This window comes from Streptomyces sp. NPDC006691 (assembly GCF_042869955.1).
Classification (GTDB): Bacteria; Actinomycetota; Actinomycetes; order Streptomycetales; family Streptomycetaceae; genus Streptomyces.
Genome location: NZ_JBIAGW010000003.1, coordinates 282,769 through 339,345 on the forward strand (window position 1 = coordinate 282,769; position 56,577 = coordinate 339,345).

Annotated in this window: 50 protein-coding genes, 3 tRNA genes and 1 pseudogene (2 of these 54 cut by a window edge); 28 read left to right on the forward strand and 26 right to left on the reverse strand. The window is 72.7% G+C overall.

Features of this window, described 5'->3' with window-relative positions:
* Window positions 1–7, forward strand: partial view of a response regulator gene (locus tag ACFYNP_RS08075; protein ID WP_388407880.1) — the 3' portion only. It extends 680 nt beyond the left edge of the window; only the last 7 of its 687 coding nucleotides appear in the window; its start codon lies off the left edge, out of view; the stop codon is at window positions 5–7.
* Window positions 8–148: 141 nt separating this feature from the next.
* Here ACFYNP_RS08075 and ACFYNP_RS08080 read toward each other — a convergent pair whose 3' ends face one another.
* A complete protein-coding gene (locus ACFYNP_RS08080) occupies window positions 149–487 on the reverse strand; it encodes a DUF6234 family protein (RefSeq protein ID WP_388783661.1) in 339 nt (112 codons plus the stop codon).
* A gap of 200 nt (window positions 488–687) precedes the next feature.
* On the opposite strand from ACFYNP_RS08080, the gene ACFYNP_RS08085 reads away from it, so the two are divergent.
* The 3 genes from ACFYNP_RS08085 (at window position 688) to ACFYNP_RS08095 (ending at window position 3,269) form a co-directional block, all read left to right on the forward strand.
* Window positions 688–858: an HGGxSTG domain-containing protein gene (locus tag ACFYNP_RS08085; RefSeq protein WP_388783664.1), complete on the forward strand. Its 171-nt coding sequence runs from the start codon at window positions 688–690 to the stop codon at window positions 856–858.
* A gap of 162 nt (window positions 859–1,020) precedes the next feature.
* The gene (locus ACFYNP_RS08090; protein WP_388407875.1) at window positions 1,021–2,064 is read left to right on the forward strand and encodes an alpha/beta hydrolase; all 1,044 of its coding nucleotides are present in this window, start codon (window positions 1,021–1,023) and stop codon (window positions 2,062–2,064) included.
* On the forward strand, window positions 2,061–3,269 hold the full coding sequence (locus ACFYNP_RS08095) for an acyltransferase (protein ID WP_388783667.1): 1,209 nt from the start codon (window positions 2,061–2,063) through the stop codon (window positions 3,267–3,269). The genes ACFYNP_RS08090 and ACFYNP_RS08095 overlap by 4 nt, the downstream gene beginning before the upstream one ends.
* Before the next feature lie 17 nt (window positions 3,270–3,286).
* Here ACFYNP_RS08095 and ACFYNP_RS08100 read toward each other — a convergent pair whose 3' ends face one another.
* Both ACFYNP_RS08100 and ACFYNP_RS08105 read right to left on the reverse strand, forming a co-directional pair.
* Window positions 3,287–4,315, reverse strand: coding sequence for an aldo/keto reductase (locus ACFYNP_RS08100; protein WP_388783669.1), 1,029 nt, complete (start codon window positions 4,313–4,315; stop codon window positions 3,287–3,289).
* Between the two features lie 6 nt (window positions 4,316–4,321).
* Window positions 4,322–4,795, reverse strand: coding sequence for a MerR family transcriptional regulator (locus tag ACFYNP_RS08105; RefSeq protein WP_388407869.1), 474 nt, complete (start codon window positions 4,793–4,795; stop codon window positions 4,322–4,324).
* Between the two features lie 197 nt (window positions 4,796–4,992).
* On the opposite strand from ACFYNP_RS08105, the gene ACFYNP_RS08110 reads away from it, so the two are divergent.
* Window positions 4,993–5,811 (forward strand): serine hydrolase domain-containing protein, encoded by an 819-nt coding sequence (locus ACFYNP_RS08110; protein WP_388407867.1) that lies wholly within the window; start codon window positions 4,993–4,995, stop codon window positions 5,809–5,811.
* Window positions 5,812–5,956: 145 nt separating this feature from the next.
* Here ACFYNP_RS08110 and ACFYNP_RS08115 read toward each other — a convergent pair whose 3' ends face one another.
* Window positions 5,957–6,616 (reverse strand): pirin family protein, encoded by a 660-nt coding sequence (locus ACFYNP_RS08115; RefSeq protein WP_388783672.1) that lies wholly within the window; start codon window positions 6,614–6,616, stop codon window positions 5,957–5,959.
* A 116-nt stretch (window positions 6,617–6,732) separates the two neighbouring features.
* Between ACFYNP_RS08115 and ACFYNP_RS08120 the strand changes: the two genes are divergently transcribed.
* The 5 genes from ACFYNP_RS08120 to ACFYNP_RS08140 all read left to right on the forward strand — a co-directional run bounded on the left by ACFYNP_RS08120 (window position 6,733) and on the right by ACFYNP_RS08140 (window position 11,597).
* Complete coding sequence (locus ACFYNP_RS08120; protein WP_388783674.1) at window positions 6,733–7,929, forward strand: PucR family transcriptional regulator; 1,197 nt, start codon at window positions 6,733–6,735, stop codon at window positions 7,927–7,929.
* Between the two features lie 89 nt (window positions 7,930–8,018).
* Window positions 8,019–8,939 carry an ACP S-malonyltransferase gene (locus ACFYNP_RS08125; RefSeq protein ID WP_388407843.1) on the forward strand — a complete coding sequence of 307 codons (921 nt, stop codon included), beginning with the start codon at window positions 8,019–8,021 and terminating at the stop codon, window positions 8,937–8,939.
* A gap of 13 nt (window positions 8,940–8,952) precedes the next feature.
* Entirely contained in the window at window positions 8,953–9,948 is a 996-nt protein-coding gene (locus ACFYNP_RS08130) for a ketoacyl-ACP synthase III (protein WP_388407841.1), read from the forward strand.
* A 59-nt stretch (window positions 9,949–10,007) separates the two neighbouring features.
* Complete coding sequence (locus ACFYNP_RS08135) at window positions 10,008–10,256, forward strand: acyl carrier protein (protein WP_053730594.1); 249 nt, start codon at window positions 10,008–10,010, stop codon at window positions 10,254–10,256.
* Between the two features lie 78 nt (window positions 10,257–10,334).
* A complete protein-coding gene (locus tag ACFYNP_RS08140; RefSeq protein WP_388783677.1) occupies window positions 10,335–11,597 on the forward strand; it encodes a beta-ketoacyl-[acyl-carrier-protein] synthase family protein in 1,263 nt (420 codons plus the stop codon).
* Window positions 11,598–11,714: 117 nt separating this feature from the next.
* Here ACFYNP_RS08140 and ACFYNP_RS08145 read toward each other — a convergent pair whose 3' ends face one another.
* Window positions 11,715–12,209 (reverse strand): DUF3145 domain-containing protein, encoded by a 495-nt coding sequence (locus ACFYNP_RS08145; RefSeq protein ID WP_388407835.1) that lies wholly within the window; start codon window positions 12,207–12,209, stop codon window positions 11,715–11,717.
* A gap of 325 nt (window positions 12,210–12,534) precedes the next feature.
* Between ACFYNP_RS08145 and ACFYNP_RS08150 the strand changes: the two genes are divergently transcribed.
* Window positions 12,535–13,428, forward strand: coding sequence for an SGNH/GDSL hydrolase family protein (locus ACFYNP_RS08150; protein ID WP_388783680.1), 894 nt, complete (start codon window positions 12,535–12,537; stop codon window positions 13,426–13,428).
* A gap of 358 nt (window positions 13,429–13,786) precedes the next feature.
* Here the strand turns inward: ACFYNP_RS08150 and ACFYNP_RS08155 are convergent, their stop codons facing one another.
* Window positions 13,787–16,234, reverse strand: a complete 2,448-nt coding sequence (locus ACFYNP_RS08155; RefSeq protein ID WP_388783683.1) for a beta-glucosidase — start codon at window positions 16,232–16,234, stop codon at window positions 13,787–13,789.
* A gap of 159 nt (window positions 16,235–16,393) precedes the next feature.
* On the opposite strand from ACFYNP_RS08155, the gene ACFYNP_RS08160 reads away from it, so the two are divergent.
* Window positions 16,394–17,101, forward strand: a complete 708-nt coding sequence (locus ACFYNP_RS08160; protein WP_388783686.1) for a TetR/AcrR family transcriptional regulator — start codon at window positions 16,394–16,396, stop codon at window positions 17,099–17,101.
* A gap of 121 nt (window positions 17,102–17,222) precedes the next feature.
* Entirely contained in the window at window positions 17,223–18,440 is a 1,218-nt protein-coding gene (locus ACFYNP_RS08165; protein WP_388784285.1) for a pyroglutamyl peptidase, read from the forward strand.
* A 145-nt stretch (window positions 18,441–18,585) separates the two neighbouring features.
* On the opposite strand, the gene ACFYNP_RS08170 is transcribed toward ACFYNP_RS08165, so the two are convergent.
* The 5 genes from ACFYNP_RS08170 to ACFYNP_RS08190 form a co-directional block, all read right to left on the reverse strand.
* On the reverse strand, window positions 18,586–19,989 hold the full coding sequence (locus ACFYNP_RS08170; RefSeq protein WP_388784288.1) for a PepSY-associated TM helix domain-containing protein: 1,404 nt from the start codon (window positions 19,987–19,989) through the stop codon (window positions 18,586–18,588).
* Window positions 19,990–20,051: 62 nt separating this feature from the next.
* Window positions 20,052–20,882 (reverse strand): hypothetical protein, encoded by an 831-nt coding sequence (locus ACFYNP_RS08175; protein ID WP_388783688.1) that lies wholly within the window; start codon window positions 20,880–20,882, stop codon window positions 20,052–20,054.
* Between the two features lie 114 nt (window positions 20,883–20,996).
* Window positions 20,997–21,818, reverse strand: coding sequence for an EI24 domain-containing protein (locus tag ACFYNP_RS08180; RefSeq protein WP_388783691.1), 822 nt, complete (start codon window positions 21,816–21,818; stop codon window positions 20,997–20,999).
* A 190-nt stretch (window positions 21,819–22,008) separates the two neighbouring features.
* Window positions 22,009–22,434, reverse strand: coding sequence for an organic hydroperoxide resistance protein (locus ACFYNP_RS08185; RefSeq protein WP_100576701.1), 426 nt, complete (start codon window positions 22,432–22,434; stop codon window positions 22,009–22,011).
* Window positions 22,435–22,617: 183 nt separating this feature from the next.
* Window positions 22,618–23,646, reverse strand: coding sequence for an NADP-dependent oxidoreductase (locus ACFYNP_RS08190; RefSeq protein ID WP_388783693.1), 1,029 nt, complete (start codon window positions 23,644–23,646; stop codon window positions 22,618–22,620).
* Window positions 23,647–23,817: 171 nt separating this feature from the next.
* Here ACFYNP_RS08190 and ACFYNP_RS08195 point away from each other — a divergent pair, with 171 nt between their 5' ends.
* The gene (locus ACFYNP_RS08195; protein WP_388783696.1) at window positions 23,818–24,240 is read left to right on the forward strand and encodes a MarR family winged helix-turn-helix transcriptional regulator; all 423 of its coding nucleotides are present in this window, start codon (window positions 23,818–23,820) and stop codon (window positions 24,238–24,240) included.
* A 94-nt stretch (window positions 24,241–24,334) separates the two neighbouring features.
* On the opposite strand, the gene ACFYNP_RS08200 is transcribed toward ACFYNP_RS08195, so the two are convergent.
* The gene (locus ACFYNP_RS08200; RefSeq protein WP_388783699.1) at window positions 24,335–24,970 is read right to left on the reverse strand and encodes a hypothetical protein; all 636 of its coding nucleotides are present in this window, start codon (window positions 24,968–24,970) and stop codon (window positions 24,335–24,337) included.
* 216 nt (window positions 24,971–25,186) lie between these two features.
* Between ACFYNP_RS08200 and ACFYNP_RS08205 the strand changes: the two genes are divergently transcribed.
* The 6 genes from ACFYNP_RS08205 (at window position 25,187) to ACFYNP_RS08230 (ending at window position 34,423) form a co-directional block, all read left to right on the forward strand.
* Entirely contained in the window at window positions 25,187–25,753 is a 567-nt protein-coding gene (locus ACFYNP_RS08205) for a hypothetical protein (RefSeq protein WP_388407811.1), read from the forward strand.
* Window positions 25,754–25,990: 237 nt separating this feature from the next.
* Complete coding sequence (locus ACFYNP_RS08210) at window positions 25,991–27,028, forward strand: rod shape-determining protein (RefSeq protein ID WP_388407808.1); 1,038 nt, start codon at window positions 25,991–25,993, stop codon at window positions 27,026–27,028.
* A 129-nt stretch (window positions 27,029–27,157) separates the two neighbouring features.
* Window positions 27,158–28,735, forward strand: a complete 1,578-nt coding sequence (locus ACFYNP_RS08215; protein WP_388783702.1) for a GAF domain-containing protein — start codon at window positions 27,158–27,160, stop codon at window positions 28,733–28,735.
* 371 nt (window positions 28,736–29,106) lie between these two features.
* Window positions 29,107–30,531 carry an acyl-CoA synthetase gene (locus ACFYNP_RS08220; RefSeq protein ID WP_388407803.1) on the forward strand — a complete coding sequence of 475 codons (1,425 nt, stop codon included), beginning with the start codon at window positions 29,107–29,109 and terminating at the stop codon, window positions 30,529–30,531.
* Between the two features lie 16 nt (window positions 30,532–30,547).
* Window positions 30,548–31,957 (forward strand): carboxyl transferase domain-containing protein, encoded by a 1,410-nt coding sequence (locus tag ACFYNP_RS08225; RefSeq protein ID WP_388783705.1) that lies wholly within the window; start codon window positions 30,548–30,550, stop codon window positions 31,955–31,957.
* 909 nt (window positions 31,958–32,866) lie between these two features.
* Window positions 32,867–34,423, forward strand: coding sequence for a right-handed parallel beta-helix repeat-containing protein (locus ACFYNP_RS08230; RefSeq protein ID WP_388783708.1), 1,557 nt, complete (start codon window positions 32,867–32,869; stop codon window positions 34,421–34,423).
* Here ACFYNP_RS08230 and ACFYNP_RS08235 read toward each other — a convergent pair.
* Both ACFYNP_RS08235 and ACFYNP_RS08240 read right to left on the reverse strand, forming a co-directional pair.
* Window positions 34,396–35,634, reverse strand: coding sequence for an MFS transporter (locus ACFYNP_RS08235; RefSeq protein WP_388784291.1), 1,239 nt, complete (start codon window positions 35,632–35,634; stop codon window positions 34,396–34,398). The two genes, ACFYNP_RS08230 and ACFYNP_RS08235, sit on opposite strands and share 28 nt — an antisense overlap.
* 303 nt (window positions 35,635–35,937) lie before the next feature.
* Complete coding sequence (locus ACFYNP_RS08240; RefSeq protein WP_388783710.1) at window positions 35,938–37,197, reverse strand: Tm-1-like ATP-binding domain-containing protein; 1,260 nt, start codon at window positions 37,195–37,197, stop codon at window positions 35,938–35,940.
* Between the two features lie 324 nt (window positions 37,198–37,521).
* Between ACFYNP_RS08240 and ACFYNP_RS08245 the strand changes: the two genes are divergently transcribed.
* Window positions 37,522–37,701, forward strand: coding sequence for a hypothetical protein (locus tag ACFYNP_RS08245; protein WP_388783713.1), 180 nt, complete (start codon window positions 37,522–37,524; stop codon window positions 37,699–37,701).
* Between the two features lie 114 nt (window positions 37,702–37,815).
* On the forward strand, window positions 37,816–38,013 hold the full coding sequence (locus tag ACFYNP_RS08250; RefSeq protein ID WP_388783715.1) for a hypothetical protein: 198 nt from the start codon (window positions 37,816–37,818) through the stop codon (window positions 38,011–38,013).
* Between the two features lie 461 nt (window positions 38,014–38,474).
* Here the strand turns inward: ACFYNP_RS08250 and ACFYNP_RS08255 are convergent, their stop codons facing one another.
* From ACFYNP_RS08255 to ACFYNP_RS08265, 3 genes are all read right to left on the reverse strand, one after another.
* On the reverse strand, window positions 38,475–38,960 hold the full coding sequence (locus ACFYNP_RS08255) for a hypothetical protein (RefSeq protein ID WP_388783717.1): 486 nt from the start codon (window positions 38,958–38,960) through the stop codon (window positions 38,475–38,477).
* 576 nt (window positions 38,961–39,536) lie between these two features.
* Window positions 39,537–40,202, reverse strand: coding sequence for a response regulator (locus ACFYNP_RS08260; protein WP_388783720.1), 666 nt, complete (start codon window positions 40,200–40,202; stop codon window positions 39,537–39,539).
* The gene (locus ACFYNP_RS08265; RefSeq protein WP_388783723.1) at window positions 40,199–41,362 is read right to left on the reverse strand and encodes a sensor histidine kinase; all 1,164 of its coding nucleotides are present in this window, start codon (window positions 41,360–41,362) and stop codon (window positions 40,199–40,201) included. Before ACFYNP_RS08265 ends, ACFYNP_RS08260 begins: the two co-directional genes overlap by 4 nt.
* A 111-nt stretch (window positions 41,363–41,473) precedes the next feature.
* On the opposite strand from ACFYNP_RS08265, the gene ACFYNP_RS08270 reads away from it, so the two are divergent.
* Window positions 41,474–42,205 (forward strand): class I SAM-dependent methyltransferase, encoded by a 732-nt coding sequence (locus ACFYNP_RS08270; RefSeq protein WP_388407780.1) that lies wholly within the window; start codon window positions 41,474–41,476, stop codon window positions 42,203–42,205.
* A gap of 104 nt (window positions 42,206–42,309) precedes the next feature.
* Window positions 42,310–42,675 (forward strand): annotated as a pseudogene (locus tag ACFYNP_RS08275) (DedA family protein); the annotation flags it as partial.
* 138 nt (window positions 42,676–42,813) lie between these two features.
* On the opposite strand, the gene ACFYNP_RS08280 reads toward ACFYNP_RS08275, so the two are convergent.
* The 4 genes from ACFYNP_RS08280 to ACFYNP_RS08295 form a co-directional block, all read right to left on the reverse strand.
* Window positions 42,814–42,996 (reverse strand): BTAD domain-containing putative transcriptional regulator, encoded by a 183-nt coding sequence (locus ACFYNP_RS08280; protein ID WP_388784294.1) that lies wholly within the window; start codon window positions 42,994–42,996, stop codon window positions 42,814–42,816.
* Window positions 42,997–43,752: 756 nt separating this feature from the next.
* A tRNA-Ile gene (locus tag ACFYNP_RS08285) sits at window positions 43,753–43,829 on the reverse strand.
* A 164-nt stretch (window positions 43,830–43,993) separates the two neighbouring features.
* Window positions 43,994–44,066: transfer RNA gene (locus tag ACFYNP_RS08290), tRNA-Asn, on the reverse strand.
* Window positions 44,067–44,071: 5 nt separating this feature from the next.
* Window positions 44,072–44,144, reverse strand: a tRNA-Asn gene (locus ACFYNP_RS08295).
* Between the two features lie 170 nt (window positions 44,145–44,314).
* Here ACFYNP_RS08295 and ACFYNP_RS08300 point away from each other — a divergent pair.
* From ACFYNP_RS08300 to ACFYNP_RS08315, 4 genes are all read left to right on the forward strand, one after another.
* Window positions 44,315–44,614, forward strand: coding sequence for a YtxH domain-containing protein (locus ACFYNP_RS08300; RefSeq protein WP_388408486.1), 300 nt, complete (start codon window positions 44,315–44,317; stop codon window positions 44,612–44,614).
* 111 nt (window positions 44,615–44,725) lie between these two features.
* Window positions 44,726–46,171 (forward strand): FGGY family carbohydrate kinase, encoded by a 1,446-nt coding sequence (locus ACFYNP_RS08305; RefSeq protein WP_388783725.1) that lies wholly within the window; start codon window positions 44,726–44,728, stop codon window positions 46,169–46,171.
* A 129-nt stretch (window positions 46,172–46,300) separates the two neighbouring features.
* Window positions 46,301–48,034, forward strand: coding sequence for an ABC transporter ATP-binding protein (locus tag ACFYNP_RS08310; protein ID WP_388407776.1), 1,734 nt, complete (start codon window positions 46,301–46,303; stop codon window positions 48,032–48,034).
* Window positions 48,031–49,965 (forward strand): ABC transporter ATP-binding protein, encoded by a 1,935-nt coding sequence (locus tag ACFYNP_RS08315; protein ID WP_388407775.1) that lies wholly within the window; start codon window positions 48,031–48,033, stop codon window positions 49,963–49,965. The genes ACFYNP_RS08310 and ACFYNP_RS08315 overlap by 4 nt, the downstream gene beginning before the upstream one ends.
* A 52-nt stretch (window positions 49,966–50,017) precedes the next feature.
* Here the strand turns inward: ACFYNP_RS08315 and ACFYNP_RS08320 are convergent, their stop codons facing one another.
* The 5 genes from ACFYNP_RS08320 to ACFYNP_RS08340 all read right to left on the reverse strand — a co-directional run.
* On the reverse strand, window positions 50,018–51,268 hold the full coding sequence (locus tag ACFYNP_RS08320) for an RNA polymerase sigma factor (RefSeq protein ID WP_388407760.1): 1,251 nt from the start codon (window positions 51,266–51,268) through the stop codon (window positions 50,018–50,020).
* A gap of 164 nt (window positions 51,269–51,432) precedes the next feature.
* Complete coding sequence (gene dnaG / locus ACFYNP_RS08325) at window positions 51,433–53,328, reverse strand: DNA primase (protein WP_388407757.1); 1,896 nt, start codon at window positions 53,326–53,328, stop codon at window positions 51,433–51,435.
* 20 nt (window positions 53,329–53,348) lie between these two features.
* On the reverse strand, window positions 53,349–54,620 hold the full coding sequence (locus tag ACFYNP_RS08330) for an NAD(P)/FAD-dependent oxidoreductase (RefSeq protein WP_388783727.1): 1,272 nt from the start codon (window positions 54,618–54,620) through the stop codon (window positions 53,349–53,351).
* Between the two features lie 109 nt (window positions 54,621–54,729).
* Window positions 54,730–56,010, reverse strand: coding sequence for a deoxyguanosinetriphosphate triphosphohydrolase (locus ACFYNP_RS08335; protein WP_388783729.1), 1,281 nt, complete (start codon window positions 56,008–56,010; stop codon window positions 54,730–54,732).
* Window positions 56,011–56,107: 97 nt separating this feature from the next.
* Window positions 56,108–56,577, reverse strand: the end of a protein-coding gene (locus tag ACFYNP_RS08340) for a sirohydrochlorin chelatase (protein ID WP_388783731.1). It continues 655 nt past the right edge of the window; 470 of the gene's 1,125 nt are visible here — the last part of the coding sequence; its start codon lies beyond the right edge, outside the window; it ends in the stop codon at window positions 56,108–56,110.

The window sequence follows — 56,577 nt, forward strand, 5'->3', positions numbered from 1 at the left end:
GGGCTAGCCCGCGGGACCGCACCCCTCGAACCCTGTTCGGGGCTCCGTCCCGGACCCCGTATCGCGCCGGAACGGCGCTCGTCCTCGAACTCCCCAAGGCCTCAAGAGCGGCCGGGATTCCAGGGCCGGGAGCGGACGGGGCAGCGGATCAACGGCTTGCGGCCCGCCGACGCCGGCGGCGGGACCGGGCTCGGCCGATCAGGCGGCAGCTCTCCGTACCGGCCCCGAGCAGCAGGAATCCCGCGAGCAGGACCTGCGTCACGGCAGTCACCAGCAGCCCCACCCGGAAGGCCGTGAAACCGGCGGCTGCCAGAGCAGTGGAACCCGTCCACAGCACGAGCAGCAGTCTCCGTTCCGCGCCCGGGACCGGACGCCCCTGGGCTGCCCAGTCCTTGAAGCTCTCGACGAACCAGAAGGCGGCAAAGGCTGCCGTTTCCAGCAGGACCAGCACCATTCCCCAAGCGATGTCCGCGGCCAGCATGCGCATGCGCCCCAGCCTGCCCGACCGGCCCGTGCACCACCTGAGTACGGATACTCGACTCGCTTGCGCCCATGGGCAGTTGGGGCCAGTCTCCCTCATCGGCATGCGCCGGTGTGCACCCGTCACGGCACCGTCACGCCTTCCCTTCCCGCCGACGGCAGGCCACGGTTCCTGCAACTGCCGGACGCTCTGGAAGGAGAAGCGGCATGGCGAAGTGTGGAGCGCCGACCAAGGCCGGCGGGCGGTGCCAGCGACCAGTGGTGACGGGAACCTCTCGTTGCGCGGTCCATCAGGGGCCGTGGTCCGCGTACGGTCGCGCGCAGCAGCAGGAGAAGGAGGCCAAGGAGAAGAAGCGCAAGATACGGAAGAAGCGCTAGCCTCCACCGGCCTTCGGGGTGCCGCCGGGGTAGGGATGTCCCCCCACTCACCCCCTACCCCGGTAGCACCACCCACCCAGCCCCCCAGGGTGACGCCCGGCGCCCCACCCCCTCCCTACCTTCGCCCTCGTCAAGGAACGGGCGAGGAGAGGGAGTCGGGGCATGGGGCGGATCCGTAGGGCGCTGGTCGCGGGGGCGTTGGTGGTCGCGGGGGTCGCGGGGAGCGCGGGGTGGGCCGCGGGTGACGCGCAGGTGGCCGTCACCGGGCCGCCGCCCGGGACCGCCGCCTGGCGCGCGGACCGCGTGGACGGGGAGCCGTTGCCCGACCCCGTCGCCTCGACGCCTCGCCAAGTCGCGCGATTCATGGGCACGTTGAGCCTCGCTCAACAGCACGGCCTCGCCCGCCGCCACCCCCAGGTCGTGGGGAACCTCGACGGCGCCCCGGTCCCGCTGCGCTACGAGGCCAATCGGCTCGCCATCGCCGCCACGCACGACCCCCGCTACGCCCGGCTCGCCGCCCCCGATCGGCAGATCCTCGCCTTCGACCCGCGGGGACGGGGTCAAGTGGCCGAAGTTCACGGGGAGTTGGCGCATGCCACCCACGTGGCCGTCGTCGTGCCCGGGTCCGACATCGACGCCCGCACCTTCGACCGTACGAACGACCCCTACGGCACCCCCGCCGGCATGGCGGACGCGCTGCGCGGCGCCACCCGCGGCAAGGTCGCCGTGATCGCGTGGGCCGGGTACACCACGCCCGTCGGGGTGGGGGTCGACGCCGCGTCGGGGCGGCTCGCCGAGGCGGGGGCCGGGCGGCTCGCGCGGTTCACCGAGGGGCTGGACGCCGTCGGCGCACCCGACCCCGTGCTGTTCTGCCACAGCTACGGCTCCGTGGTGTGCGGGCTCGCCGCGCGGCACACCGACGCCTCGGACATCGTGGCGCTCGGCTCCCCCGGCATGCGCGCCGACAGCGTCGCCGACCTCGGCACCCGCGCCCGGGTGTGGGCCGCGAAGGACCCCTCGGACTGGATCGACGACGTACCGCACATCGAGTTCGCGGGACTCGGCCACGGCACCGACCCCACCGACCCGGCCTTCGGCGCCCGCCGCGTACCCGCCGCCGACGCCAAGGGCCACACCGGCTACTTCGCCCCCGGCACCGAGTCCCTCGACTCCTTCGCCGCCATCGCCATGGGAGACGTCCGATGAGCGGCTCCGCACTCGCCAGGGCCACTGCGGAGATCGAGCGGAAGACCCCGCCGCACCGCGACCGCGCCATCGACGGGCTGCGCGCCCTCGCACTGCTCGCCGTGCCGACCGGACATTGGCTGCTCGGCGGATTCACCCGGGACGGCTCGGGCGCGCTGCACAACGCCAGTCCGCTGTCCGCCTTCCCCGGGTTCGCCCCGGCCGGCTGGGTCCTCCAGATGCTGGGGATCTTCTTCCTGGTGGGCGGTTACGCGTCCGTGCTGTCCTTCCACCGGCGCAAGGGGCCGACCGGAGCGTGGCTCAGGGGGCGGGTCGCCCGGCTCGGGCGGCCCGTGCTCGGGGTCACCGCCGTGTGGGCCGCGATGATCCCCGCGCTCTACGCCCTCGGCGTCCCCCACGACACCCTGCGCACCGGCTCGACGCTCGTCATCCAGCCGTTGTGGTTCGTGGGCGTGTACGTCGTCGTCACCGCGCTCACGCCGTACTGCGTGCGGGCGGCGCGCGCGATGGGAGGCTGGGCCGCGGCTCCGCTGCTCGGTGTCGTCGCGCTCGTCGACTTCCTGCGCTACGGGCCCTTCGCCGGCTCCATGCCGTCCTGGCTGGCGCTCGTCAACATCCTGCCCGGGTGGATGTTCGCGTACCAACTCGGCGTCTGTTGGGGCGAGAAGAGGATCGGACGCCGGGGCGCGTGGCTGCTGTTCGGCGGCGGGGCGCTGCTCTTCGCCGCGCTGCTCGTCGTCTTCCACTACCCGGCGTCGATGGTCGGCGTACCCGGAGAGGCACGCACCAACTCGCATCCGCCGTCGCTGCTCGTACTCGCCCTCGCCTCGGCCCAGTCGGGCGCCGCGATCCTGTTGCGCGACCGGATCGCCGACTGGCTGAAGCGGCCCGCCCTTTGGGCTCCGGTCGTGGTCGTCAACCTGTCCGCCATGACCATCCTGTGCTGGCACCAGACGGCGATGCTCGCCGCGGCCGTCCCGGCCTCGTTCGCCGGCCGGGTGCCGGGTCTGACCACCGCGCCCGACACTCCGGCCTGGATCGGTGAACGGCTCGCCTGGATGCCGGTGTTCACGGTGCTGCTCGTGGTGATCGCCCGGTACGCGCGCGGCTTCGAGGCACCCTGGACCAAGACGACCGGGGCCCGCCGGGCAGCGGCCGGGCTGCTCGCGGCGGGCTTCGCGGTGTTCGCGCTCGGGCTGGCGTGACCGACCGGGGGCGCGGCCTACTGTTCGCGGGCCGCCGACGTGGAGGACATGTCGGGGTAGCGGTCGCCCGCGACCTGCCCGGCGATGGGCTCCAGGAGCGCCAGCTCCTCCGCGCTCAGGGTGATGCGGGTGGCCCCGGCGTTCTCCAGGAGGCGGCTGCGCTTGCGGGTGCCCGGGATCGGGACGACGGTCAGGCCGTGCACCTGGGCCCGCTGCTGCACCCAGGCGAGCGCGATCTGCGCGGTCGTCGCGCCGTGCGCCGCCGCGATCTTGTGGAGGGGTTCGAGCAGGGCGGCGTTGGTCACGGCGTTGTCGCCGGTGAAGCGCGGCTGGAACGTACGGAAGTCGCCCGCGCTCAGCTCCTTGCCCGCGTCCGCGAACGCCCCGGTGAGGAAGCCTCGGCCGAGCGGCGAGTACGGCACGAAGGTGACGCCGAGTTCGGCGGCGGCCGGCACCGCGCTGCGCTCGACGTCGCGGCTGAAGACCGACCACTCGGACTGGAGCGCGGTGATCGGGTGCACGGCGTACGCCTCGCGCAGCTCGGCCCCGGTGACCTCGCTCAGGCCGAGGTACTTGACCTTGCCCTCGGCGACCAGCTCGGCCATCGCGCCGACGGACTCCGCGAGCGGCACCTGCGGGTTGCGGCGGTGCATGTAGTACAGGTCGATGACCTCGACGTCCAGGCGGCGCAGGCTCGCCTCGACGGCCTTCTTGATGTAGGCGGGGCTGTTGTTGATGCCCCGGTGGGCGGGGTCGTCGGCGCGGCGCTCGATGGCGAACTTGGTGGCCAGGGTCACCTCGTCGCGGTGGACGGCGAGGAACGGGGCGAGGAACTCCTCGTTGGCGCCGAGGCCGTAGATGTCGGCGGTGTCGATGAGGGTGACGCCCGCCTCGACGGTCGCCTCCAGGGAGTCGCGGGCGGCGGCCTCGTCGGTGTCGCCGTAGAACTCGCTGATGCCCATGGCACCGAAGCCCTGGACGCCGATCCGCGGGCCTTCGGCACCGAGGCGGACGGTGCTGATCTTCTCAAGGGGGTTGTTGCTCATGGGTGTTCAGGCCCTTTCCGATTCCGACGCCTTGCGGGCGCCGGCATAAAAGTCGATCTTGTAGTCGAGTACGGCGAGCGTGTCGTGGAGCTCCGCCATGCGCGCTATGACGTCGCGCCGGGTCTGCTCCAGAAGCTCCTGCCGTGCCTCGAAGGTGTGCTCTCCCTCGCGGACGAGCTCGGCGTAGCGGACCATGCCGGCGACCGGCATCCCGGTGAGGCGGAGCTTGCCGACGAAGGCCAGCCAGTCCAGATCCTTGTTGGTGAACCGGCGCTGGCCGGTGTGCGAGCGGTCCACGTGCGGCATGAGGCCGATCCGCTCGTACCAGCGGAGGGTGTGCGCGGTGAGTCCGGTGCTCGCCACGACCTCGCTGATCGTGTAGCGGTCCTGCCCGTCGGGACGCGGATGGCGCGGCTCGGTCGCGCAGAGGTCCTGCCGGGCCCGCTCCATCGTCACCGTTGTGCTGTCGATCACCGTCATGTCCTCCACGCTAGAACCTTGGAGTGCACTCCAAGCAAGCGAAATGCGTGACGTTCTCGTGTCGTGTCGTCCCTCGCCTGCCCGGGCGCCCACGCCCGGCCCGGCGCACCGGCCCCCCGGGTGCCCCGCCCGGCCCCGGCGCACGGCCCCCAATCCCGCCCTGCGGCGCCCGTGCGGGGCCCACTAGGCTCGTACGCATGGACAGCCTGCGGATCATCGAGACCTGGCCCGTACCGACCGCCGCGGCGGCCGTGGTGCGCGCCGACGGAACGCTTGCCGGCACGCACGGACCGCTGTCGCACCGGTTCCCGCTGGCCTCCGTGACCAAGCCGCTCGCCGCGTACGCGGCCCTCGTCGCGTACGAGGAGGGGGCGATCGAGTTCGACGAGCCGGCCGGGCCGCCCGGCGCCACCGTCCGGCACCTGCTCGCGCACACCTCGGGGCTCGCCTTCGACGAGCACCGGGTGATGGCCCCGCCCGGCGACCGGCGGCTGTACTCCAACGCCGGGTTCGAGGTCCTCGGCGACCACATCGCCAAGCAGTCCGGCATCCCGTTCGCCGACTATGTGCGCCAGGCCGTGTTCGAGCCGCTCGGCATGAGCGCCAGCACCCTGGAGGGCTCGCCCGCCAAGGACGGCGTCTCGACCGTCGAGGACCTCGCGAGGTTCGCCGCCGAGGTGCAGGCTCCGCGGCTGCTCCACCCGGCCACGGTCGCCGAGGCGATGCATGTGCAGTACCCGGGCCTCAAGGGCGTACTGCCCGGCTACGGCCACCAGAACCCCAACGACTGGGGCCTCGGCTTCGAGATCCGGGGCGCCAAGTCCCCGCACTGGACCGGGAGTTCGTCCTCCCCGCGCACCTTCGGCCACTTCGGCCAGTCCGGTACGTTCCTGTGGATCGACCCGGACGCGGGCCTCGCCTGCGTCGCCCTCACCGACCGCGCGTTCGGGCCCTGGGCGGCCGAGGTGTGGCCCGCCCTGACGGACTCGGTGCTCGCCGAGTTCACCCGGAGCTGAGTCGGCTCGGCCGAGGGGCACACCGGACCGGGTCCGCGTAGACCGGGGCTCGCATCGAGCCGAGCCCGCGTAGACCGGGGCTCACACCGAGCCGGGTCCGCGTGGAACGGGGCTCACAACGAGCCGAGCCCGCGCGGAACGGGACTCACAACGAGCCGAGCTCCCAGAGCAGCACCTCGGTGTCGTCGTGCGCGGTCAGCTCCAGGCCGAGCGCCCCGCTGATCCGCGCCGAGTCGCCGGGCCCGAGCGTCTCCTGGGCCAGCCCCACCCGGCCGCGCACGACATGGACGTACACCCCGGGAGCGTCCGGCACGGCGGTGCGGCCGCCGGACGCCAGGCGGCGCACGTACAGCATCGCGCCGGCCGGGAGCACCGCGTAGGGCGTGGAGTCCGCGATGCCGCGTACCAGGTCGTACGACGGCTCGCCGCCGGGCTTCTTCGGGGCGAGCCACATCTGGAGGAAGACCAGCGGGCCGGGGCCCTCGTTGCGCTCCTCGTGCCGTACGCCGCCCGCGGAGCTGAGGCACTGCACGTCGCCGGGGCGCACCACGGTCGTGTGGCCCGCCGAGTCACGGTGGGTGAGCTCGCCCTCGATCACCCAGGTGAGGATCTCGGTGTGGCTGTGCGGATGCTCGTCGAAGCCCGCGCCGGGCGCGAGCCGCTCCTCGTTGCAGGCCAGGACCGGCCCGAACCGGAGGTTGTCCGGATCGTAGAACCGGCCGAAGGAGAAGGCGTGCAGGGACTCGATACCGACGTCGGGGTCGCCGCCCCGATAGCGCTCGTCACCGCGCCTGACTGAAATCACGCCCACCACGGTAGACCCGCGGGGAGACGGGGGCCGCTCCTCGCGCCACCCCGATCGCCCGCCGGGGCTCACCCCGCCCCGGCGGGCAGGCCCGCCGATAAGGCAGTCTTGTCCCCGTGCCAGCACCCGATCCCGTACACCCCGCGAAGAATGCCCATCCGCACGCCGCGACCCTGAAGCGTCTTGAGCAGTCCTCGGGGCGGCTCGCCGCGAACGCGATCGCCCGCATGGACGCGACGCTGCCGTGGTACCGGGCGATGCCGCCGGAGAACCGGTCGTGGATCGGTCTGGTCGCCCAGGCCGGTATCGCCGCGTTCACCGAGTGGTTCCGGCATCCCGAGACGCCCCAGGCGATCTCGACCGACGTCTTCGGCACGGCCCCGCGCGAACTGACCCGGGCGATCACGCTGCGCCAGACCGTCGAGATGGTGCGCACCACCATCGAGGTCATGGAGACCGCGATCGAGGAGGTCGCGGCCCCGGGTGACGAGTCCATCCTGCGCGAGGCGTTGCTCGTGTACGCCCGCGAGATCGCCTTCGCGACGGCCCAGGTGTACGCGCAGGCCGCCGAGGCCCGCGGCGCCTGGGACGCCCGGCTGGAATCCCTGGTCGTGAACGCGGTGCTGTCGGGCGAGGCCGACGAGGGCGCGGTGTCGCGGGCGGCGGCGCTCGGCTGGAACTCCCCCGACCACGTGTGCGTGGTGCTCGGCACGGCCCCGGACGGCGACAGCGAGCTGACCGTGGAGGCGATCCGGCGGGCCGCCCGGCACGCCAAGCTCCAGGTCCTGACCGGGGTGCTCGGCAACCGCCTGGTCGTCATCGCGGGCGGCAGCGACAACCCGCTCCAGGTCGCGAAGAGCCTGATCGGCCCGTATGCCGCGGGCCCGGTGGTGGCCGGGCCGATCGTGCCGGACCTGCTGGCCGCGACCCGGTCCGCGCAGGCCGCGGCGGCCGGCCTCAAGGCGTGCTCGGCCTGGCAGGACGCTCCCCGGCCGGTTCTCGCGGACGATCTGCTGCCGGAGCGGGCGATCGCGTCGGATCCTGCCGCGCGCGAGCAGTTGGTGGAGGAGATCTACAGACCGCTGGAGGAGGCGGGCTCGGCGCTCCTGGAGACCTTGAGCGTTTATCTGGAGCAGGCGAGCAGTCTGGAGGGCGCGGCCCGGATGCTGTTCGTCCACCCCAATACCGTCCGCTACCGGCTCCGACGTGTGACGGACGTCACCGGGTGGTCGCCGTCGGATGTCCGCTCCGCGTTCACGCTGAGGATCGCGCTGATCCTGGGGCGCCTGGCCGACGGAGATCCGCAGTCCTAGACTTTTGTCGGACACCCACAATTCCCCCGACGGTTCTTCGTCCCTGTCCCCACGGGCGGGCGGAGCCGTCCACAAGAGAGAGTGTGAGAGTGCTCGTACTCGTCGCTCCCGGCCAAGGCGCTCAGACGCCCGGCTTCCTGACTCCTTGGCTCGACCTCCCCGGCGCTGCCGACCGGCTCGCCGCGTGGTCGGACGCCATCGGTCTTGACCTCGTCCACTACGGCACGCAGGCGGACGCCGACGCGATCCGCGACACCGCCGTGGCCCAGCCCCTGCTGGTCGCCGCGGGTCTGCTGTCCGCCTCGGCGCTGGGCGACATCGCCGCCCCGGGCGCCGTCGCCGGGCACAGCGTCGGCGAGATCACCGCCGCCGCGTTCGCGGGCGTCCTGTCCGAGGAGGCCGCGCTCGGCTTCGTGCGCAAGCGGGGCCTGGGCATGGCCGAGGCCGCGGCCGTCACGCCGACCGGCATGGCCGCGCTGCTCGGCGGCGAGCCCGAGCACGTGCTGCCGCACCTGGAGAAGCTCGGCCTGACGCCGGCGAACGTGAACGGCGCGGGCCAGATCGTGGCCGCCGGCACCGCCGAGCAGCTCGCCGCGCTGGAGGCCGACAAGCCCGAGGGCGTGCGCCGGGTGGTGGCCCTCAAGGTGGCCGGCGCCTTCCACACGCACCACATGGCTCCGGCCGTGGCGTCCCTCGACGAGGCGGCGAAGTCCCTGGACGTCTCCGACCCGCGCTTCACTTACGTCTCGAACGCGGACGGCAAGGCCGTGGCGAGCGGCCAGGACATCGTGGCCCGCCTGGTCAACCAGGTCTCCAACCCGGTCCGTTGGGACCTGTGCATGGAGACCTTCAACGAGCTGGGCGCGACCGCGCTGATCGAGCTGTGCCCGGGCGGCACGCTGACCGGTCTCGCCAAGCGCGCCATGCCGGGTGTCAAGACCGTCGCCCTGAAGACCCCCGCCGACCTCGACGCGGCTCGTGCGCTCGTCGCCGAGCATGCATCCGCCTAAGGAGCCGAGAGCCATGTCGAAGATCCGCCCCAGCAAGGGCGCCCCGTACGCCCGCATCATGGGCGTGGGCGGCTACCGGCCCGTGCGGGTGGTGCCCAACGAGGTGATCCTGGAGACGATCGACTCCTCCGACGAGTGGATCCGCTCGCGCTCCGGCATCGCCACCCGGCACTGGGCCTCCCCCGAGGAGACCGTGGCCGCGATGTCGATCGAGGCCTCCGGCAAGGCGATCGCCGACGCCGGCATCTCCGCCGACCAGATCGGCGGCGTGATCGTCTCCACGGTCTCGCACTTCAAGCAGACCCCGGCGGTGGCGACCGAGATCGCCGACAAGCTCGGCACCGGCAAGGCCGCCGCCTTCGACATCTCGGCCGGCTGCGCGGGCTTCGGCTACGGTCTGACCCTGGCCAAGGGCATGATCGTCGAGGGCTCCGCACAGTACGTCCTGGTCATCGGCGTGGAGCGGCTCAGCGATCTGACCGACCTCAACGACCGTGCCACGGCGTTCCTGTTCGGCGACGGCGCGGGCGCGGTCGTCGTGGGTCCCTCGGACGAGCCGGCCATCGGCCCCACGATCTGGGGTTCCGAGGGCGACAAGTCCGAGACCATCAAGCAGACCGTGCCGTGGAACGAGTACGACAGCTCGGGCAAGTTCCCCGCGATCACGCAGGAGGGCCAGGCGGTGTTCCGCTGGGCCGTGTTCGAGATGGCGAAGGTCGCCCAGCAGGCGCTGGACGCGGCCGGAATCAGCCCGGACGACCTGGACGTCTTCATTCCGCACCAGGCCAATATGCGGATCATCGACTCGATGGTGAAGACTCTCAAGCTGCCGGACCACGTCACGGTCGCCCGTGACGTGGAGACCACCGGCAACACCTCGGCCGCCTCGATCCCGCTCGCAATGGAGCGGCTCCTGGCGACCGGACAGGCGAAGAGCGGCGACACCGCGCTCGTCATCGGCTTCGGGGCGGGTCTCGTGTACGCCGCGACGGTCGTTACCCTCCCCTAGGCACTCCGGATATTCCGGAAGCCCGCAATTCGAAGCATTTACACCGAAGGAGCGCCAACATGGCCGCCACGCAGGAAGAGATCGTCGAGGGTCTCGCCGAGATCGTCAACGAGATCGCTGGTATCCCGGTCGAGGACGTCCAGCTGGACAAGTCCTTCACCGACGACCTGGACGTCGACTCGCTGTCCATGGTCGAGGTCGTCGTCGCCGCCGAAGAGCGCTTCGACGTCAAGATCCCGGACGAGGACGTCAAGAACCTCAAGACCGTTGGCGACGCCGCCAGCTACATCCTGAAGCACCAGGCCTGATTCAGGACCTGAATTCGGGCTGCCACCCAGCGGTGGCGCCGCTGATTCACGTCCCTTACACACGTGGAGAAACTTCCTGTGAGCTCGACCAATCGCACCGTGGTCGTCACCGGTATCGGCGCAACCACACCGCTGGGTGGCGACACCGCCTCGACCTGGGAGGGTCTGCTGGCGGGACGCTCCGGTGTCCGCCCCCTGGAGGGCGAGCGCTTCGCCGAACTGCCGGTCAGGATCGCGGCCCCGGCCGCGGTCGACCCCGGTGAGGTGCTGCCCCGCCCGCTGGCCCGCAAGCTGGACCGCTCGGCGCAGTTCGCGCTGATCGCGGCCAAGGAGGCCTGGGCGGACGCGGGCTTCACCGCCCCGGCGGGCGATGAGGCCGGCATCGCGCCGGAGCGCCTCGGCACGGTCATCGCGTCGGGCATCGGCGGCGTCACCACCCTGCTCGACCAGTACGACGTGCTGAAGGAGAAGGGCGTACGCCGCGTCTCCCCGCACACCGTGCCCATGCTGATGCCGAACGGCCCCTCCGCCAATGTCGGCCTTGAGGTCAACGCCCGGGCCGGCGTCCACACCCCCGTATCCGCGTGCGCATCAGGCGCCGAGGCCATCGGGTACGCCGTCGAGATGATCCGCACCGGCCGCGCCGATGTCGTGGTCGCCGGCGGTACCGAGGCGGCCATCCACCCGCTGCCCATCGCGGCGTTCGCCAACATGATGGCGATGTCCAAGAACAACGACCACCCCGAGCAGGCCTCGCGCCCCTACGACAAGGCCCGTGACGGCTTCGTCCTGGGCGAGGGCGCCGGCGTCGTGGTCCTGGAGTCCGCCGAGCACGCCGCCCAGCGCGGTGCCCGGGTCTACTGCGAGGTGCTCGGCCAGGGCCTCTCGGCCGACAGCCACCACATCGCGCAGCCCGAGCCGACCGGCCGGGGCGTCGCCGCCGCGGTGCAGAACCTGCTGGACGCCACGGACCTCAAGCCGTCCGAGGTGGTCCACCTCAACGCGCACGCCACCTCGACGCCGCAGGGCGACATCGCCGAGATCAAGGCGCTGCGCAAGGTCCTCGGCGACGACCTGGACCACGTGGCGATCTCCGCGACGAAGTCGATGACCGGGCACCTCCTCGGCGGTGCGGGCGGCATCGAGACCGTCGCCACGGTCCTCGCCCTGTACCACCGCACGGCCCCGCCGACCATCAACGTCGACGAGCTCGACGACGAGGTCGACCCGGGCCTGGTGAGCAGCGAGCCCCGCAAGCTGCCCGAGGGGTCGATCTCCGCGATCAACAACTCGTTCGGATTCGGCGGCCACAACGTGGTGCTCGCCTTCCGCTCGGTCTGAGCGACCCCGGAGCGACACCGGTCCGAGCGGCCTCCGTGGAGGCCGCGAGAGCCGTAGAAAGGGCCCCACCGCCTCGGTGGGGCCCTTTCGCATACGCGGGGGGGCGGGGTCGGGGTGTCAGACCACCTGGTGCAGCCAGCGCACCGGTGCGCCCTCTCCCGCGTAGCGGAAGGGCTCCAGCTCGTCGTCCCAGGGCTTGCCGAGGAGTTTGGCGATCTCGGCCTCCAGGTCGGTCTCGCCCTGTGCGGAACGGGCGAGGGCGGCCCGCAGCCGGTCCTCCGGGATCAGGATGTCGCCGTGGATGCCGGTCACGGCGTGGAAGATGCCGAGGTCGGGCGTGGCGCTGTAGCGCTCGCCCTCCGCCGTGGCGCAGGGCTCGGCCGTGACCTCGAAGCGCATGAGGTGCCAGCCGCGCAGCGCGGAGGCGAGTTTGGAGGCGGTGCCGGGTTCGCCCCGCCAGGAGAACTCCGCTCTCCAGGTGCCGGGCGAGGCGGGCTGGCGGATCCAGTCGAGCTGGACGCGCACTCCAAGGACCGCGCCCACCGCCCATTCGACGTGCGGGCACAGCGCGCGCGGGGCGGAGTGGACGTAGAGAACTCCACGTGTCGTCACCGGGACCTCCAGTGCGGTTCGAGGTTCGCCTTCCCCAGCGGCCTCGCGCCCCTGCCGTTCCCGGTCAGGACAGCACCTGACATTCTGCCCCTGGGCTCAACAGTAAACAGCATCGGGAGCAAATCTCCTGAAATGGGACAGTATGTGACGTGATGTAATTTACCGGAGCCGTCTGGCGTGGTTCCTCTGGCTGGACGGGCCAAAGCTACCGCGCGGAGCTGTGCCCAGGGTGTCGTAATGTCGGTCGGAGCGCCTTCGAACACCAAGGTTTCACCCGCGAGGACGCCGCGAAAGACCGACGACCGCCGCACGGAGGGGAACCCGGATGCAGCAAACCCACCGGAGCCGTCGCGTCCGCACCGCGGCCGCCGTCGTCGCAGCGGCGTTGCTCGCCCTGACCGCGGGCTGCGAGTCCGGCGGTGGCCACTCCGCGGCGAGCCCGGCCGCCTCCAAAAAACCCTCGCCGAGCCCCTCCCCCGCCTGGAACCGCAGCCCGAAGTCCGTCGCCGCGATCGGTGACTCGATAACGCGCGGCTTCGACGCCTGTACGGTCCTGGCCGACTGCCCCGAGGTCTCCTGGGCGACCGGCAGCGACCCCCAGGTCGACTCGCTCGCGGTCCGCCTCCTGGGGGCGGCGGCGCCCGCCGGCAGCTGGAACTACGCGAAGACCGGTGCGCGGATGGCGGACCTGCCGGCCCAGATGGACCTGGCAGCGGCCCATCGCCCCGGCCTGGTCACGGTGATGGCGGGCGCGAACGACGCGTGCCGCGACGATGTGGCCGCGATGACGCCGGTGGCGTCCTTCCGCACCGAGTTCGAGACGGCGCTGCGCAGGCTGCGCGCGGTCTCCCCCACGTCCCAGGTGTACGTGGCGAGCGTGCCGGACCTCAAGCGGCTCTGGTCGACCGGGCGCGGCAGCCCGCTGGGCAAGCAGATCTGGAAGCTGGGCATCTGCCGGTCGATGCTGGCCGACGCCGACGACCTGGGCGCGGCCGCCACGTCGCGGCGGGGCGCGGTGTACGACCGGGTCGTGGCGTACAACGGGGTCCTGCGGGACGTCTGCGCGAAGGACCGGGCCTGCCGTTATGACGGCGGGGCGGTCTTCGACTACGCCTTCGATGGCACGCAGTTGAGCCCGTGGGACTGGTTCCATCCCAGCAAGGACGGCCAGACGCGTCTGGCGGAGATCGCGTACCGCAAGGTGACGGCGGCGGGCTGAGCAACGTGCCTGGGCCCCACCCCGCCCCTTCCCCAAACCCTGCGGGAGCTGAAGGACCCTGGGGGCTCCGCCCCCAGCCCCCCCCGTTCGCGCCTGAAGGGCGCTCGTCCTCAAACGCCGGACGGGCTGAAGCCGCCCCCGCACCGACACGGCAGACGGACGGGAGCGGGTTGGGGGCGCGAGGAACTGCGCGACCAGCCCAGCACGGTGGACGGACTAGAACGGGTTTTGGGGGCGCGGGGAACTGCGCAATCGCCACGACGGCCCGCAGTCGAAACCCCGGGCCCCCCAACCCCCTCCGCCACACCGCGCACCCCGCACCCCGCACCGGAACGCCCGCACCGGACCCCCCGCAGGGCTACACCTCCAGCGTCGCCGTAAGGCGGACGTCCGCCAGGGACGCGCAGGCCCGCACCTCGTACTGGCCGGGGACGAACGTCCAGCCTCCCTCCGGCTCGTCCCACACCTCGAACGCCCGCCCGCGCAGCGGGATCTCGACCTCCGTCGAGTCCCCGGCCGCGGCCGCGACGGAGGCGAACCCGGCGAGCCAGCGGCGCGGACGCTCGACCGGGTCGGCGACCGGCGCCAGGTAGATCTGGACGGTCTCCCGCCCGGCGCGCGGACCCGTGTTGCGGATCCGGACCTTCGCCTGCGCGGGGGTCACCTCCAGGGACTCGTACTCCCAGGTGGTGTATCCGAGCCCGTGCCCGAAGGGGTAGGCGGGGGCCACCCCGGCCCGGTCGTAGGCGCGGTAGCCGATGAACAGGCCTTCCTGGTAAGGGAGTTGCCCGCCCGAGGGGCGCACCTCGGTGACCGGCGCGTCGGTGAGGACGGCCGGCCACGTGGTGGGAAGGCGCCCGCCCGGCTCGGCGTGGCCGAGCAGCACGTCGGCCAGCGCGGCCCCGCCCTCCTGCCCGGGGAACCAGCTCAGGAGTACCGCCGCGACGTCCTCGCGCCAGGGAAGCTCCACCGGGGAGCCGGAGTTGACGATCACCACCGTGCGCGGGTTCACCGCGGCGACCGCGCGCACCAGATCGTCCTGGCGTCCGGGCAGCCGCAGATCGCGGCGGTCGAAGCCCTCGGACTCGACGCGGTCGGTGGTGGCGACCACCACCACGGCGAGCTCGGCGTCCCGCGCGGCCTCGACCGCCTCCGCGATCAGCTCGTCCGCGTCGCGCTGCGGGCCGAGGTGGGTGAGCGAGAACATAACCGCGGTGAGCGGGGCGTCGGGCATCTTGTGCACGGTGTGCAGCAGGGACACCTCGACCGGCTCGCCCTCGGTGAGCCGGACGCGGCCGCGCTCGGCGGGGGCGCCGAAGAACGCCTCGAAGGGGTCGGCCGCGTCGCTCATCGACTGGGTGCCCTCCCACAGGGCACGGCCGCCGACGGACAGGACGAAGGCGCCGATGCCCCGGGTGCCGAAGGTGTGCTCGCCGCTCTCGCGCGGTGTGAAGGTGCCGGTCACCTCGATGGAGTGCAGGGCCTCGTGGGTCACCCCGGCGGGCAGGTCGTCGCCGATCCACTGGACCTGGCCGCTGGGCAGCGAACCCGTGCCGAGCACGCCGCCGTCGGCGTCGCGGCACACCGCCCGCAGCTCGAACCCCTGGTCCGCGGGGGCGAGTTCGTCGCTCGGGTCGGCGCCGACCGCGTACGTCACGGCACCCTCGGGCAGCGCGGCGGTCAGCCCGTCGAGCGGGGAGACCACGCGTTCGGGGAAGACGGTCGCCGAGCCGCCGCCCAGGACCCGGGCGTCGCGGGCCGCGGCGCCGCTGAGCGCGACCCTGCGGACGCGGACCGGGTCGACGGGCAGGGCCGCGCCCTCGTTGCGCACGAGGACGAAGGCGCGGCGGGCCACCTCGCGGGCCAGGGCCTGGCCGTCGAGGGCGGCGGGCGGTTCGGGGACGGCGCCGGGGACGCCGTCGAGGAGGCCGACGCGGGCGGCGAGGCGCAGCACATTGCGTACGGCGTCGTCGACGACCGACTCGTCCACGTCGCCCTTGCGGACGGCGGCGGCGAGCGCGTCCCCGTACACGGTCCGCGGCCCGGGCATCGCGACGTCGAGCCCGCCGAGGATGTCGCCGACGGTCGAGCGGGCGGCCATCCAGTCGGAGACGATGAAGCCGTCGAAGCCCCACTCGCCGCGCAGCACCTCGTTCTGGAGGTGGCGGTGCTCGGTCATCGTGGTGCCGTTGACCTGGTTGTAGGCCGACATGATGCCCCAGGGGTGGGCGTTCTCGACGATGGCCTCGAAGGGGGCCAGGTAGAGCTCACGCAGCGGGCGCGGGGCCACGACGTTGTCGACGGTGAAGCGGTCGGTCTCGGCGTCGTTGGCGACGAAGTGCTTGACGGTGGTGCCGACGCCGCCGCCCTGGACGCCGTTGACGTAGCCGGAGGCGATCTCGCCGGTGAGGTAGGGATCCTCGGAGTAACACTCGAAGTGGCGTCCGCCGAGCGGCGAGCGGTGCAGGTTCACCGTCGGCGCGAGCAGTACGTGGACGCCCTTGCGCCGGGCCTCCTGGGCCAGCAGCGTGCCGGTCCGGCGGGCCAGCTCCGGGTCCCAGGTGGCGGCGAGCGCGGTGGGCGAGGGCAGCGCGATCGAGGGGTCCTCGGCGGTCCAGCGGACCCCGCGCACGCCGATCGGGCCGTCGGACATCACCAGGGAGCCGAGCCCGATCTCGGGCAACGCGGGCAGCGACCACATGTCCTGACCGGCGAGCAGCCGGGCCTTGGCCTCCAGGTCGAGTTTGCCCAGCGCCGCCTCGACGGCCTCGCTGTAGTCGCGGGTGGGAACGGATGCGCCGGCCACGGTCGTACCTCCTCGGAGAAGTCCACTGGTGGCACCATGGTGACCGGTTTGCCTGTAGAGCGGTAGGGTTAGTTACCTGTCCGTGATAATCGAATGCCGTACGGTCCTCTCGGAGTACGAGGGACCAGCACGAAGGACCAGCACGAAACGGGGGCGGGTATGGCGAGGACCAGGAGCGCCAGAAGCGAGGAGCGACGCGCGGAGATCCTGCGCGCGGCCCTGGAGGTGATCGCGGAGCGCGGCTACCGGGGCGCCTCGCTCGGCGCGGTCGCCGAGCGGGTCGGCCTCACCCAGCAGGGCCTGCTGCACTACTTCCCCACCAAGGAGGCCCTCCTCGTGGCCGTCCTGGAGGAGCGGGACCAGTGGGACACCGGCGGGCGGCGGGCCTCCCCCGACGGCTGGCGCCTGGAACTGCTCGCCGCCCTCGTGGAGTACAACGCGATGCGGCCCGGCATCGTCCAGACGTTCTCGGCACTGCTCGGCGAATCGGTGACCGACGGGCATCCGGCCCGCCCGTTCTTCACCCGCCGCTACGCGCAGGTGCGCGAGGAGATGACGGGTGTGCTGCGCGGCGAGTTCGGCGACCGGCTGCCCGGCGGGCTCACCCCGGAGCGAGCGGCCCCGCTGCTCGCCGCGGTGATGGACGGCCTCCAGTTCCAGTGGCTGCTCGACCCCGGCGCGGTGGACATGGCGGCCGCCTTCCACGACTTCGTGACGCTGCTGTACGGGCCGGAAGGCGCAGCGGCCGACTCGTCGACAGGCCCACCGGCGGCCCGACCGGCCGCCGGCCCGCCGGCGGGCCCACCCAAGGGCCCGCCGGGCGGCCCCCCGAACGACTCCCCGGGCGAATCCCCGGGCGGCTCATAAGTCCCCCTATGCACAGGGGACTTCCTTGCGAATACTGGGCGCCACCGGACTTCGACGGACGGAAGGACCTGTGGTGGGACGACGCGTACGGGTGGCACAACTGGGCTGTGCGGTGGCGGCGATGACGTTCTGCACCCTGCTCGGCCCGGCCCCCGCCGAGGCCGCGGCCGGACCCCGGCAGGCCACGGCCGAGGCCCGGCGGGCCACGGTCGAGGAGCAGCGCCTCGGCCAGGCGGTGCCCCAGGAGATCCTGGCCCGCAGCGGATTCGCCGACGTGGCACCGGAGTTCACCCGCGCGATCGAGGCGACGCGGTCCTACGGCGCCGCGAGGCGGCTCGTCGAACGCGAGGGCACGCGGCTGTGGCGGCGGGCGGTGGACCGGGCGCAGGGCCGGGGACCGGCCGGCGGCGATCTGAGCCGGGACGACGACCGGCCGCTGTACTGGGCCCGACTCGATCTGACGCGTGAACTCAGGCTCTGGAAGCCGGAGTTCGGCCTGTCCGAGGCGCAGCGGGCGGCGCTGATCGACCGCGTCGAGCAGACCTCGCGCGGGCAGACCACCGTCGGCTATCCCGCGGGCAAAGGCTACCGGCGGATCCTGCTGACCGGCTTCGACCCGTTCACGCTGGACAGCGACATCCGGATCAGCAACCCGTCGGGGGCGACCGCGCTCGCCCTGGACGGCACCTGGGTCCGCACCGCCGACGGGCAGCGCGCCCGGATCGAGACCATGACGTTCCCGGTGCGCTGGCAGGACTTCGCGGACGGCGTGGTCGAGCGGGCGCTCACCCCGGTGCTGCCGAAGGTGGACCTGTTCACCACGGTGAGCCAGGGCCGGGTCGGCCGGATCGACGTCGAGCGGTTCAACGGGGCCTGGCGGGGCGGCTTCCCGGACAACGTGAACGCCTCCAGTACCGGGCAGGTCCCGGTGAACGACCCCGCGACCCAGCCCCAGTGGACCCGCACGACGCTGCCGTACCAGGCCATCGTGGCCGCGCACACCGGACGCTTCCCGGTGTACGACCACACCGACGTCACCGAGATCCCGGCCGGCGCGACCGCCCCGGTGGACCGGCCGGACGGCCCGACACCCGGCTCGGCCGCGCGGGCCGGGGGCGGCGGCGACTACCTCTCCAATGAGATCGCCTACCGGGCCACCCTGCTCCGCGACCGCCTGGGCCTGCGCATTCCCGGCGGCCATGTGCACACCCCGGTGCTCCAGTTCGGGGACGGCAACACCGATCCGGCGACGGGCACGGTGACGGACCCCCAGTTCGTGCGCAACCGGCTCGACATCGTTGCGCAGATCCGGGCGATCGTACGGACAGCGGCCGAATAGCCCGATCAGGCCGAGCAGGCCAAGCAGGCCAAGCAGAACGAGCAGGCCAAGCAGGCCGAGCAGGCCGGGATATGCCGGGCGGGCCGGCCGGTGCGGCAGACCCGCGGGTCCCGCGCGCGTCAAGCGCGCGCGGGACCAAGGGCATTCAGGAAGCGGCCCTCGCCCTTCTCCGGGCAAGCAGGCCGAGCAGGGCGTCGACGCCGAGGAACGCCGCCAGGCTGATCCCGAGCAGCGGCACGGACCAGCCGACCACCAGGCTCACCGCCGCCAGCGCGCCGAGCACCGGCAGCGGCACCCTGCGCCAGGCGCCCCTGGGCTGCGGGCGGCCCGGGGCGCGCCCCTTGACCGGGCCGCGCTGCCACCACATGCGGTAGCCCCAGACGATGAGCGCCATCAACGCCAACGCGAGTACGGCGAGGGCGAGTTGGTTGGGCAGGCCGAGGAGGAGGCCCATGTGCGCGTCGATGCCGAACCGGGTCAGCCGGGCGAGCAGCGGATAGTCGGCGAAGCGCAGCACGTCCATGACCCGGCCGTCGGCGGGGTCGACGGCCACCGCGTCGAGATGCACGGGAAACTCGCTGTCGCGCTCGCGCACCACGAATCCCTTGCCCGCGCTGGGCAGGCTGATCTGGATGCTCGCCCGTACGCCCTGGTCACGGGCGGTCTCGGCGACCTGGTCGAGGGTGAGCGCCGAGGGCGCGGCGGCGGGCATGGCCATGCCTTCGTGGTGTTCGTGGGCCGCCCCGCCCCTGCCGCCCACGGTCGCCGCGGCGACCGTGGGGGTGGCGCCGCCGAGCCGGTCCTTCAGCTCGGCGATGTTCTCGCCCGCGTACCGCGACCAGGTGAGACCGGTGGCCGAGAGCAGCACCAGACCGGTCACCGCCCACAGGCCGACCGAACCGTGCCAGGACAGGGTGCGGCGGCGGCCGGTGACCCCGCGCCCGGGTCGCAGCAGCCGCGTCCTCCGGCGCCGCCCGATCCACAGCGCGAGCCCGCCGAGCGCCACGACCCAGAGCCAACTGGCGGCCATCTCACTGTAGTTGCGGCCCAGCTCACCGAGCTGGAGATCGGCGTGGAAGGAGGAGAGCCAGCTGCGCAGGGGCAGGGCGCCCGAGCTTCCGGTGCTGGTGAGGGCGCCGCGTACGTCGGTGGTGTACGGGTCCACGAAGACGGCGAGCGACTCGTCGTCGGCGAGGCCCGGGGCCTTCATCAGGACCCGGGTCGTGGCGCCCTCCTCGGGCGACGGCCACGCGGCGGTCACCTCGCCCTCGGGGTGCGCGTCCTTCGCGGCCGCGACCTGCGCGGTCAGCGGCTGGACCGACTCGCCCACCGGGACCCGCAGTTCATGCCGGTACAGGACGTTCTCGGCCTGGAAGGACAGGGCGTAGAGCAGGCCGGTGAGGGCGGCCACGAAGAGGAGCGGGGCGACGAGCACACCCGCGTAGAAGTGCAGCCGCAGGGCGAGCGGGCGAACTGCCGCCCACAGGACGGGCTTTGGGGTGTTGGGTGGTGCGGATTCGGATTCCCGCGCAGGGGTGTCCACGGACATGAGGATCCTGACGATCGACGTGGGCAGGGCGAAGGGACCCCTGGCCACGCCTTCGTACGGGATCAGCAGAGGGCGAAACGGCCGGGGGCCGTGGCTCGGACGGCTTCCCGGGCCGGCGGCCCCCGCCGGATGACGGCATGCCCGTGCACCGCTCCGCGCAGCCCCGGGAGCGGTCGGTGGTGCGGACGCGGCGCGCGTACGGGGCGCGGCGGCGTGGGCACATGGGTGCGTACGAGGTGGAGCGCCCGGCGCAGCGGACGGGCGGCCAGCGCACCGAGGGCACCGGCGGTCCGGGCGAGCCGGAACGCGGCGGCCTCGCCGCGCCACAGCCAGATGCCGCAGATCAGCGCGGCCGCCAGGTGGGCGGCGAGCATGCCGCCGGACATGGAATGCGCGGCGGCGTCCATGCCCAGGGCGTGGGCCTGCCCCGCGACGGCCGTCATGGGCTCCGCGGCCATGCCGGGCATGGCCGGCAGGTCCGCCACGCCCGTGATGCCCGGAGCGTCGGGGGCGTCCGGCATGAGGTGGGCGTACCGCGCCCCGCACGTCATCGTCGGCATGCTCGCCGACATGGACATCGACATCGGCATCGGGTCCGACGGCGCGTGCGCCATGCCCGGCATCTCCGCCATCGACATCGGCCGGGTCCGGGCGAAGAGGAAGTGCAGCGCCCCCTGGGCCGCGACCTGGCCGCCCGCGATGGCGAGGACCCCGCGCCGCCGCCCGGCCGCGCACCAGGCCGCCGTCCCCGTCACGGCGAACGCGGCGAGCAGGACGGGGATCGGGATGTCATGACCGGACATGGCCGCGTGCCCCACCGCCGCCAACGCCACACACAGCGCCGCGAACATCGCGGCCCGCAGGGTGCGCAGCGGCGACCGGGCATTCGTCATGACGGCCAGATCATGCCACTGGCGCGCCGTGGCCCGGCCATAGGGGTCGGCGGCGGCCCTGCCGAGGGGCGCCGCCACGGGCCGGCCGACGGGGCACCGGGGCTGACCCGGGGGTTACGGTGCCGGTGCCGGGGCGGGGGCCGGCGGGCGGCCGGTCGCGCCGTCGGCGCTGGCGTCGGTGTCCTCCGCCCCGGCCGGCTCGCCCAGCAGATCCCGCACCATCAAGGTCGCGCCCGCGACCGCCCCCGGCATCAGGAAGACGGCGACCAGCGGGACGACGAAGGCGAGCGCTAGGGGCACGCCGAAGCCGAGCACCAGCAGACGGCGCGAGCGCAGGAGCGTGAGACGGGGACGCAGTTCCATGCCGCGGCGCTGGAGGGCGACCGCGGTCAGCTCCTCGGTGAGGAAGAAGCCGGTGACGCAGAAGCCGAGCGCCGGGATCACGCTCTGGCCGACCACCGGGACGAAGCCGAGACCGAAGAGCAGCAGGCCGTAGAACGCCACCCGGACCAGGATGCGCAGGGAGTCGCGGGCCGATATCCACAGTTCGCGGGCGAGCGAGAGGCCCGACTCGGGAGCCTCCCCGCCGCTTTCGGCCCGGTCGACGTCGGCGGACAGCTTCTCGTAGAAGGGCTGCCCGACGAGCAGGGTCACCGCGGTGAAAGAGATCACGGCGAGGAACAGGCCGAGCGCGAAGACCAGCGCGGTCAGGAAGCCGCGGAAGAGGGCGAGCCAGGGCGAGCCCCATCCGTCGGCGAAGGGCGTCGCCCAGCCGACGAAGTCGTCGGCTCCGTAGGCGAGTCCGACCAGGGCTCCCGCGTACATCACGAGGGTGATGAGGCCGGGCAGCAGACCGATGCCGAGCGACTTGCCGTGTCCGGCCGCCCAGCGCTGCCCCTTGACCAGATATCCGAAACCTGTCCCTAGATCACGCATGCGTCGACCCTATCCGGCCGCCGAAGAGCCGGAACCGGCCGCCCGACCGGCCTTCCGACCGCCTTCCGACCGCCTGCCGGACCGACCGGGCACGGCCTGGTGGTATCCGGCGCCGCGCACGCCGAAGGGCCGCGCCTGTCGGAGCGCGGCCCTTCGCTGTCCGCCTGGTACCCGGCGGCGGGTCCTGCGGTTACGCGACGGCGAGGTTCACCGTGATGTTGCCGCGGGTCGCCTTCGAGTACGGGCAGACCTGGTGGGCCTTCTCGATGAGGTCCTGCGCGGTGGCGCGGTCCACGTTCGGGATGGTCGCGGTGATCTCGACGTAGATGCCGAAGCCGTCGTCGTTCTTGCCGATGCCGACGTGCGCGGTGACGGTCGAGCCGGAGATGTCGGCCTTCTCGTTGCGGGCGACGACACCGAGGGCGCCCTGGAAGCAGGCGCTGTAGCCGGCGGCGAAGAGCTGCTCGGGGTTGGTGCCCGCGCCGTTGCCGCCCATCTCCTTCGGCGGGTTGACGACGACGTCCAGCTGGCCGTCGTCGGTGGAGACGCGGCCGTCACGGCCGTTCTCGGCGGTGGCGACGGCGGTGTAGAGGACCTCGGACTTCTGAATGGACATGCTGGGGTGCTCCTCCTGGGTACGCGGCCGCTCGCGCCTCACGGCCGCCGGGATGTGGAAAAACCTTATCGGATCGCGGAAACCGTGAGGCGGAGTGTGCGGTGGGTCACTCGGCGCCCGGACTCGCGGGGTCGCCGACTGTCGCGTACCCGAGGGGGCGCGGTCCAAGGGGGCCGCTTACGGCTACTTGCCGAGGGAGACGACCATCTTTCCGGTGTTCCGACCGCGCAGCATGCCGAGGAAGGCGTCGACACCGTTCTCGATGCCCTCGACGACCGTCTCGTTGTACTTGAGTTCGCCGGAGCCCAGCCAGCCCGCGACCTCGCCGGTGAACTGCTGCTGCATGCCGTAGTGGTCGCCCACCAGCACGCCCTGGAGCCGCAGGCGCTTGCCGATGATCATGGCCATGTTGCGCGGGCCGGGGGTCGGCTCGGTGTCGTTGTAGGCCGCGATCATGCCGCAGATGGTGGCGCGGCCGTGCACGTTGAGCGTGGAGATCGCGGCTTCCAGGTGCTCGCCGCCGACATTGTCGAAGTAGACGTCGATGCCGTCCGGGGCGGCCGCGCGCAGCTGCTCCAGGACCGGGCCGTTCTTGTAGTTGAACGCGGCGTCGAAGCCGAGCTCCTCCACGAGCCACTTGACCTTCTCGTCGGAGCCGGCCGAGCCGATGACCCGTGAGGCACCCTTGAGCCGGGCGATCTGGCCGACCTGGCTGCCCACGGCACCGGCCGCGCCGGAGACGAACACGGCGTCGCCCTCCTTGAAGGAGGCGACCTCCAGGAGGCCCGCGTACGCGGTGAGGCCCGGCATGCCGAGCACGCCGAGGTAGGCGGAGAGCGGCGCGAGCTCGCCGTCCACCTTGGTGGCGTGCTGGGCGTCGACGTCGGCGTACTCACGCCAGCCGAGCGGGTGCAGAACGTGGTCGCCGACCGCGAACCGCTCGTCGTTGGAGGCCACGACCTCGCCGACCGCGCCGCCGTCCATCGGCCGCTCCAGCTGGAACGGCGGGACGTAGGACTTCGTGTCGTTCATGCGGCCGCGCATGTACGGGTCGACCGACATGAAGAGGTTGCGGACCAGGACGTGCCCGGCCGCCGGCTCGGCGACCGGAGCCTCCCGCAGCGCGAAGTCGGACGGCACGGGCCAGCCGTTCGGGCGGGCGACGAGGTGCCATTCACGGCTGGTGGCGGGGAGTGCGGGCGAGGTGGCCATGGGGTGTGTCCTCCTGCGAACAAGGGCTGATCGATGGATCGGGTACGTCAGTACGGGTACCCGGTGCGACGCGGGTCTCGTCGCCGCGTCGGGCGCCCAAATACTTCAGGTACTGAAAGAACAATGCGCCCAGATATTTGAGATTGTCAAGTAACTCGGTAGGCTGAGGGCATGGCCTCTCGCATGGATCCCCTGAGCCTCGAAGTAGTCGAGCTGATCGGCACGGTCGTCGGCCGCTACTACGAGGAGTACGAGCGGGCCGCCGCCGAGCACTCCCTCACCGGCGCACAGGCCCGGGTCCTCGGGCTGCTCTCCCTGGAGCCGATGCCGATGCGGCGGATCGCCCAGAAGCTGAAGTGCGAACCGTCCAACATCACGGGCATCGTCGACCGCCTGGAGGCCCGCGGCCTGGTGGAACGCCGCCCCGACCCGGCCGACCGCCGAGTGAAGCTGGCCGCCCCCACCCCCGAGGGCCTCACCACCGCCACGCACCTGCGCGACTCCCTCAACTTCGCCCGGGAGCCGTTGGCCGAGCTGTCCGCGGACGAGCGGAGGGTACTGAGGGACTTGCTGCAGCGGATGCTGGGGGGCTAGCGCCCCGAAGGGGCCAAGGGGCCGAAGGGGCACGGGGAACCGGGCGACCGGCCCACGGCGGGGGTCCGGGGGCGGAGCTCCCGGCAACGGCGGGTCAGGCGCACCACCACAGGATGCGCCTGCACGTCGGGGAGGGGCTCGGACTGGGAGGCGGTGGCGGCGGAGGCTGCTCGGAGGACGGGGGCCCACCGGGCGTGGGCGAGCCGGACGCCACGGGTGAACCGGAAGGCACCGGCGCGGACGACGACGAGGACGGCCCGGGGTGCGGCGCGGCCGAGCGGGACGGCTCGGGCGAAGCCCCCGCCGTGTGCGCGTCGGCCACATCCACGCCCCGCGCGGGCGCCCCCGCACCGGAACGCCGCTCCCGCGGACCCGGCTTCGCCGTCGGCGCGGACGGCACCCCCGCCGCACTGCCCGACGGCAGCGGCCGGGGGTCGGAGATCTCCTGGTCCTCCCGGACCGTCGAAGCCCGGTCGTGCACCGGTGGCTCCATCGCCATCCGGACGAATCCCACGGCGCCGGCCACCAGCACCAGACCGGCCCCACCGAAGAGGACCGCCTTGCCCCGCTTGCGCCGGGCCCGCCGGCCCCGGCCCCCGCTTCGGCCCCGGCCCCGGCCCCGGCCCCGAGCACGACCGTGGCCGGACGGCGCGAGCACCTCCGTGCCGCCGGACGTGGCACCGGCGTACACCAGGAGCTCGTCCTCGGGCGCGGGCGCCAGCGCCTCCACGGGTGTTCCGCAACCGGCGCAGGCCAGTGCGCCGTTGAGGTGCCGTCGGCAGGAGTGGCAGTAATCCATGGCCCAGGGAGGCTATGCGGCGGCCGGGAGACAAAAGGGGCCGCGGATGTGTGGATCTTGTGCGGAAGGGCCGCTTCCCGGGCGTCGCCGCGTGACGAATCGCCATGGACCGGGGCGTTGTCAGTGGGGCCGGGCAGGATGGACGTCATGACGGAAACCGTGACGCGGCCGTTCGGTCCGCTGGACTTCCAACTCGTGCTGCTGCGGCGGATGGCCGACCACCAGCCGGCCCTCGTCGAGGACGCGCGGCACGAACTCGGTGCCTCCATCGCGGACATGCGCGAGGCCAACAGACGCTGGCAGGCGATGCTCCGCTCGGCCCGCTCCCGCGGCGCGCTGTCCCGGTACCGCTCGGTGCTCGGACCGCCCGAGGCAGTGGTGCGGCGCAGGATCGGGGACCTGGACTGCGAGGCCCAGTTGTGGCCGGTGCCGCTCTGGCCGGACCTCCGGTTCGAGGTGCTGGCCGGGCCGGGCGGCGCGGTGTGGAACGAATGGCTGGTCAGAGCCCCCGGCATACCGGGCCCCGAGCTGCTCCGGGAGGACGATCTGCGCCCCTGGACGTGCACGGTGGACGAGGTGGCGCGGGCCTACGCCCCGGCCCGCCCGATGGAGGGCTCGGCGCCGACGCGCTGGCAGCTGTCGATCACCCTGCCCGGCGGCGGCACCCGCGTCGCGGAGTTCACCTGGGGCCTGCTCCAGCGCCTCCTGCCCTGACGCCGTGCAGGGCCGACACCCTTGAGCGACGAGAGGGGGTTCCACTGAGCGGACGAGAGGGGGTTCCACGGAGCCGACGCGAGGGGGTTCCACCTGCGACGCGTGCTCGTTCCGCGCGGGCGTGCTCTTTCTGGCTGGTCGTCAGCCGGCCCCTCCCCGACCGGCGCATCCCAGCGCGCGCCGGTCCCCCGGCGGTCGCAAGATGCGAACTAAGTACCGCTCTCGGGAGGATCTGCCGTGACCGTCAGTCTTGAGCAGTTGCGCCGTTGCCATGTCGCCGTCGACCTCGGGGCCGCGAGGACCCGGGTCTACGTCAAGGGAGCCGGACTCGTCGTGGACGAGCCGAGCGTGGCCGCCGTCAACACCCGTACCGGCGCCCTCATCGCCGTCGGCGCCTTCGCCGAACAGATGACGGGCCGCACGCCCGACTACATCCGCGTGGCCCGCCCGGTGTCCGGCGGCACCGTCGTCGACATCGAGATGGCCCAGCGCATGCTGCGTCATCTGCTCGGCGAGAAGCTGCGCCGCCAGTTGCGCCGCAAGCCCCGGCTGCGTGCCGCCGCCTGCACCCCGCACGACAGCGACCCGCTGGCCCAGCGCGCCGCGATGGAGACCCTGGTCGGCCTCGGCGCCCGCCGGGTCGAGCTCGTCGACACCCTCATCGCGGCCGCCGTGGGCTGCGGGCTCCCGGTGGAGCAGCCCACCGCCACCATGATCATGGTGTGCGGGGCCGCCACCACCCAGATCGCCGTGCTCTCGCTCGGCGCGATCGTGACGGCCGTACGCATCCCCGTCGGCGGCGAGGCCATCGACCACGCGGTCATCCAGCACCTGCGCCATCAGCACGAGCTGATGCTGCCCAGCCAGTCCGTACGCCCCCTGCAACTGGCCCTGCACGGCAACGGCCTCACCCCGCAGGGCCCCGCGTCCACCGAGATCCACGGCCGCGATGTCGCCACCGGCCTCGCCCGCTCGGTCCTGGTCGACACGGCCGCCGTGCGCAGCGCCATCCACACCCCGCTCACCGCGGTGCTCGACGGCATCGGCAAGGTGCTCCGCGAGTGCCCGCCCGACCTGGTCGCCGACCTCGCCGAGCGCGGCATCATGATGGTCGGCGGCAGCGCCCTGCTCCCCGGCCTCGACCAGATGCTGCGCGACTCCACGGGCATGCCCGTGCACATCGCGGAGCGCCCCGACGTCTGCGCCATCCAGGGCCTCGGCTCGATGCTCGAAGGCCGCATCCAGCCGATGGTCCTCGACCCGCTGGCCGAGTGACCGGCACGACGGGTCGAGTTGCCGCCACCCGCGCGGGCGGCACGGCAGGGCGCGCGACCGCGACCCGCGTGAGCGGCACAACAAGCGCCGCAGACGGGACGGCCGGCCTCGGTGAGGGATGCTCGAAGGATGAGTGAAGCGGAGACCCCGGACGGCAAGGCACCCCGGCTGCCGATGCTCCTGGAGGCGGTGCTCGGCGTCGGCACCGACCTCGAACTGCGCACCACCCTCCAGCACATCGTGGAGTCGGCGGCCGAGCTGACCGACGCCCGGTACGGGGCGCTCGGGGTGATCGACCCCGAGCGCGGCCTGCTCACCGACCTGTTCACGGCCGGCCTCACCGACGCCGAGCGCGAGGAGATCGGCCGGCTGCCCGACGGCCGTACCGGACTGCTGGGCGCCCTCGTCCACGACCCCCAGCCCCTGCGCCTCGACGACCGCGAGAGCGACCCCCGCTCGGCCGCTCTGCCGCCCGGCCATCCCCCGATGCGCTCGTTCCTGGGCGTACCGATCCGGGTGCACACCGAGGTCTTCGGCAATCTGTACCTCACCGAGAAGCGCGGCGGGCCGTTCACCGAGGACGACCTGGCGCTGCTGCGGGTCCTCGCCGCGCAGGCCGGCATCGCCATCGGCAACGCCCGCCTGTACGAGACCGTACGGCTGCGGGAACGCTGGATCGAGGGCGCGGCCGCCGTCACCACGTCGCTGCTCACCGGCGAGACCGCGGCGGACGCCCTGATGAAGGTCGCCGAGCGGGCCCGGCTGCTCGCGGACGCGGCCGCCGGGGTGGTGCTCCAGCCCACGTCGGCCGGCGGCATGGAGATCGTCGCCGCCTCCGCGCCGGACGACCCCGACGACATCGTCGGCACCACCATCGAGCCCGGCTCACCGGTCCTGGTGCAACTCCTGGGCGGCGAGCCGGTGTTCCTGGAGGACTCGGCGACCGATCCGAGGATGACCACCCACGTGCGCAGCCGGTTCGGACCGAGCATGATGCTGCCGCTGCAGAGCGGCGGCAAGCTGATCGGCACCCTGGCGCTGCCCCGCAGGCGCGGCGCCCGTCCGTACACGGCGGTCGACCGGCTGCTCGCCGGCCAGTTCGCCTCGCAGGCCGCCCTCGCCCTCGTTCTCGCGGACGCCCAGCACAACCGCGAGCAGCTCGCCGTCTACGAGGACCGCGACCGGATCGCCCGTGACCTCCACGATCTGGTCGTACAGCGGCTGTTCGCCACCGAGATGATGCTGGAGTCCACCCGTCGCCGCGCCGAGAAGGCCGCCGCCGACGACACGGACGAGATGCTCACCAGGGCCGTCGACGAGCTGGACTCGACGATCCAGGAGGTGCGCACCGCGATCTTCGCCCTCCAGCAGCCGCCCGCCGACGCCCCGACGACCCTGCGCGGCCGGGTCCTGCGCGAGACCGCCGGCGCGGGCGCCCTGCTCGGCTTCCGGCCCTCGGTGCGGTTCGAGGGCGCGGTCGACACCCTGGTCGGCGACCCGGCGGACACCCAGCTCGTCGCCGCGCTGCGCGGCGCGCTGGCCGCGGCCCACCGGCGGGCCGGGGTGTCCTCGGTCCGCGTCGTGGTGGACGCGGGCGCCGAACTCCCCGACGGGCGGCCCGGAGTACGGCTCACCGTGGTCGACAACGGCATGCGGGACGACGGCATCCGCGGCACGACCCTGACCTGGCAGGCGCCCCTCCACTGACCCCGGCCCGCGGCCCGGGCCTCGTCCCGGCGAGCGATGCGGCCGAGGACGCCTGCGGACCGGCACCGGGTCAACGAGCGCGCGGGTAACCGAGGGCGCGGGTAACCGTGCGGGAAGCGGACACGGTCGCAGCCGAGAACCGGGCCGGGGCGCGGGGAACCGCGCGAACACCCGCACACGGCCGCCGCCCCGCCGTGACGGCGCTCACGCGCAAGCCGCCTTCCGCAGGACGCGCGGCCGGGTACGGCAGGATGCCGATCACGCGCCCGGAGCGCGCCGCGTAGGGTCGAGGACCTGGGACCCGGCACCGTTCGGGGCCCGCCCGCGCAGTCTGCCCTGACCCGCGCCGTCTACCCCGAGGAGTCCCTTACGTGTCCCCTCTCTTCCCCGCCCTCCACGCCTCCGAGCCGCGGGAGGCGATCCGCTTCGGCGGCCACGCACTGACCTACGCCGAACTGGCCTCCGCCGCAGGCTCGTTGGCCCACCGGATCGCGGACGCGGGGCGGATCGCCGTCTGGGCGACGCCGACGCCGCAAACGGTGGTCGGCGTGGTGGCGGCGCTCGTCGCGGGCGTACCGGTGGTGCCGCTGAACCCGAAGACGGGCGAACGGGAGCTGACCCACATCGTCCGCGACAGCGAGCCCGCGGTGGTGCTGGCCGCCGCGGACGACCAACTCCCGTCCCCACTGGATGAGTTGACCCGTATCGACGTGCACACGGACGCGCCACCGGCCGGGCCGGGCCCGGCGCTGCCCCCGGAGCCCGACGACGAGTCGGCGGCGCTGATCGTCTACACCTCCGGGACGACCGGCCCGCCGAAGGGCGCGGTACTGCCGAGGCGGGCGATCGCGGCGACGCTCGACGCACTCCGGGACGCCTGGGAGTGGTCGGCCGACGATGTTCTGGTGCACGGGCTCCCGCTGTTCCACGTGCACGGACTGATCCTGGGCGTCCTCGGCCCGCTGCGCCGCGGCGGCTCGGTGCGCCACCTGGGCCGCTTCTCGGTGGAGGGCGTGACGCGCGAGCTGTCGACGGGCGCGACCATGCTGTTCGGGGTGCCGACGATGTACCACCGGATCGCCGAAGCGGCCCCTGCGGACCGGGAGTTGGCGAAGGCCCTGGCGGGGGCGCGCCTGCTGGTGTCCGGCTCGGCGGCACTGCCCGCCCCCGACCACCGCCGCATCGCGCAGGCCACGGGCCGGGCGGTCATCGAGCGGTACGGCATGACGGAGACCCTGATGCTGTGCGCCGAGCGGGCCGACGGCGGGGACCGGCCCGGCACGGTCGGCGCGCCGCTCCCCGGCGTCGAACTGCGCCTGGCCGACGAGTCGGACGGCATCGGCGAGGTCCAGGTGCGCGGCCCGAACCTGTTCACCGGCTATCTGAACCGTCCGGACGCCACGGCTGCGGCCTTCACCGAGGACGGCTGGTTCCGCACCGGGGACATGGCGAGCCTGGACGCGGACGGCCAGGTGCGGATCGTCGGCCGCCAGGCCACCGACCTCATCAAGAGCGGCGGCTACAAGATCGGCGCCGGTGAGATCGAGAACGCGCTCCTCGGCCACCCCGGCGTCCGCGAGGCCGCGGTGACGGGCGAGCCGGACGAGGACCTGGGCGAGCGCATCGTGGCGTGGGTGGTGCCTGCCGACCCCCAGTCACCGCCGGACGAGAGCGAGTTGACCAACCACGTGGCACGCGAACTCGCCCCCCACAAACGCCCCCGCGTGGTGCACTACCTGGCCGAACTGCCCCGCAACGACATGGGGAAGATCATGAAGCGAGCCCTGCATGCCTGAGGGAATGACAGAGGGAATGGCAGAGCGGACGCCGGACCGGGCGTCGGAGCGGACGCCGGGCCGGCCGTCGGAGCGGACGTCCGCTCGGGCGGCGATCGCCACGGTGACGGACGAGTTCACCGAACTGCCGTTCCCCGCAAGGGACTTCCCGCTGGACGGCCCCCTCGCCTGGGAGGGTTACGGGGCCTCCCGGGCCAGGGCGACGGAGCGGACGGGCGAGGACGAGTCGGTGATCACCGGCCTCGCGGAGGTGGCGGGCCGGGCCTGCGTCCTGATCTCCTTCGAGTTCGGCTTCCTCGGTGGTTCGCTGGGGCTGCGGACGGGCGACCGCCTGGAGGCGGCGTACGCGGCGGCGCGCGAGCGGCGCCTGCCGCTCGTCTCCCTCATCGCGACCGGCGGCAGCCGGATGCAGGAGGGCATGCTCGCACTGGGCCAACTCCAGCGCGTGGCACGGCAGTCGGCTCTGCTGAGGGAAGCGGGCCTGCCGCAGATCGCGGTGCTGCGCGACCCGACGACGGGCGGCGGCTGGGCCACGCTGGGGGCGGGCGCCGATGTGGTGCTCGCGCTGCCCGGCGTCCAGATCGGCTTCGCGGGCTCACGGGTGCGCCCGGTGGACGCGGACCCGGCGGCCTACCGGGCGGAGGGCCAGCTCGCGGCGGGCCAGATCGACGCGATCGTACGCCGCCAGGATCTGCGGGGCGTCCTGGCGGGCTGGCTCACGCTGCTCGGCGGCGCCCGCCCCGAGGAACCGGGCCCGGCCCCGGTTCCGGCACCGCTTCCGGCACCGCTTCCATCGCCCTTCGGCGACTCGGGCCTTCCGGCGGACGGCTGGGAGGCGGTGTCCCGGGCGCGTGCGGCGGACCGTCCGCGCGCCGAGGCGTACCTGGACGCGTACTTCCCGCACCGCCAGGCGCTGGTGGGCGACCGGTGCGGGGGCGTGGACCCGGGGATGCTGTGCGGCTTCGGGCTGCACGCGGGGGTGAGTTACGCGTACGCCGCCCAGACCGGCACCGCGACACGCCCCGCGGGGTACCGGACGGCGGCCCGCCTCATCCGCCTGGCCGACCGCCTCGGCATCCCGGTCCTGACCCTGATCGACACCCCCGGCGCGGCGAACGACGCGGCGGCGGAACGGGAGGGACAGGGCGCGGCGATCGCGGATGCCTTCGCGGCCGTGGCCTCCGCACGGGTCCCCGTGACGACGCTGGTCATCGGCGAGGGCGGCTCGGGCGGGGCGCTCGCCCTGACGCCCCCCGACCGCATGTGGGTGACGGCGGACAGCTACTTCTCGGTGATCGCGCCGGAGCCGGCGGCGGCGATCCTGAAGCGCCCCGCATCGGAGGTGCGGCGGACCGCGTCGCAACTCCGGTTGCGTCCACAGGACTTGGTGGAGCTGGGGGTGGCGAGGGGGGTGCTTGGCGCGTAGCTCCGGGGGCGGGGTGGGGTGACCACGGTGTGCTTGCCCCCGGTACGGCTTGCCCGCGGTGCGGCTTGCCCGGGATGCGGCTTGCCCGCGGTACGGCTTGCCCCCGGTACGGCTTGCCCCCGGTGCGGCTTGCCCCCGGTGCGGCTGGGGCTCCGCCCCAGACCCCGGTTGCGGCCCCTCCCCGCCCCTTCCCTAAACCCGCCGGGGGTGGAATGCGGGTGGGTGGGCATCCGGGGGCTGCGCCCCGGGCCCCACTTGTTCGGGTGCGGACCGTGCACGGCTGGTCGCGCAGTTCCCCGCGCCCCTGTAGGTCGCCCAGTACTCCGGTCGCGCCCACCGCGGCAGAGCCGCGCAATCTCACAGCCCCGCGCCCCCGTAGGTCGCCAGTACCCCGGTTGCGCCCACCGCGGCAGAGCCGCGCAATCTCACAGCCCCGCGCCCCCGTAGGTCGCCAGTACCCCGGTCGCGCCCACCGCGGCAGAGCCGCGCAATGTCACAGCCCCGCGCCCCTATATACCCCGCGCCCCTGGAGGTGCCCCAGAGCCTGCCGGTGCTGGCCGGCATCGGGCATTTCAGCCCGTCATGGGGGTCCCCCTGGCCCTTAAGGCCTTGGGGAGATGGAGGACGAGCGCCCTCAAGGCGCGAACAGGGTCTGGGGGCGGAGCCCGCAGGGTCACTTCACCCCCGGAGGGTTGCGGGAAGGGGCGGGGCGGGGCGACTCCCGGGGCCTGGGGCCGAGCCCCAGAGACCCGGAACCAACCAACCAACCCCGAGCCACGGGCGGGAAGGCGGGCAGAAAAGCGCCCAGGACCGGGGCGGAGCCCCAGGGGGCGGACAAACGCAGGCCAGTACTTGGACTTTCGCGCGGGGGCGATTGGGCGCCCGCACCCCAAGGGGAGCCTCCCCCGCATGAGACACACCGCCCTCCTCACCGTCGCCCTCGCCCTCGTGACACCCGCCCAAGCCCCCGCGCAAGCGGCGCCCGCACCCCCCGCCACCCACTACGTGGACTGCCGCGCCGGCAACGACACCAACGCCGGCACCGACCCCGCCCACCCCCTCCGCACCCTCGCTAAGGCAAGCGCAAGAACGTACCGGCCCGGCGAGCAGATCCTCTTCAAACGGGGCACCACCTGCACCGGCACCTTCGCCCCGCAGGGCTCCGGCACCCCCGCCGCGCCCATAGCGGCCGGAGCGTACGGCACCAGCACCGGCAAGCCGCACATCGACGGCAACGGCGCCCGAGCAGCCGTACTGCTCGACAACGTCCAGCAGTGGGAGCTGCACGACCTCGACGTGTCCAACACCGGCCCGGCGACCACGACCGCCCGCCGCGCGGGCATCCTCGTCCGCCTCACCGACTTCGGCACCGGCCACCACTACGCCGTACGCGACGTCGACGTACACGACGTGAACGGCGCCGACTTCAAGGACCCCGACCCCTCAGGCGGCATCCTCTTCGCGGCCCAGGGCGCGCTCACCCCCACCGGCTTCGACGACGTCACAGTGAGCGGTTCCACCGTGACCCACGTCGACCGCACCGGCATCGGGACGTCCTCCACCTGGGGCCGGCGCCCCGAGCACCCCCAAGGCCCGGGCACCACCTTCGTGCCGATCACCGGCCTGCGCGTCGAGAACAACCGCGTCGCGGACACCGGCGGCGACGGCATCGTCATCCAGAACGCGGACGGCGCGCTCGCCGAGCACAACACCGTGGACGGGTTCAACGCCCGCTCCGCCGGCTACAACGCCGGCCTGTGGGCGTGGAATTCGGACCACGTCCGCTACCAGTACAACGAGGTCTCCCACGGCCACGGCACCCGCGACTCGATGGCCTTCGACATCGACGGCGGCAACAACGGCAACGTCTACCAGTACAACTACAGCCACGACAACGAGGGCGGTTTCCTGCTCGTCTGCAACGGCACCGGCATGACGTCGGCCGACAACGTCGTGCGGCACAACATCAGCGTCAACGACCGCAACCGCAGCGCCCCGTACGGCATCGTGTCCGTGGTGTGCGGCCCCACGACCCGCACCCAGGTGTACGACAACACCGTCGTGACGAACCAGTCCGGCACCGCCATGGTCAGCGACAACGGCCCCGGCAACGTCACCTTCCGCAACAACGTCTTCGTGTCGAGCGCGCCCGGCGGCGCCCCCTTCGCGGACCCCCGCAACGCCTACGACCACAACCTGTACCGGGGCGTGGGCGCCGCGCCCGCCTCCGACCGCTCCCCCGTGACCACCGACCCCGCCTTCACCGCCCCGGTCCCGGCGGGCCCGTACGACGTCCAACTGCGCCCGGGATCAGCGGCGTTGAGGGCAGGGATCCCGGTCGCCGACGGCGTCACCCGGGACTGGTTCGGCAACGCCATCGCGTCCCCGCCGAACATCGGCGCCTACCAGGGCCCGGGCGCGGCACCCGGTTACTCCGGCTACGGCACCGGGTTGCGCGCGTCGTAACGGGAGAAGCCGCGGCGGCTGAGCCCGAGCACCGTGACCGCGAGGACACAGGCGAGGCCGCCGCCCACCACCATCCCGGTGGGCGAGGTGAGGTCGGCGACCGTACCGGCGAGGAAGTCACCGAGCCGCGGCCCGCCCGCGACGACCACGATGAACACGCCCTGGAGCCGTCCGCGCATGTCGTCGGGTGCGGCGACCTGCATCATCGTGTTGCGGAACACCATGGACACGGTGTCGGAGAACCCGGCGACGGCGAGCATGAGCAGCCCGAGCCACAGCTGCCGGGTCAGGCCGAACGCCGCGATGGCCGCGCCCCACCCGCCCACCGAGATCAGCACCGCGAGCCCGTGCCGCTGGATACGCCCCTGCCAGCCCGAGAACACCCCGCCGAGCAGCGCGCCGACCGCGGGTGCCGCGACGAGCAGCCCGGTGGTGCGGGCGTCGCCGCCGTACCAGAGGACGGCGACGGCCGGGAACAGGGCGCGGGGCTGGGCCAGGATCATCGCGCAGAAGTCACTGAAGAAGGTCATGCGCAGATTGGGCCGGGTGGCCAGGAACCGCAGACCCTCCAGGACCGAGGGCCGCTTGGCGCCGGCGCTCCGCTCGGGCAGCATCGCGGGCAGCCGCCACATCGCGTACAGGGAGGCGGCGAAGGTGATCGCGTCGATGAGGTACGCCGTCTTGTACCCGGCGAAGCCGACGACGAGGCCGCCCAGCATGGGTCCGACGAGCGTGCCGGTCGTCATGACCATGGAGTTGAGCGCGTTGGCCGCGGGCAGGTGCTCGGGCGGCAGCAGCCTGGGGATCATGGCCGAGCGGGCGGGGCCGTTGAGCGCCTGGCAGACGGACTGGAGCGCGATGACCGCGTACAGGAACCACACGTTCGCAACCCCGGCGAACGTCCCGGCCGAGAGCGCGGCGGAGAGTACGGCCGAGCCGAGCGCGCTGTACAGGCCGAGCTTGCGGCGGTCGACGGTGTCGGCGATGGCGCCGCCGTACAGACCGAACACGACCAGCGGTACGAGGGTGAAGATGCCGACCAGGCCGACGTAGAAGCTGGAGCCGGTGAGGTCGTAGACCTGGAGGGAGATCGCCAGGGCCGTCATGGCGCTGCCGACCCACGAGACCATGTTGCCGAACCAGAGCCGGCGGTAGTCCGCCGATATCCGGAACGGCGTGAGGTCGGCGAATATGCGGCGCCGCACCGGTATCTCCCCGCCGCTTCCGGTTCCGGTGGCGGGGACGGCGGGTGCCGGGACGGCCGGTGCCGGGACGGCGGGAGGGGGTGCCGCGGGGGTGTCGGTGGGCTGTTCGGCTCGTTCGGTCACGCGGGATGCTAACCCCCACCGCGGGCCCCCAGGTAGGGGCGACCTCACAGCACGAGCCCCGCCACGTGCGCGAATGCCCCCGGGCGCCCGGTGACCGCCCGCACTCTCAGCCCCCTCTCCCCCGGGTTCCCCGCGTCCCCCGCGTCCTTCACCGGCCGTCGCGTCCCTCACCCGCCGTCGCGTCCTTCACCGGCCGTCGCTCGTGACCGTCCCGATCGCCGCGTGCAGCCGCTCCGCCGCCGCCCGCCCGAAGGCGGGATCGTTGAGGTGCGTGTCGTACTCGACGATCTCCACCGCGCTGCCCCGCAGCCCCTCCCGCAGCGCCCCGAACAGCGCCCGGTCGGCCTCCGGGTCGTGGTACGGGCCGCCCGGCTCGCCCAGTGTGGACAGCCCGCGCAGCGGCAGGCACACGGAGGTGCGCCCGCGCGCCGCACGGAGTTTGGCGGCGACCCTGCGGCCGAGCTCCGCGCACTCCTCCGGGCTGGTCCTGATCACCGTGATCGACGGGTTGTGCACCCGTACGTTCCGGCCGCGCACCCGCTCCGGCAGCGAGTCGAGCGGCCCGAACTTCACCATGTCGAGCGCTCCCGGACCCACCACCTGGGGCGTGCCGTGCCGCCCGGCACCGCACAGCCGGGCGGGGCCCGCGCTCAGGACGCCCCCGACGAGGTCGTCGGCGAGTTCACTGAGGGTCAGGTCCAGTACGCCCGCGAATACGCCCTCCCCGGCGAGCTTCTCCAGGGTGCGCCCGCCGGCCCCGCTGGCGTGGAAGACCAGCACGTCGTAACCGAGTTCGGTGAGCCGCTCGCGCGCCGCGTCCACCCCCGGAGTGGTCACCCCGGCCATACTGGCCGCCACCAAAGGCCTTGCCCCGGATGCGAGTTGATGGGCCGTCAGCGCGCGGCTCCGCTCCGCCTCGAAGCCCTTGGCCATTCCGGCGGCCGCGTCCACGGCGTTGGCGAAGACCGATCCGGTGACGCGATTGATCCCCGCGATGTCGACGACGCTGTACATCATGGCGATGTCCGAGGACCGCACGTACGGCGTGACATCGCCGGCCGCCATCGAGGAGACCATCAACTTCGGTACGCCGAGCGGAAGTCCGCGCATGGCCCGTGTGGCGATCGACGTACCCCCACTCCCCCCGATGGCCAGTACGGCATGCAACTCATCCCGCACGTACAGCTGTTGGACGACCGAGGCGACACCTTCGGCCATCACCGACACGGCGGCCCCCCGGTCGTGCTCGCCGCGCAGTACGGCCAGATCGGCCCCGGCGGCCGCGGCGACCGCGTGGCGCGGCACATCGGCGGGCACCCGCGGCTCGCCGATCACCCCGGCGTCCACGAGGGTGACCCCGACCCCTGCGCGCAGCAGCCGCTCGCGCATCCAGCCGTACTCCTCGCCCTTGGTGTCCAGCGTTCCTACCAGCACGACCACAGCCATGGTCGGTAATGTCCACGCTCAGCCCCCACCCCGGCAAGACCCCCTCGCCGACGGGCCCGTACCCCGGGCGGGTCAATGCGCCGCACCCCGCTTTCCCGGCGATCCCGGGCCGTTCGAAGGCGCCGAACACGCCCGCACGAGCACATCACCTCAGGTGGGGGCCACGGCGGCCGGAACCGGTGGCCGCCGCATCCTTTGCGCCACGCCTGCATGCGCGCGCCGAAGGCCCTGAGCGCCGCTACGCTTCCCCCGATCAGTAAGCGTCGTCGCCGCCCCCGCCGTCCTCAGGCGGGGGCGGCGACGCATCTCGCCGAAAGGCTCACCATGAACACCCTGATCTCCGCCGCCGCCCGCAGCACCGCCACCCCGGGACCCGCCCGGCGCGTCCCGCTCGTCGCGCGCGCCGCGGCCCAGCACGCCGGCCGCGTTCCCGCCGCCCTCGACCGCGTCACCGCGGCCGCCACCAACGTGCCGAGCGCCTCGGCCTTCCAGTCCGCCCTGTGAAAGATTCGTAGCCCCCGGCCCCCGACCAGAAGCCCCCGGCAGCCGCACACCCCGTGCACGCCACTGGGGGCTTTTGTCCGCGCCTCCCGCGGGCCCGCCGCCCCGGCACCCTTCGTGCACCGCCGGCCCCGGCTCGCCCACCATCCGACGGGCCACGTAGACGCGCCGGGCATCGACCCGGTCATGCCGGCGGCGGCCGACCGGATCAGAATCCTGTCGGGTTCGATCACGGAGGTACCCCTCGACCGGGAGTACGACGTCATCGTCTCCTGTCTGTCGTTCACCAACTCCCAGCCGGAGCAGGTCCGTTAGATCCTGGACCGCCGCCTGCCGGTGCCGGCCCCGGGCGGGCACCCGACGTTCTTCGACAACCTCGGCACGCGTGTCGCGCGCGGCGCCTTCGGCTGCCGCGCGGCAGCCGCCAGACGCCGTGAAGTGACCACGGTCCTCGACGAGTTCACCCGTGGCCACGGCGGACGGCGGAGCGTGGTGTGGCACAACCTCCCCCCCGGCCCGGGTCCGGCACCTGCGGACGGAGCCGGCAGGCCGACGCGCGAACGCCGCCGCTTGACGCGAGCTCGTCCCCAAGTGGTGCTCCGCGCCTCGGTGTTGGGGGGCCACCCGGCCGTCTCCGGAGCTGGTGTGACCCCTGAAGCCCCACCCCCGACCCCACCCCCGACGGGCCCTCGCCCGCCACGGCGCCCCGCCCTTGGCCGCCCTGCGCCACGGCGCCCCGCCCTCGACCGCCCTCCGCCCCCGGGCACCCCGGCCGCTCAGAGCCGGTGCACTCCGCGCCAGGTCCAGCCGGCCTCCAGGACCGTGTTCCGCAGGGGGTCGCGCATGTCCCGCGAGTCGAACTGGACCACCTTGCGCCGACGGCCGTCCGGGCCCTTCTCGTACGTCCACTGCACCCCGACACCCGGGCCGCGACTCCACTGGCGGGACAGACGGCTCGGCCGGGGCGGGTTCCCCACCAGGCCCACCTCCCGCACCTCGTCCAGGACGCGCACCTCGCGCTCGCGGGCGACCAGCCGCATGCGGGTCTTCATGGACCGCTGCACCCGAGTGCCCCTGAGGGAGTCCCCGACGGCCCCGGGCAGCACGATCTGCCACTCCGCCACCAGATCCGCCTTCTCCCCGCCGAAGGCGTAACGGACACGGAAGGGGACGCCGGTTGCGTTCAGCGCGAGCAGCGCGTCCCGGATCTCCTGGGTGGGAAGCGGAGCGACCCCGTCGGCGGGGTACTTGGTGCCCGTCATCCGGTCCCGAAAACGTCTCCATATGCCGTTGCGACGGCCCATCACCGCGCCCCCTCCTGCGGTTCCGTAGGCCGGCCGCCACACATTCGGAACGCATGGGGCGCCGAATCCCCGAATCCTTCTCGGCGTGAATCGGCCGGCTGCCCGCCAACCCTACGCGGACCGCCGGGAGTCGGGGCGAGGGCGCCGGCAGGGGGCGCCCGGACCCCCGTCGGCGCGCCGCCGCGACCTGCGCGCCGGGGCTGACGGGGCCGTGCGGGTGATCACTCGATGGAGGTCGCCGACCCTGCGCGGACAGCCGGTCCCGCACTGCCCGACCACACCGGCCCCGCCCCTGGGAAAACACCAAAGGCGCAGGCCAGATCGTTTCTGCACCTGCGCCTCGCAGTGGGGCGGGTGGGACTCGAACCCACGGCCGACGGATTACGTCCACGTCCTGGTGGGCCGTCGGTTCCTTAGCGCTTTTCATGGGCCACCCCCAGCCAGTCGGATCCCGGTGAACCCAACATCAGGGAGGGGCGCTTACACCTCGATCACCGGTCGCTTTCAGAGCCCGCGCACAGGAAACGAGGAGGGTCAGAGGGAGTGGCCCCGGTGCAGGCCGGCGTCCCGCGCGACCAGCGCGGCCTGCACCCGGTTGCCCACTTCCAAGGCGGCCAGAATTCGGCTCACATGGGCTTTGACCGTGCTTTCCCGCATGCCCAGTACCGTGGCGATCTCGGCGTTGGACGCGCCGTCCGCCAGCAGCCCGAACACATCCGTCTCGCGGGGGGTGAGCCGCTCGACCCTGGCCCGGGCGGCCCGCACACCGCCGCCGGCGGCCGTGCGGTGGTAGCGGTCGACCAGGCGGCGGGCCGCCGTCGGATGGAGCATGGCCTGCCCCTCGGCGACGACGTGGACGGCCCGGACGATCTCGGCGGAGTCGGTGTCCTTGAGGAGGAAGCCGGAGGCGCCCGCGGCGAGCCCGTCGTACACGTACTGGTCCAGGTCGAAGGTGGTGAGCATGACGACCTGGGGCGGCCGGGGCAGGGCCCGCAGCCGCTGGGTGGCCGCGATTCCGTCCATGCGCGGCATGCGGACGTCCATCAATGCCACGTCGATGCTCTGCGCGGCGGCCAGGTCGAGGGCTTCCAGGCCGTCGCCTGCCTGCGCGGCGACCGTGATGCCCGGGTCGTCGGAGAGGATGTCGGCGAGGGCGATGCGGACCAGACGGTCGTCGTCGACGATCAGCGTACGAATCATGAAGTCGCCTGCTCCGGACGGCCGTTGGCGCCCTGGTCAAGGGGGAGTTCGGCGGCGACGAGCCAGCCGCCGGAACCGGACGGGCCGTAGTGCAGGCTGCCGTTGAGGGCGGCGACCCGCTCGGTCAGCCCGATCAGGCCGTATCCGCTGGGCGCGGCGGGGTCCCGGGACGGCGTCCCCGGGCCGTTGCCGACCTCGACGGTGGACAGCGGCGGCCCGTACCGCACGGTGACCCGCACCGGCGCGCCCGGGGCGTGCTTGCGGGCGTTGGTGAGGGACTCCTGGACCAGGCGGTGCACGGCGAGCCGGTGGCTGGCCGGCAGGCCCTCGGCGCCGCCCCGGACGTCGGCCTCGATCCTTTGCCCCGCCGAGCGGGCCTCATCCAGCAGCGCGGACAGGTCCTGCAGCCCCGGGGTCCGCGCACCGCCGCCGCCGGTGTGGTCCCGCAGGGCCCCGAGGACATCACGCAGGTCGTCCAGCGCGTCCTTGGAGGTGGTGCGCAGCTGGGCGATGCGCTCGGCGACCGGTTCCGGGAGCTCGTCGGCGCGTCGGCGCAGCGCACCCGCGTAGAGGGCCAGCAGGCTGAGGCGGTGGGCGAGGACGTCGTGCATCTCGGCCGCGATTTTGGCCCGCTCGTTCAATCTGGCCTGTTTCACCCTCAGTTCACGCTCGACCCGGAGCTGGTCGACCTGAACGGTGAGGCTGGCGACGAGCCTTCGCCTGCTGCTCGCCCACAGACCGAGGGCCAGGGCCAGACCGAACGGCATGACCGGGCCGTAGGAGCGCACGCTCCACAGGAGTTGGTCGGACTGCAGGAAGTGGTTGCCGATCAGCGCCGCCACCGCGGCGACCGCGGCGACCGCGATCCGGCCCCGGGAAGCGAGGTGGAAGACGGCGATCAGGAGCGGCAGCGGGTCCCCGAGCCAGGCGGCCGCGGCCGTGGTGACGCCCCCGGTGACGGCGGGCAGCCGGTACCGCAGCAGCAGCGACAGGCTCGCGACGGCCGCGCCCGCGACCCGCGGGTCGAAGGCGTCGCCGTCGGCCCCGACCACGGCGGTCTGCACCGACAACTCACCGACCAGCGCGACCAGCAGGGCCTCAGCCCACCACGGCCATCTCCGGGCATCCGCACTCAGCACGGGTGAAGCGTAGGTGTCCACGGTGTCCCCCCTCCTCCGCACTCCGGCGATCAAGACCCCCTACTTTCGTACGGTGCGCCCGTCGCACAACAGCCGATGGCACGGTTCGCGCCGCTTCCTAGCGTCGTGGCCATGGATCTGACGCACGTGAATCCGCAGCCCGCGGCCGCCCCCGAGGCGGCCGTCCACCGCCCCGCCACCCGGCCCGCCTTCCTGCGCGAGGCTGCCCGCACCTTCGGCACCACCGGCGCCGTCGCGCCGAGCAGCCGGCACCTCGCCGACCGGCTGGCCGCCCCGATGTGGCCCTCGGCCATGGTGCGGCGCCCGGCGGCGGTCCTGGAGGTGGGCGCGGGGACCGGCCCGGTGACCCGGGCGCTGGCCGCGCTCACCGGGCCCGCGGACCGACTGGACGCCGTCGAGATCAACCCGCGCTTCGTACGGGTCCTGCGCGACGCACTGCGCACGGACCCGGTCATGGCGGCGGCGGCCGACCGGATCAGGATCCTGTCGGGATCGATCACCGAGCTGCGGCTCGACCGGGAGTACGACGTCATCGTCTCGTGCCTGCCGTTCACCAACTTCCAGCCGGAGCAGGTCCGTTTGATCTTGGACCGCTATCTGTCCGTGCTGGTCCCGGGCGGGCACCTGACGTTCTTCGCCTATCTCGGCACGCACGTCGTGCGCACCACCTTCAGCAGTCGCGCCGAGGCCGCCCGGCATCGCGAAGTGACCGCGGTCATCAACGAGTTCGCCCGACGGCACGGCGGCCGGCAGAGCGTGGTGTGGCGCAACCTGCCCCCGGCCCGGGTGTGGCACCTGCGGATCCCGGAGCGGAGCGGCCGTCGCGCGGACGCCGCCGCGTGACGCGCGATCTCACCGAACTCATCGCCCACGTCAGCCCGTTGGGGGCGTACGCGACCGTCTTTGGCCTGGTGCTCCTCGAATCGGTACTGCTGCTCGGCTCGTTCGTGCCCACGTTCAGCCTGCTGGTGTACGCGGGCGCGCTGGCCCAGGCCGGCGTGCTGCGACTGCCTCCGGTGATCGTGACAGCGGTCGCCGCGGTGGTGACCGGCGACCTGCTGGCCCAGCGCACGGGCCGGCGGCTCGGTACCGGACTGCGGCGCGGCCGGCTCGGGCGCCGGGTGCCGGAGCCGGTCTGGGAGCGGGCGACCGCCCTGGTCCGGCGGCACGGCGGGCCCGCCCTGCTGCTGTGCCGCTTCGTGCCGGTGGTGCGCACGTTCGCCCCGTACGTGGCGGGCACCGCCGGGCTGCGCTACCGCCGCCTCGCGCCCTACAGCCTGGTGGCGGCCACGGTCTGGGCGGGCGCCGAGGCGGGCACGGGGTACGTGGCGGGCGCGTCGTACGGGCGCCTCTCGGCCCGGTACGGCGGGACCGTGGCGCTCTGCGCGGCCCTCGGCGTCCTGCTGTCCGCGGCAGGCGCGGTCGCGGTGGCGCGCCTGCGCGCACGGCGGTCAGGCGCTGCGCGCGAGGAGGCTCTCGTCGGTGCGGAGCATCGCGAGGTGGAGCCGGCGCAGGTCGGTGCCGGGGTCGACGCCGAGCTCGCCCCGGAAGATCCCGCTGACCTCGGCGTACAGCTCCAGGGCCTCGCCCCGGCGGCCGCAGCGGTAGAGCGCCAGCATCAGCTGGTACCACATGCGTTCGTGAAAGGGGCAGCGGACCCGGTCGCATGGGGCCCCGGATGCTGCCGAGCGGCCGGCGGATGTCGTAGTCTCCGCTGCGGCCGACCGCTAAGACCGTCCGTACGCCGCGCCTAGGGGCAGGTAGGCCACAGCCCCGGCCTCGATGATCGACGGACAGCCGTGAGCGAGAGGACGACCACGTCCATACCCGCGGTGGCTCCCGCGCCGTCCTCGACTTCATCTGCGACGGACGGCTTTACGGCATGCGGCATGGGTTCATCTTCCGTGTCCGTGGCCCCCGGCACGGCGAGATCGCTGCTCTGCTCTGGGCGGAGATCAGCCTGTCCGGCTCCTGGCTGGGTCTGAATCCAGGAGACCGGTCTCTGCACCCCGATCTCTGCACCCCGACTGGATCGCACCCCGACGGGATTCCGGCAGATCACGTCGGACACCTGCACGAGCGTTCTGCCTCAGCTCATGACCGCCGAAGTTGAGTCGACCAGCGCAGTCGTGCCGCGAACCCCGCAGAAGAACACCTCCGCGAGCGAGGAGCACGGCGAGTCTGAAACCTGTGTTCGGGAGGTGGCCCAAGAGGCGCCGGATGAGGACGAGGCTGAGCCGAACGAGGGTTTCAACGCCGCCGCGTGGCCAGCGTCCTCATTTTGTCCTCACACTCGTGAAACCATGAGCGCAGGAGGCCGCCAAGATGCTCGCGACCTGACGCCTGACCAGACAAACGCCTGGTCAGAACGTTTCTGCTCTGCCACACGATGGTGGGGCGGGTGGGACTCGAACCCACGGCCGACGGATTATGAGTCCGCTGCTCTAACCGGCTGAGCTACCGCCCCTAACGGCGCGTCGCGCACATTTGTGCGCGCCGTCTGCCGCAGCATAGCCGCTCATACGATCTCCTGCCTCGGATGGTCGGCATCGCACGCCCATGAGGACTTCGCGGGGAGCTTCGCGGTTCCACCGGATACGAAAAAGGACCCCGAAGGGTCCTCTTCCGCTGCTCTCCCGACTGGACTCGAACCAGTAACCTGCCGGTTAACAGCCGGCTGCTCTGCCAATTGAGCTACAGGAGACCGAGCTCCCCCGACTGGACTCGAACCAGTAACCTGCCGATTAACAGTCGGCTGCTCTGCCAATTGAGCTACAGGGGAATGTCTCGTTGCGTCGAACGTACTCACCTGGGGTCTCCCGGGCGGCGTGCGTTCGCTGCGACACATACATTAGCGCAAGCAGGGGGGTGCTCCGCCAATCGGTTCCGCCCTGGGTGATCACGGGGCCGCGCGGGTAGGCGCGGCACACACGCTAGGGAAGGGTGACCACCATGCGATACCGGCTCACGTTCGTCGCCGGACTGGCCCTCGGATACGTGCTCGGCACCAAGGCCGGCCGCGAGCGCTACGAGCAGCTGAAGAAGTCCGCACGTCAGGTGGCGCAGAACCCCGCGGTGCGCAACACCGCCGAGTCGGCCGCGCAGACCTCGCGCCAGGTGGCGGGCAAGGCCTTCCACGCGGTGAGCGACAAGGTCGGGGACAAGGTGCCCGCCTCCGTCGCCGACCGGGTGCGCTCCCTGCGCGAGCGCGGCCAGGGCACCGAGGACGACTGGGGCACCACCAACACCTGACCCACGGGCCACCCCTGCCCCGGCCGGGCGGCCCCCGGGCCCGGCGGCCGACAGCGTTATCCCGACCACCGCCGTCCCAGCAGTCCCGCGCGTGCGGCAGAATCGTCAACCATGGGGATAGTCGCCGGGCTGGACAGCTCTTCCGCCTTCACTCGCATCGTCGTCTGCGACACCGACACGGGTGCCGTGCTGCGGCAGGGGTACGCCCCGCACCCGGTCGAACCCAAGGCGACGGAGGTCGATCCACAGGCCTGGCTGCTCTCGCTGGGCGAGGCCGCGACCGGCGGCCTCCTGGAGGGCGTCCAGGCCATCGGCGTCTCCGCCCAGCAGCACGGGCTCATACCGCTGGACGGCCAGGGCAACCTGGTCCGGGCCGCGCTGACCGGCAACGACAAGCGGGCCCAGGTCGCCGCCGCCGATCTCATCGACGGGCTCGGCAGCCGGGAGGCCTGGGCGCAGGCCGTCGGGTGCGTACCGCGGGCCGCCCAGGCGGTGTCCAAACTGCGCTGGCTGGCGCGGCACGAGCCGGAGGCGGCCAAGCGCACCGCAGGCGTCCTCCAGGCCCACGACTGGCTGGTCTGGCAGTTGCTCGGCCGGCCCGCCCGGCGCACCACCGACCGCGGCGCCGCCTCCGGCACCGGGTACTGGTCCGCCGCCACCGGCTTCTACCGCCCCGACCTCGTGGAACTCGCGCTCGGCCACCAGGTCGCGCTGCCCGAGGTGCTCGGGCCCTCGGACGCGGCCGGCACCACCCCCGAAGGGCTGCTCATCTCGGCCGGTACCGGCGAGACGATGGCGGCCGCGTTCGGGCTCGGCGTCGGCGCGGGCGACGCGGTGGTCTCGCTCGGCGCCTCGGGCTCGGTCATGGCCGTGCATCACGAGGCGCTGGCCGACCCGAGCGGGATGATTACGTCCTTCGCCGACGCGACCGGAATGCATCTGCCCGTCGTCCATACGAGCAACGCCGTGCGGGCCCTGCGCGGTACGGCCGAGATGCTCGGCGTCGAGGACCTCGGCGAACTCGGCGAACTGGCCCTGAAGTCCACCCCCGGCGCCAGCGGTCTGGTCCTGCTGCCCTACCTGGAGGGTGAGCGCACCCCCCGCCTCCCGCACGCGGCCGGCACCCTGACCGGTCTTCGCCGCGAGTCGATGAAGCCCGAGCACCTGGCGCGGGCCGCCTTCGAGGGGATGCTCTGCTCGCTCGGTGACGCCCTGGACGTGCTGCGCGGGCGCGGGGTCGAGGTGCGGCGGGTGTTCCTGCTCGGCGCCGCCGCCGAACTGCCCGCCGTGCAGGCGGTGGCACCGGCCCTCTTCGGCACCCAGGTCGTGGTGCCGCAGCCCGCCGAGTACGCGGCCCTGGGCGCGGCCCGGCAGGCGGCCTGGGCGCTCGGCGTCGCGCAGGGCACGCTCGCCGCGCACACCCCGCCGGCCTGGCAGGGCGCCTCCGCGCAGGTCTTCGAGCCGGGCGAGGACCTGGCCGTCGGGCAGGCGGTGCGTCAGCAGTACATCGCGACCCGTGACGAGATCCACCCCGGGGCCTTCGGCGCGGGTGCTTGACGCGGGCAGGGCCTCCGCTCTTTGCTATTCCTTTTGACTCCAGGTCGATAATCGCTTGAGCTTCCAGGGGTGGAGTGTCGCAAGATGGGGGGTCGAACCCCCGATCTTGCCGACCCGGAGAGCCTGCGCGTGCTCATACGACTCCTGCGGTCCCACCTAGGGCCGTACAAGAAACCGATCGCCCTGCTGGTGCTGCTGCAACTGCTCCAGACCAGCGCCACCCTTTATCTGCCCACCCTGAACGCGAACATCATTGACAACGGTGTCGTCAACGGGGACACGGGTTACATCCTGGGACACGGCGGCATCATGATCGCCATCAGCCTCGTCCAGGTGTTCTGCAACATCGGCGCCGTCTTCTACGGCGCCAGGACCGCGGCGGCCCTCGGGCGGGACGTCCGGGCCGCCGTCTTCGCGCGTGTGCAGTCCTTCTCCGCCCGCGAGGTCGGGCACTTCGGGGCGCCGTCCCTGATCACCCGCACCACCAATGACGTCCAGCAGGTCCAGATGCTGGTCCTGATGGCGTTCACCCTGATGGTGTCCGCGCCGATCATGTGCGTCGGCGGCATCATCATGGCGCTCGGCCAGGACGTGCCGCTGTCCGGCGTACTCCTCGCCGTCGTCCCGGTCCTCGGCATCGCCGTCTCGCTCATCGTGCGCAGGATGCGCCCGCTGTTCCGCACCATGCAGACCCGCCTGGACACCGTGAACCGCGTGCTGCGCGAGCAGATCACCGGCAACCGCGTGATCCGCGCCTTCGTGCGCGACGAGTACGAGCAGGAGCGCTTCAAGGGCGCCAACACCGAACTCACCGAGGTCTCGCTGGCCACCGGCCGCCTGATGGCACTGATGTTCCCGACCGTCATGACCGTCGTGAACGTCTCCTCGGTCGCCGTCGTCTGGTTCGGCGCGCACCGCATCGACAGCGGCCACATGCAGATCGGCCAGCTCACCGCGTTCCTGGCGTACCTCATGCAGATCGTGATGGCCGTCATGATGGCCACCTTCATGTTCATGATGGTGCCCCGTGCCGAGGTCTGCGCCGAGCGCATCGAGGAGGTCCTGGGCACCGACACCAGTGTCGTGCCGCCCAAGGCCCCGGTGCTCGAACTGCGCCGGCACGGCCATCTGGAGGTGCGCGGCGCCGACTTCAAGTACCCCGGCGCCGAGGCCTCGGTGCTGCGCGGTGTGGACCTGGTGGCCCGCCCCGGCGAGACCACCGCGATCATCGGCTCGACCGGCAGCGGCAAGTCCACGCTGCTCAGCCTGGTGCCCCGGCTGATCGACACCACCGACGGGCAGGTCCTCGTCGACGGCGAGGACGTCCGCACCCTGGACCCGGTCCTGCTCGCCAAGACCGTGTCCCTCGTCCCGCAGAAGCCCTACCTCTTCTCCGGGACCGTCGCGACGAACCTGCGCTACGGCAACCCCGACGCGAGCGACGACGACCTCTGGCACGCCCTTGAGGTCGCCCAGGCCAAGGAGTTCGTCGGCAAGCTGGAAGGCGGCCTGGACGCGCCGATCGCGCAGGGCGGCACGAACGTGTCCGGCGGTCAGCGCCAGCGGCTCGCGATCGCGCGCACCCTGGTGCAGCGCCCGGAGATCTACCTGTTCGACGACTCCTTCTCGGCGCTCGACTACGCCACCGACGCGGCGCTGCGCTCCGCGCTCGGCCGTGAGACCGCCGAGGCGACGGTCGTGATCGTCGCCCAGCGGGTCTCCACCATCCGGGACGCCGACCGGATCATCGTCCTCGACGAGGGACGGGTCGTCGGCACCGGCCGCCATCACGAACTGATGGCCGACAACGAGACGTACCGGGAGATCGTGCTCTCCCAGCTGACGGAGGCTGAGGCGGCATGAGCGGGCCCGGTGGACGCATGATGATGGGCGGCGGCCCCGATCAGCGGTCCCTGAACTTCAAGGAATCCGGAAAGCGGCTGATCAAACGGCTCGCCCCGGAAAAGGCGCTCCTGAGCGTGATGCTGCTCGCGGTCGTCGTCAGCGTCGGCCTCTCGGTGGTCGGGCCGAAGATCCTCGGCAAGGCGACCGACCTGGTCTTCGCCGGTGTGATCGGCATGACCCCGCAGATGCCGGCCGGGATCAGCAAGGCGCAGGCCATCCAGGGCCTGCGCGACCGCGGCCAGGGCGGCCTCGCCGACATGCTCTCCGGGGTCGACTTCACCCCGGGCAAGGGCATCGACTTCGGCGCCGTCGGCAGCGTCCTGCTCACCGCGCTCGCCGTGTACGTGGGCGCGGGGCTCATGATGCTGGTGGCCACCCGGCTCTCCAACCGGGCCATCAACAAGACCGTGTTCCGGATGCGCGAGGACATCCAGACCAAGCTGTCGCGGCTGCCGCTGTCGTACTTCGACAAGGCCAAGCGCGGCGAGGTGCTCAGCCGCGCCACCAATGACATCGACAACATCTCGCAGACGATGCAGCAGACGATGGGCCAGCTCATCAACTCGCTGCTCACCATCGTGGGCGTCCTGGTGATGATGTTCTGGATCTCGCCGCTGCTCGCGCTCGTGGCACTGATCACGGTGCCGCTGTCGATCGTCGTGGCGACGAAGGTCGGCAAGCGCTCGCAGCCGCAGTTCGTCCAGCAGTGGAAGTCCACGGGCAAGCTGAACGCGCACATCGAGGAGATGTACACCGGGCACGCCCTGGTGAAGGTGTTCGGGCGCCAGAACGAGTCGGCCCAGGCGTTCGCCGAGCAGAACGACGCGCTGTACGAGGCGTCGTTCAAGGCGCAGTTCAACAGCGGCGTCATGCAGCCCCTGATGATGTTCGTCTCCAACCTGAACTACGTCCTGGTGGCGGTCGTCGGCGGTCTGCGGGTCGCGACCGGCTCGCTGTCCATCGGTGACGTGCAGGCATTCATCCAGTACTCGCGCCAGTTCTCGATGCCGCTGACCCAGGTCGCCTCGATGGCGAACCTGGTGCAGTCCGGTGTCGCGTCGGCCGAGCGGATCTTCGAGCTGCTCGACGCGGAGGAGCAGGACCCCGACACCGCGTCCCCCGAGCGCCCCGAGGTGCTGCGCGGCGCGGTCGCGCTGGAGAACGTGTCGTTCCGCTACGAGCCGGAGAAGCCGCTCATCGAGGACCTCTCGCTGAGCGTGGAGCCCGGCCACACGGTCGCGATCGTCGGCCCGACCGGCGCCGGCAAGACCACCCTGGTCAACCTGCTCATGCGGTTCTACGAGGTCACCGGCGGGCGGATCACCCTCGACGGGGTGGACGCGGCGCGGATGACCCGCGAGGAACTGCGCTCCTCCATCGGCATGGTGCTCCAGGACACCTGGCTGTTCGGCGGCTCCATCGCGGACAACATCGCGTACGGCGCCGCGAAGGAGGTCACCCGGGAGGAGATCGAGGAGGCGGCGAGGGCGGCCCACGCGGACCGCTTCATCCGTACGCTGCCCGAGGGCTACGACACCGTCATCGACGACGAGGGCACAGGGGTCAGCGCGGGCGAGAAGCAGCTGATCACCATCGCGCGGGCGTTCCTGTCCGACCCGGTGATCCTGGTCCTCGACGAGGCGACGAGCTCGGTCGACACCCGTACCGAGGTGCTGATCCAGAAGGCGATGGCCCGGCTCGCGCACGGGCGCACGTCGTTCGTCATCGCGCACCGGCTCTCCACGATCCGGGACGCGGACGTGATCCTGGTCATGGAGAACGGCTCGATCGTCGAACAGGGCACGCACGACGAGCTGTTGGCGTCGGAGGGAGCGTACGCCCGCCTGTACGCGGCCCAGTTCGCCCAGGCGGTCGCCGAAGTCGACTGACCCGTACGGCAGTCGGGGCCGGTGCGCACACAGCGCACCGGCCCCTTTGCGTTCAGTCCAGGTAACCCCGCAGCTGATCCGCGAACGCGTGGTCGCGCAGCTTGTTCAGCGTCTTCGACTCGATCTGCCGGATCCGCTCACGGGTCACCCCGAAGATCCGGCCTATCTCCTCAAGGGTGCGCGGCCGCCCGTCCGCGAGCCCGTAGCGCAGCTGCACCACCTTGCGTTCGCGCTCGCCGAGCGTGGAGAGCACGGCCTCCAGGTGCTGGCGCAGCAGCAGGAACGCCGCCGACTCGACGGGGGACGCGGCGTCGCCGTCCTCGATGAGGTCGCCGAGGGCCACGTCGTCCTCCTCCCCCACCGGCGCGTGCAGCGACACCGGTTCCTGAGCCAGGCGCAGCACCTCGCCGACCCGCTCGGGGGTGAGGTCGAGGTGGGCCGCGACCTCCTCGGCGGTCGGCTCGTAGCCGCGCTCCTGGAGCATCCGGCGCTGGACGCGCACCACCCGGTTGATGAGCTCGACGACGTGGACGGGCACCCGTATGGTGCGGGCCTGGTCGGCGAGCGCCCGCGACATCGCCTGGCGGATCCACCAGGTCGCGTACGTCGAGAACTTGTAGCCCCGCGCGTAGTCGAACTTCTCGACCGCCCTGATCAGCCCGAGGTTTCCCTCCTGGACGAGGTCGAGCATGGTGAGCCCGCGGCCCACGTACCGCTTGGCGACGGACACCACCAGGCGCAGGTTCGCCTCGATGAGCCGGCGCTTGGCCATCCGCCCCATCACGACCAACTTGTCGAGATCCAGAGCGAGTTGGGAGTCGAGGTCGGGCGTGTTGCTCAGCTTCTCCTCGGCGAACAGGCCTGCTTCGACACGCCGGGCGAGCTCGACCTCCTCGGCCGCGGTGAGCAGCGGGATGCGGCCGATCTCGCGCAGGTACTGGCGGAAGAGGTCGGAGGACGGGCCGCCGGTGTCCGCCCGGCCCGGTCGCGGCTCGGGTGGCTCGGGGGCCTCCTCCTCGGGGACCGGTCCGGCCGCCGGGCCCGCCGACGACCCGGCAGGTTCCGCCTCGGGGTGGTGTTCGGCCCGGGACTGCGGCGGTACGGCCGTGACGACGTCGTTGTCGGTCAGGGTCTGGGTCTGCACGGGGGCGACCTCCAGGGTGATCGCTGCCGGATCGGGGGCGTGCGGCAGCGGGACGGGGGCGGCAGGGCCGCTTTCCGTCCCGTACACGATGAGCGGATCCGCGGGGGTGAGGTGCCCACCTCCGAAGGTGGGCCGGCCGCGCTCCGAGGACTCAGGCACCGCACCCCAGTGTGGGGTACGACACAGCATCGCCGCGACGGGCGTGCGACCACTTTTTGAAGCCGGTGCGTGACCGGGTGGTTACCCGGACGGATATGCCATCGCGCTGGGGCGTGGGGCTCCGAGGCGGAGCCATCGCGGACGGCCGGGACGCCCGGGGGCCTCTAGAGGGCGGCCGCGCCCTTGTTGCGCAGGGCCTGGCCGTACTGCTGGAGGACCCACAACTCGTTCTGCACGGCGGCCAGTTGGGCCGGGTCGCCGTGCTGGCCCAGGCGCGCCAGGGTGCCCTGGATGTCGAGGAGGCGGCGGTCGACGGCCCGGCGGCGCACGGCCACCAGCTGCTCCCCCGCGTACGCCTCGTCGACCGTGCGGGCGTGGACGGCCTCCACGGCGAGCTCGGTGACCAGGGCGCGGACCACGTCGTTGGGCGCCGAGTCCATGACGGCCGGCAGGTAGTCGGAGGGGGCGTCGGTGGCGCCGCCCGCGTCCTGGATGCACTGGCGCACCGCCGCGTAGGGCGGGGCGGTGAACTCGTCGATGCCGTACGCGTCGAACGCCGGGGACACCAGGTGCGGGTGCTGCAACGCCAGCTTGAGCAGCTCGCGTTCGGTGCGGTGGGCGGGACTGCGCAGGTTCAGGGCGGGGCCGGGGGCCCCGGCGGGGCGCGGGGCCGCGTCCTCGTACTGCGGGCGGCGGCCCGCGGCGGGGGCGGGGCCCTTGCCGCCGCGGTCGCGGGCCCAGCGGGCGAGCTGGGCGACGCGCTTCACCACGAACTGGGTGTCCAGGATGCCGAGGATTCCGGCGAGTTGGACGGCGACCTCGTGCTGGGACGCCACGTTCTTGATCCGGGCGACGATGGGTGCGGCCTCGTCGAGGGCCGCGGCCCGGCCCGCCGGGGTCTCCAGGTCGTAGCGGCCGACGATCTGCCGGATCGCGAACTCGAAGAGCGGGGTGCGGGGTTGGACTAGGTCCGCGACCGCCTCGTCGCCCTTGGCCAGACGCAGATCGCACGGGTCCATGTTGTCGGGCGCGATCGCGATGTAGGTCTCGGCGGCGAACTTCTGGTCGTCCTCGAAGGCGCGCAGCGCCGCCTTCTGGCCGGCCGCGTCGCCGTCGAAGGTGAAGATCACGCGGGCCGAGCCGTTGTCCATCAGGAGGCGGCGCAGGATCTTGATGTGGTCGCCGCCGAAGGCCGTGCCACACGTCGCGATCGCGGTGGTGACCCCGGCCAGATGGCAGGCCATCACGTCGGTGTAGCCCTCGACGACCACCGCCCGGCTGGACTTGGCGATGTCCTTCTTCGCCAGGTCGATCCCGTACAGGACCTGCGACTTCTTGTAGATCGGCGTCTCGGGCGTGTTCAGGTACTTGGGGCCGTTGTCGTCGTCGCGCAGCTTGCGCGCGCCGAAGCCGACGACCTCGCCCGACACATCGCGGATCGGCCACATCAGCCGGCCGCGGAAGCGGTCGATGGGATTGCGCCGGCTCTCCTGGGCGAGGCCCGAGGTCAGCAGCTCCTTGTCGGAGAAGCCCTTGCCGCGCAGGAAACGCGTCAAGTGGTCCCAGCCGGCCGGGCTGTAGCCCACCCCGAAGTGGGCGGCCGCCGCCTGGTCGAAGCCGCGCTCGGCAAGGAACTTGCGGCCGATCTCCGCCTCGGGGCTGCCCAGCTGCTCGCTGTAGAACTGGGCGGCCGCCTTGTGCGCCTCGACGAGGCGGATGCGCTCGCCGCGCTGGTTCGACGGGTTGTAGCCGCCCTCTTCGTAGCGCAGCGTGATGCCCGCGGTGGCGGCGAGCCGCTCGACCGCCTCGGAGAACGACAGGTGGTCGATCTTCCGGACGAAGGCGATCGTGTCGCCGCCCTCCTGGCAGCCGAAGCAGTGGAAGAGACCCTTGCTCGGGCTGACCTGGAAGGACGGGGACTTCTCGTCGTGGAAGGGGCACAGGCCCTTGAGGTTGCCGCCCCCCGCGTTGCGCAGCTGGAGGTACTCGGACACGACGGCGTCGATCGGGACCGCGTCCCGTACCGCCTTCACGTCGTCATCGTTGATCCTGCCTGCCACGCATGAAGTCTACGGGGACGCTACGACACTCGGCGTGCCAGGGAGTCGAGTGCGACGGAGGGATCGGCGAGCGCCTCGGTGTCCACCTGGGCGCCGCCCCGGATCAGGGCCTGGATGGGCTCTGTGACATCCCACACGTTCACATTCATCCCCGCCAGGACCCGCCGGTCCTGCAGCCAGAACGCGATGAACTCGCGCTTGCCCGCATCGCCCCGGATCACCACCTGGTCGTAGGAGCCGGGCGGCGCCCACCCCGAGTATTCGAGCCCGAGGTCGTACTGGTCGGAGAAGAAGTACGGCACGCGGTCGTACGTCACGTGCTGGTCCAGCATCGCCCGGGCGGCGGCCGGGCCGCCGTTGAGCGCGTTCGCCCAGTGCTCGACGCGCAGCCGGGTGTCGAGCAGCGGGTGGTGGACGGCGGCCACGTCACCGGCCGCGAAGATGTCGGGGTCCGAGGTGCGCAGCGAGGCGTCCACGGCGATGCCGCCGCCGTGCGCCCGGTCGGCCAGGGCGAGGCCCGCGTTCTCGGCGAGCGAGGTGCGCGGGGCGGCGCCGATCGCGGCGAGCACGTCGTGCGCCAGGTGCTCCTCGCCGTCGTCGGTGCGGGCCGCCAGGACCATCCCGTCCTGGCCGACGATCTCGGTGAGGCGGGCGCCGAAGTGGAAGCGGACGCCGTGCTCGGCGTGCAGGTCGGCGAAGAGCTGGCCGAGCTCGGGACCCAGCACGTTGTGCAGCGGGGTGGCCTCCGGCTCGACGACCGTGACCTCCGCGCCGTAGCCCCGGGCGGCGGCCGCGACCTCCAGGCCGATCCAGCCTGCGCCCGAGATGACGAGGTGCCCGTTGTCGCGGCCGAGCGCCTTGAGGACGTGCCGCAGCCGCTCGGAGTGGGCCAGCCGCCGCAGGTGGTGGACGCCCGCCAGGTCGGTGCCCGGAACGTCGAGGCGGCGCGGCTCGGCGCCGGTGGCAAGCAGCAGCCGGTCGTACTGGATCAGGGTGCCGTCGCCGAGGCGGACCGTCTTGGCCGCGCGGTCGATCGTGGTGACGGTCTGGCCCAGGTGCAGCTCGATGTCGTGCTGCGCGTACCAGGCGACCTCGTGCACGAAGACGCTGTCGCGCTCCTCCTTGCCGGACAGGAACCCCTTGGACAGCGGCGGGCGTTCGTAGGGGTGCTCGCGCTCGTCGCCGATGAGGATCACCCGCCCGTTGAAACCCTCGGACCGGAGGGTCTCGGCGGCTTTCGCCCCCGCGAGTCCGCCTCCGACAATGACGAATGTCCGATCTGCGTCGACCACTTGATGCCTCCTCGGTGCTTGCTGCGCGGCGCCGCCGTCTGCGAGCGTCCCGCACGGAGCGTGATGGGGGAAGAGGGCTCGCTCCGCCGGGACACGCGGGCGGCCGGGATTACCGGTGGTGCACGACGAGTCTGGAGTGCAGCGAGCGGGCCGCCGCGTCGGTGAGCGAGGCGATCTGATCGACGATCACCCGCTTCCTCGTACGGTCGTCGTCCGCCTCGTCGTACAGCGCCCGGAACTGCGGGTCGAGCCCCTCTTCGGGGGCCCGGGCGGTGAGCGCGTCGGCGAGCTCGGCCAGCACCACGCGCTGGTCGGCGCGGAGCCTCTCCTGCTCGTCGCGCTGCATCACATAGCGGTCGGCGACCGCCTTCAGCACGGCGCATTCGTTGCGGGCCGCCCGCGGCACCACCAGCTCCGCGCCGTAGCGCGTCAGATGCCCGGTGCCGAACGCCGCGCGCGTGGCGCTCTCCGCGGCCAGGCAGAAGCGGCCGATGAGCTGGCTGGTGGCGTCCTTGAGGCCGGCCTGCGAGACGGCCGAGCCGTCGTAGCCGTGCGGCCACCAGTCCTGCGCGATGAGCCGCTCCAGGGCCTCCGTCAGCTCCTGCGGATCGGTGCCCTCGGGCACGTACCGGCCGATGGCGACGCGCCAGATGTCGGCCCGCTCGGCGGCGGAGACCAGGGCGCCCGGGTCGATGTGACCCGCGTGCAGGCCGTCCTCGAAGTCGTGGACCGAATACGCCACATCGTCCGACCAGTCCATGACCTGCGCCTCGAAGCACTTGGCGTAGGGCGTGGCACCCTCCCTGACCCAGCCGAAGACCGGCAGGTCGTCCTCGTACACACCGAACTTCACCGACGCCGGATCGGTGGGGTGGCCGCCGCGCGCCCAGGGGTACTTGGTGGCGGCGTCGAGGGCGGCCCGGGTCAGGTTGAGGCCCACGCTGACCGGCTTCCCGGTCTGCGACGACCGTACGAACCGCTTCGGTTCGAGCCGGGTCAGCAGCCGCAGCGACTGGGCGTTGCCCTCGAAGCCGCCGATGTCCTTGGCGAAGTCGTTGAGCGCCAGCTCGCCGTTGTGGCCGAACGGCGGGTGGCCCATGTCGTGGGCGAGGCAGGCCGCTTCGACGAGATCGGGGTCGCAGCCGAGGGCCGCCCCCAACTCGCGGCCGACCTGCGCGCATTCGAGGGAGTGCGTCAGCCGCGTACGGGGGCTGGCGTCCCAGGCCTGACTCCGCGAGCCCGGCGTGACGACCTGGGTCTTGCCGGACAGGCGGCGCAGCGCCCCCGAGTGCAGCACGCGCGCCCGGTCGCGCTGGAAGGCGGTGCGGCCAGGCCGCTTGTCGGGCTCGGCGGCCCAGCGTTCTGTGTCGGCCTCGGCGTAGAACTCCATGCACCGACAGTAAACGGAGTCACCGACAAGTGGGCTCAGGGGCCGGTCGGGGATCGCGGACGGGCGGATGGACAGACCGGCGAACTGGCGGACCGGCTCAGGCCGAGACGAGTGCGGAGGGCACGGCGGGGTCGCCGGCCGGATTCGGCTGTGCCGGCGCCGCATCGTGCCCCTGTTCCTCCACGTGGGTCGAGGCGTGGGTCGAGGCGTAGGCGGACGCGTGGGTCGAGGCGTGGGTGGACGCGTGGGTCGAGGCGTGGGTGGACGCGTGGGTCGAGGCGTGGGTCAGCGCCTCTTCGTAACGGTGCAGTACGAGCCGCGCGATGGCCGGATGCGCTCCCAGGGGCGCGCCCGCGATCCACGGCCCCTTTGCCGCGCTCTGCGCGGCGAAACGTCCCGGGGCGGTGAAGTACGAGGCGATCGCGATCCGGTGCCGGCCGCGCGCGGCGAGCGCGCGCAGTGCCTCGGGCACGGTGGGCGAGGCGGCACTGGCGTAGGCCGGGATCACCGGCACCCCGCCGAGCCGCTCGCTGAGCAGACGCGCGGTGCGGCGGGTGTCGGCCACCG

Bases quoted from the DNA above. Each gene is read 5' to 3' on its own strand.
- ACFYNP_RS08080 (WP_388783661.1), bottom strand. From the start codon at position 487: ATGCGCATGCTGGCCGCGGACATCGCTTGGGGAATGGTGCTGGTCCTG.
- ACFYNP_RS08085 (WP_388783664.1), top strand. From the start codon at position 688: ATGGCGAAGTGTGGAGCGCCGACCAAGGCCGGCGGGCGGTGCCAGCGA.
- ACFYNP_RS08090 (WP_388407875.1), top strand. From the start codon at position 1,021: ATGGGGCGGATCCGTAGGGCGCTGGTCGCGGGGGCGTTGGTGGTCGCG.
- ACFYNP_RS08095 (WP_388783667.1), top strand. From the start codon at position 2,061: ATGAGCGGCTCCGCACTCGCCAGGGCCACTGCGGAGATCGAGCGGAAG.
- ACFYNP_RS08100 (WP_388783669.1), bottom strand. From the start codon at position 4,315: ATGAGCAACAACCCCCTTGAGAAGATCAGCACCGTCCGCCTCGGTGCC.
- ACFYNP_RS08105 (WP_388407869.1), bottom strand. From the start codon at position 4,795: ATGACGGTGATCGACAGCACAACGGTGACGATGGAGCGGGCCCGGCAG.
- ACFYNP_RS08110 (WP_388407867.1), top strand. From the start codon at position 4,993: ATGGACAGCCTGCGGATCATCGAGACCTGGCCCGTACCGACCGCCGCG.
- ACFYNP_RS08130 (WP_388407841.1), top strand. From the start codon at position 8,953: ATGTCGAAGATCCGCCCCAGCAAGGGCGCCCCGTACGCCCGCATCATG.
- ACFYNP_RS08135 (WP_053730594.1), top strand. From the start codon at position 10,008: ATGGCCGCCACGCAGGAAGAGATCGTCGAGGGTCTCGCCGAGATCGTC.
- ACFYNP_RS08150 (WP_388783680.1), top strand. From the start codon at position 12,535: ATGCAGCAAACCCACCGGAGCCGTCGCGTCCGCACCGCGGCCGCCGTC.
- ACFYNP_RS08160 (WP_388783686.1), top strand. From the start codon at position 16,394: ATGGCGAGGACCAGGAGCGCCAGAAGCGAGGAGCGACGCGCGGAGATC.
- ACFYNP_RS08165 (WP_388784285.1), top strand. From the start codon at position 17,223: ATGACGTTCTGCACCCTGCTCGGCCCGGCCCCCGCCGAGGCCGCGGCC.
- ACFYNP_RS08170 (WP_388784288.1), bottom strand. From the start codon at position 19,989: ATGTCCGTGGACACCCCTGCGCGGGAATCCGAATCCGCACCACCCAAC.
- ACFYNP_RS08175 (WP_388783688.1), bottom strand. From the start codon at position 20,882: ATGACGAATGCCCGGTCGCCGCTGCGCACCCTGCGGGCCGCGATGTTC.
- ACFYNP_RS08180 (WP_388783691.1), bottom strand. From the start codon at position 21,818: ATGCGTGATCTAGGGACAGGTTTCGGATATCTGGTCAAGGGGCAGCGC.
- ACFYNP_RS08185 (WP_100576701.1), bottom strand. From the start codon at position 22,434: ATGTCCATTCAGAAGTCCGAGGTCCTCTACACCGCCGTCGCCACCGCC.
- ACFYNP_RS08190 (WP_388783693.1), bottom strand. From the start codon at position 23,646: ATGGCCACCTCGCCCGCACTCCCCGCCACCAGCCGTGAATGGCACCTC.
- ACFYNP_RS08195 (WP_388783696.1), top strand. From the start codon at position 23,818: ATGGCCTCTCGCATGGATCCCCTGAGCCTCGAAGTAGTCGAGCTGATC.
- ACFYNP_RS08205 (WP_388407811.1), top strand. From the start codon at position 25,187: ATGACGGAAACCGTGACGCGGCCGTTCGGTCCGCTGGACTTCCAACTC.
- ACFYNP_RS08215 (WP_388783702.1), top strand. From the start codon at position 27,158: ATGAGTGAAGCGGAGACCCCGGACGGCAAGGCACCCCGGCTGCCGATG.
- ACFYNP_RS08225 (WP_388783705.1), top strand. From the start codon at position 30,548: ATGGCAGAGCGGACGCCGGACCGGGCGTCGGAGCGGACGCCGGGCCGG.
- ACFYNP_RS08230 (WP_388783708.1), top strand. From the start codon at position 32,867: ATGAGACACACCGCCCTCCTCACCGTCGCCCTCGCCCTCGTGACACCC.
- ACFYNP_RS08240 (WP_388783710.1), bottom strand. From the start codon at position 37,197: ATGGCTGTGGTCGTGCTGGTAGGAACGCTGGACACCAAGGGCGAGGAG.
- ACFYNP_RS08245 (WP_388783713.1), top strand. From the start codon at position 37,522: ATGAACACCCTGATCTCCGCCGCCGCCCGCAGCACCGCCACCCCGGGA.
- ACFYNP_RS08255 (WP_388783717.1), bottom strand. From the start codon at position 38,960: ATGACGGGCACCAAGTACCCCGCCGACGGGGTCGCTCCGCTTCCCACC.
- ACFYNP_RS08260 (WP_388783720.1), bottom strand. From the start codon at position 40,202: ATGATTCGTACGCTGATCGTCGACGACGACCGTCTGGTCCGCATCGCC.
- ACFYNP_RS08270 (WP_388407780.1), top strand. From the start codon at position 41,474: ATGGATCTGACGCACGTGAATCCGCAGCCCGCGGCCGCCCCCGAGGCG.
- ACFYNP_RS08280 (WP_388784294.1), bottom strand. From the start codon at position 42,996: ATGTGGTACCAGCTGATGCTGGCGCTCTACCGCTGCGGCCGCCGGGGC.
- ACFYNP_RS08300 (WP_388408486.1), top strand. From the start codon at position 44,315: ATGCGATACCGGCTCACGTTCGTCGCCGGACTGGCCCTCGGATACGTG.
- ACFYNP_RS08305 (WP_388783725.1), top strand. From the start codon at position 44,726: ATGGGGATAGTCGCCGGGCTGGACAGCTCTTCCGCCTTCACTCGCATC.
- ACFYNP_RS08315 (WP_388407775.1), top strand. From the start codon at position 48,031: ATGAGCGGGCCCGGTGGACGCATGATGATGGGCGGCGGCCCCGATCAG.
- ACFYNP_RS08335 (WP_388783729.1), bottom strand. From the start codon at position 56,010: ATGGAGTTCTACGCCGAGGCCGACACAGAACGCTGGGCCGCCGAGCCC.